This window comes from Streptomyces sp. NPDC005017, from assembly GCF_042873115.1.
In the GTDB taxonomy this organism is placed as follows: Bacteria; Actinomycetota; Actinomycetes; order Streptomycetales; family Streptomycetaceae; genus Streptomyces.
On record NZ_JBIALD010000036.1, the window covers coordinates 1 to 57,671 of the forward strand.

The window sequence follows — 57,671 nt, forward strand, 5'->3', positions numbered from 1 at the left end:
CCCACACCGCCTGGTAGGAGGCGTTCTCGAAGAACGCGAAGGCCAGCACGAAGTACACCACCACGCGGGAGGGCAGCAACCGAACCCTGTGCTCGCGGGCACCGGTGTCGCCCCGCTGTGGTGGCGGCCGCGGCGTGCGGGGCTTTTGCCGGAATGAGGATCTCCAGGTTGCCGAGCACGCTGTACAGGGGTGCCGGCGCGTGGGTGGCATTGAAGAGCGGTCCGGCGTTGACGGGGGCTGTGCTGAGGGCGTGCCGGTCGGAGGCGGTTCTGGGCATGCGGTCCTTGGCGCCGATGGTGGCGGCCTCTGCGTCTCGGGCGGCAGCCCGCCGACGTGGGGTGCGGCGCGCCCTCTCCCATGCGAACGCCACCGCCACGGGCGCACCCGTCCCGCCTGCGAGCCGCACCCGCGTGGACCGGCTTCTCACCGCCTCAATGAGCAGCGAGGAGACCGCCCCTGCGACCACGTACTACCGTAGGTCTGGCAGGCGCGGCCTCGACATTGTTCGCTGTCTCCGTCTTGCCTTACACAGCGTTCAACGATTGCATCAACTTCCTTCCATGTCGATTCCACGGCGACCTTCATCTGTTCTTTCATTGAGATTCTGCTTTTGGGCAAACAAAATGGGCCTCATGGGATCCCATGGGCCCTCATAACTCACAGAAGGAATTGTCTGGGTATCACAGCTCCATGAGGAACTTGACAATCCTGACAACGTGGCCCCCTGCGCTCACCGCACCGTAGAGGTAGCGCGCAAGGCGCAGAACGCTCGACCGTCTCCGCTGGCGCTGACACTCTCGTGCACCGTTTTGACCTGTACTTTCCCGAATATTGGAACTCTCAGTCATTTTCTAGTTACTTTCCGTGATTGAGTATGGGCATATTTTTGGCCGAAGGGTTCATGCCTCCGGCCAGTAATGCGGTAAATCATCGCACGGCACATCCCACAGGCGGGGTGTGCCGTGTCTTTGTTCTCTACTAATCATACCCCATAAGAGGGGTTCCTGTCACCCGTCAGAGCACTCTGGGGGTCCGCTCAAGATGCTCCGCTGTTTCTCCCGAACTGTCTTTTACAGTCTAACAGACGGGTACGACAATACCGGCAGACGCGCAGCGTCGTGGAAGCCGCGAAGCGATACTCCTCTGCCTGCTCGCGCCCCCATTCTTCTATTTGCCAGGAGGGAACGCAGCGAGTGTCCGGAGGGAAGTCCAGCAAGCGGCTCCTCACCGAATACGGGCGCCGCCCTGCTGGTGCACCCCCAGGCCGGCCAACCGCCCGCCGCCGACAGCGCGCGCCGGTTCGCGTCTTGTGTCCCACAGCCCGTCCGGACCTTGTGCGGATGCCCACGAGACCTCCCGGGACCGTGGGGATCGCCGGACCCCGCTCCCTTCAGCCGGTGCCCGGCCGTGCGCGGGGCAGCCGGCGTGCCCTGCGCAGCACTGCTCACTGCGGGCTCGTCGGCGCGCTTATATCAGGCGGCCGCATGCGGCTGTGCTGTGCTGTGGGGGTGTCGCGGGGCATGCGCGAAGGGAGACGTGGTGGTCGTTGGTGCATCGGGTGCCTGCGGCGCACGGCCTGCGGGTGGATGACCGGCTGGGCCGGTGCCGGCGGGGGCATCCTGCGCCGCGGCGCAGCAGACAGCGAGAGCGGATCCTCGCGGGCCGAGCCTGTGACGTGAGACCGCCAGCATGAACTTCCCGAAGCGGTCCCAGTCGATGTGCAACTGCAGTCGTTCGCAGGTCACTCCCGTCCGGGAGACCGGGCGGTATCCAGGAGAAGTGCAGACGGGTGCTCAGCGGTGTTTGCCCTGCCGGCATCGCACCGCCGTTGGGCGCGGAGGCTCCTTCCGCCCCCTGTCCGCAACTTGCCCGGCTACAGGTCGAGGACTGCGCGGAGCGCGTTGTCGATCTGCTCCTGCTGTTCGGGGCCGATGTTGCCGTGCCGTGTTCCGGTCTCGAACCGGGCTGCGGAGAGCTGCAGGAGGTTCACGGCGACCACCGACGCATCGACCGGGGAGGTCAGGCGCACGCTCATCGCCGTGTCGGGATGGTGTGCCGGAGCGTGCAGGACCAGGGCGACCACCGCACCGTAGGCCTCGGCGAGGCCGTCGAGGCTGACGACGAGAACGGTACGCGTGCCCTTGCCGGTGTCGACGTCCCAGACGTCGCCCTTGCAGACGGTCACAGTGCGTCGCCCTCGCCGGACAGGTCCAGGGGCTCGATGGATGCCAGCCTGCGTGCGGCATCAAGCGTCATCTGACGCCGCACAGCTCGCAGAATGTAGTCGTTGAGCGACGGAGAACCGGCAGCGGCGTCGCGCAGCTGCTTGTCCATGGCGTCGGGAACACGCAAAGTGATGGCAGTCATGCCACCAAATCTAGTGGCACAGATGGCATCACACCAGCCTCCGACGCAGTCGCGCGTGCTCGAAGCGCACGCGCCCACCGTGAACCACGAGCACGCCGGGGCCTGGACGGCATCCGCGCGCACCGAGAACGCTGCCGCGCAGAGCAGCCTCTCCAGCCGAGACCCCTCCGCCACCGCCCTCAGGCCCTGCGTCCGCCACAAGGAAGACCGACCGGCGTTGACAGCGCCGCCCCGGGCCGGGAAGGCCAGCATCCCGGCCGCCACCGATCACCTCTACCGCATCACCGGCGACATACGCCCAACGTCTTGCCGCGGTCCGAGGCCTGCGGGACCAGCCCGCCCGGTCAGTGTGTGCGAGCAGCTTGGCGACGCTCCACCCTCCAGCACCTGAGTGGCCTGGTCCGGGAGGATCACAAGCGCCTTTTGTCCCGCGAGGCTCGCCACCCAACCCAGCACTCGGACCTCACTGACGCTGTACTTGCCGGTGGCCGGAACGGCTGTGGACGCTCCTGCGACAAGGGGCGCGTCCTCGGGGCTCGTCGTGCCCGCGCACGCGCGGGCCTATGGTCGCGGGCGCGTTTCCGTTCCGGGCATGTGGACCGCCTTGGGGCGGCGGGGGAGGTTTCGGCCGTCGGCGAGCGCGGAGAGCAGCTCGGCGGGTTCGGGCTGCTGGTGCTCGCTGAGGTAGCGGATGCCCTCGCCCTGCGGCGGGGTGCCGGTGTGCGGGCCGAGCGGGTGGCGTCGGCTCTCGGCGGTGCGCCAGCCGTAGCGTTCGTCCCACACCAGGGCGGGAGTTTCGCCGGTCAGCATGACGGCCGCGGCGAGAATCTCGCCGCCCGCAACACGGTGCACCGAGACGATCTGTGTCTGGGCGAGGCCGGCGTCGGCCAGGGCGTCGGCGACGTGCTGCAGGTACGGCCGGATCTGCCGGGCCCGCATCTCGGTGGCGGCGCAGGCAAGGGCGGTGCGCTGTACGGCGGTCGGGTAGCCCAGGCGCACCGCGGCGTCTTCGGGCGTGAGTGCGGGCTGGGCCTGGAGCAGGTCGGCGATGCGTTCTGCGCGCAGAGCGGGCAGGGCTCGTGCGGCTGCGGCGTAGGAGAGGCCGAGGCGGTCCTGGACGGTGGCGAGGGTGACCGCCGGGTCCTGATCGAGAAGGGCACCGACCCTTGCGGGGATCTCGTCGCGGGGCACCATGTCCCCGCTGCCCCTGGGGCGTCCCCTGGGACCGTGTACGGCGGTGCGTCTCGCGGCTTGGTAGGCCCGGATGATGCCGCGCGGGCAGTGTTCCACTCCCTTGATCCTGGTGAGGTGGGGCTTGATCTGCGGTGCGGTCTTGTAGGCGTCCCAGCTCTTGGCGGCGATGCCGAGTTCGGCGGCGGCCTCGTTGCGGTCCAGGAGGTCCTGGTCGTCGTCCTCGTCCGGGAGTGCCGGCACAGGGCGGCCCGCGAGGAAGGCAGCCGTCTGCCGGTTGTCCCACAGCTTCACCCTCGCTCCTTGTGAGCTGATCAGCGGCGGGAATCCGTGGGCGGTGTAGGGCAGTTTGTTTCTGAAGGTGCCGAGGGTGATGCCGAGGGCGGCAGCGAGCTCTTCGGAGTTCTGCACGTACTCCCGGCGTCCGGCCCGGATCATCAGTCCCCTTCTCCTGTGCGTTGGTGCAGGGCGGCGGCTTCCCCAACTGTGGCTGCGCGGCCACGGGTTGCGGCACGTCAGAGAGACGGCACGGTGCGCAGTCGCGCACCGCACACGGCCCGAAGACGTCGCCCTCCAGCGCCAGCAATGGGCGTACGGACGCGTCCTCAGGAGCGGCGCACTGCCTCGGGCCGGCCGCAAGCGCCGACGAGCGCATCACCACCGCGCCATCTCTCAGCTGTCGCACTGCCGGTCGCGGCGACGCCAGACCGTCGGCGGCCGCCTCGCCCGAAGCGCTGAACAGGACCACGCTCAAAAGGCGTCATCGACGTCGGGCAGCGCTTGGCGGACGGGCAGCGCGAACCCTAGCGGGCCGGCGGTGTGACGCCGCCGCTGCTCGAACTTGCTCCTTCTGCCGGAACCACGAGAACTGTCGTCTGTACCGGCGCTCTTGATGTCAGCGAAGGTGCTTTCCCATACATCCGGAGCCCATGCCCGAGCAGCCGCCTGCGGATCGCGTGTCAGCGGATGGCTCGCGTCGAGGAAGGCCTCGACGGCGTCGCGGGCCGCGGACAGGAGCGCTTCACCTTCCGGTGGCCTGAGACGGATGAAGATCCGTTGACGACCGCTTGGCTCATCCGGTGAAGGCCACACCACGACGTCACCGATTCCCGCACTTTGGTGCAGACCGTCGATGAGCAGCTCCCGGGCGAAAACCCATTCCGTTTGCTGATCGGTTCCGTGATTGAAGACGGCTGTGACCGCGAAAGGATCGGCGGTGCGGTAGCACAGTTGGACGGGCACGGGCTCCCCATCGTCCTGCGGTGTGCCGTGCAGACGCATCCGGAACCGGGCGTACTGCTCGACCCCTGCATCGACTGTCCTGCGCCAGAGCTCAAACGGGCCGTCAGCTAGCTCGCCGACGACGCCTTGGCATCCCCCCTGCCGGTTGCTGTTCGCGCCGTCGGCGTGACTTCTCGGCAGCAGCAGCCTGCCGCCCAGGCTCACCACGTACGTGTCCGGGTCAGGTGGCGCCGCGGGCTGGCCCGATGGGGCCTGCCGGTGCGCTGCATTCAAGTCCACGGCCAGGTCCGCAGCTACCAGAAGGTGCAGCTGATCCACGCCGGTCCCCGCCCGCGTCTGCGCGCCGTCCATGCAGGGCGGAGCTTCCCGCCTGACGGCGGACGGCACGCCTGCGGCATGACCTGCCGGCGGTCGGCCGGTCGCGCAGAACAGGAACCAGCGCGCAGCGTCGTGAGGTGGAAGGCCGCTGTCTACTTCCCCCAGTCGTGGAGGCGTGTCATGTGGCAGTTCACGTGGGTCACGTACGGGTGCGTGCAGCAGGTCGGTCAGGCATCCCGGAGACAGCAGACGCTGCCAGTGCGTATGTGCGCTGCCGGCCCGGCTGAATGTGGCTGCGTTGTGTTTGCCGGCGTCTCCATTCCCTGCGGCCGGGAGCCGGCAGGCCTCATGAGCGGCGTCGGATCCTGTGTCCTGATCCGATTCCGGCGGCAAGCTCTTGAGCAGCCTCCTGTAGAGGGCGAGGAAGTCAGGGACACTGCCCTGGCTGATGGAAAGTGCCAGTAGGCTCCAGTCACGCCGTCGCGGATTCAGACAGGCGGCGTCACTGAGTCGTGGCATGGAGAGATCACTGGCGGACCAGCTGACGCTGGCGGACCGGTGCGCGCCGGCGGAGTAGCCGGTAAGGGACGCAAGAGGTGCGGTTCGCACCGGTGCCGAGCCCGCCAGCAGCAGCCAGAGTGCTGCGCGTGGCGCCGGGCTTGTCCGGGCAGTAGCCCAAAGCCGTGTGGGTCGCGTGACCTGCCAGCCGGCGGAGCGCAGGTCACGCAGCCGTCGGTCGGTCACTGCCGTGTCCACTGGCAGCGACCACGGCGCGTGCCGCAGGTACAGCGCATATGGCATGCGCTGATGCTCGAGTGCGCTGTCCGCGCCGACGGGCTCGGCGCTGTTCTGGCCGTGCGCTGTCTGTTCCCCGGTCAGGTCCTCGGCGGGTTTGACAGTCGGATCGGCTGCGCCGTGCCCCGTGGATGTGCCGGCGGGAGCAGCGCCGGCGGCCGCGTCCAGTTGGCGCCGGGCCTTGTCGGGGATGGTCTCGTCCAGCGCTCGCACGCGGGGAGCGCGCAGGCTCGAGGCCGCCATCAGGGCGGCGAACTCGTCGTCGGCTGTGGTGGCAGGCATCCTGTCGTCCTTGTGAGCACTCATCGTGCTCCCCCCTCCCCCGGCCGGGCCTGGTGCAGGCCGCTGGCCAAAACCTTGGTACGGACGCGGGCCAGGCGCCGTTCGAGCGCCTTGGGCGTCAGACCGACCTTCGCGGCAGCCTCGGCATGGGTGTAGCCGAGGGTCACCCAGCCCAGCGCCTCGCGCACCTGCTCGTCGGGCAGCAGCGGGCGCAGTCGGCTGACGTGGTCACGCGTGGCTGCGGTGTGTGCAGGGTCGGTGGCGCGCTGGTCGGGAATGTCCTGCTGGGCGTCAAGGACGTCGTCGGTGTCGGCGGTGCGGTGCTGGAGTTCAGCCTGCCCGAGGTGGTGGGCCTTGTACCAGCGGATATAGACGGGCCTGAAGGCGAGGACGGCGGCGCCGACGAAATAGGTGGTCAGGCTCGCGCCGCCGTCGGGGCTCCATTTGCCGCGGACCAGGCCGTGCTCGTGGAAGAGGGTCCGGCCCTTCAGGACGGTGTCGGTGACGACCTGGGTGCGGTCCTCGTACGTCCATGCCTCGGACGGCATCATCGCCGGCGATACGGGGCGGCCCATGCGGGCACTGCGCTCGAAGATGTGGCCGCTGGCGCTCCATGTGCTTAAAGTGCGCCAGCCGTAGGACATCAGCTCGGCGATGAACTGCTGGTAGTGCGGGCCCTCGAAGTTGGAACGGCGCAGGAATGCGACCAGGGCGGCGTCACGGCCGGCGAGCTCGGCGCTCATCGACGCCTCTTCGCCGGCCTCGGATGCGAGCAGCCCCTCCAAGGCGCGCAGTTCCTGGTTCGTGTCCGCGGCCGGCGCGTGCGGGCTCTGCGTCATGGTCTGGGGACCGCGCCCCTCACACATTCCATCCGGCACATCCGCTCCCTAGCCCTCGCCCCGGCCCAGCGGGCCCTGTCCTGCCCTCGTCTCACACAGGTCCTAGGCGCGGCGTACGGCGCTCCCCCCTCCCCTCCCCCATCAGAAAATGTGACGTGCGACACACGGGGGGAGGGGGCTGTGCGGCACCTAGACCAGCAACGAGCGGCCACCGCACCAGCAGTGACCGAACGTCAGAGGAAGGAACACCATGAACAGCAGCCCCGCCCCCGGCCAGGACCACCACCACACCACCCCCTCCCCCGCCGCCACCGGCACGGGCACCCCGCACGCGCAGCACACCGGCCACGCCCCGCAGGCCATACCCCATCCCCAGAGCCCGACAGGCCCCCATCCACCTCAAACTCCCGCCGCCACCGCACTGCTCGGCCTGCGCAGCGCCATCATCCTCATGCTCGGCACCCTGGTCGGCACCGGAGCAGGCATCCTCACCCACCTCGCCCAGCCCGGCGCCCCCACCGCCGTCCTCACCGGCGGCGCCGCCTTCGCCGGCGCGGTGCTCTTCTTCCACGCCATCATCGCCACCTGAACCACACCCCGGCCGCGGCACCCCACCGGACGCCGCGGCCGGGCGTCGCGGCCGGGCAAACGTCGACGCTGCGGTCCCCTCGCATCGCCTCCGCCGCCGTGAACAGGCCGCCAGGTGCACGCCCTTGCGGGAGCCAGCCGCAAGTGCCAGGGCCTGGCGTCGGCCGAGGCCGACCCAGTTCGGCCGTCTCGTACAACCCGCGACACCCCCGGCCGGTACTCACCCGCGACCGCTCCGCTTCCGCCTTCCGTACGAAACCGCAGCCGGCCGCCACCCTTGCGGCCCGCGGGAAGGAGGCGGCTTCGGCTGCCGGGCGATGGTCGCCGACTGCGCATACTCCGTCAGCGACGACTGGTACCTCGCCCTGCGCAAGGCCGGCCTGGCCTACGTGGTCGCCCTCAAGCCGCACCGCGGCCCCTGGGGCCCGGGCCGACCAGCCGCACACCCCCGTCGAAGCCGCCCACGCCCTGACCTGGAAGAGGGAAGATGAGCGCCATGAGTGAGTCGGCCCGCACGGGCACGTCGCTGGTATTCGTCCAGTACCACCTCTTCCAGGTCATGGACCCGGACGGGCCGATGGCTGGCGGCCTCGATGCGGCCCATACCGGTCTGGTGTCCGCCTCCGACGGCGCCATCGAGGTACACACAGGAATCCACACCGGTGACGTCCAGGTCACAGCCGAGCTGCACACCCATCAGCCCGAGCCCGCTTCCGGCTGGGACGAGATCGCCGAGATCTCATGCCACTCCCCCAGCGGTGAAATACTCGTGGCACCCCTCATGGACGACCCGGTCGATCTGCCCAGCCTGGCTTCCCACGGCCCCGGCAGCTACCGGCTACGCGTCCACGCACGAGGCCGGGACCGGGCCATCGACCTGGCACCGGACGAAGTCGTCGAGTACTACCTGATCCAAAGCTGGCCCGCCCCACTCCAGGACACCCTCCTGGTCAAGGCGACCGACGCCTACGGCCACCAGGTACGAGCCCGGCCGGCCGACGACACCATCGTCATCGACCACGAGGACTCCCTCGACACCCAGACCGGCCGCGAACGCGACATCCTCCGCCGCGCCGAGCAAGGCGACTACTTCTGATCCACCCGTACCAGTCGACGGCAGCGGGCCCCATCCGGACTCCCTGACGGGTGGCGTTAACGGTCTGAACTGGCCCCGCTTTTCCGGCCCGAACTGGCCCCACCGGTGGGGCGCGCGGGAGCGTTCGGGGGTTGTTCCGGCTTGAGTTGGCCCCACTTCGGAGCTTGGGCTGGGACGCTCGCGGTAGGTCGCCGTGAGGGGACGATGCCGGGTGGCGTCCTCGAAGGAAGAGCTGTTCCTGCTGATCCGCCGGGACTCGTGGCAGCAGGGGCTGTCGGTCCGCGCGTTGGCGCGCAAGTATCGGGTCCACCGTCGGCTGGTGCGCGAGGCACTGTGTTCGACCGTGCCCGCTCCGCGCCGGACGCCGCGACGGCATTCGCCCAGGCTGGAGCCGTTCAAGAAGACGATCGACCAGTGGCTACTCGACGACCTTGATGCGCCGCCGAAGCAGCGGCACACAGTGAAAAGGATCTTGAGCCGGCTTCAGCAGGAGGCCGGCGCCGACATCGCCTACTCGACGGTGTGGGACTACGTGCACCGGCGGCGGCAGGAGATCGCCGAGGCGGCAGGGGCGACACCGGCGGCGGGATTCGTGATCCGCCACAACCAGCCTGGCATGGATGCGGAGGTCGACTTCGGCGAGGCATGGGTGGACCTGGCCGGCGAACGCACCAAGTGCTTCGTGTTCGCGTTCAGACTGGCCTACTCCGGCAAGGCCGTGCACCGCATCACCGCGTCCTGCGGACAGGAAGCGTTCTTCGACGGACACGTTCACGCGTTCCGCACGCTGGGCGGTATCCCGGCCGGTCAGATCCGGTATGACAATCTCTCGCCTGCAGTTTCCCGGGTGGTGCACAGGAGCCGATCCCGTGAGGAGCATCCACGCTGGGCGGACTTCCGCAGGCACTTCTCGGTCACCCCTTTCTACTGCGAGCCGGGACTTCGCGGGGCCCATGAGAAGGGAGGGGTCGAGGGCCAGGTGGGCTACTGGCGTCGGAACTACCTGACCCCGGTCCCGCGCGTCGACTCCCTGAACGAGCTCAACGACGCCTTCGCCGGCTTCGAGGAGGCCGAGGAGAACCGGCGGATCGGGATGCGGATCCGCACCATCGGCCAGGACTTCGCCCGTGGGGCCCCGCTCCTGCTGCCCCTGCCCGAGAATCCCTTCGAGACCGGCCTCGCACTGAACCCGCGGGTCGACCGCTACGGCATGGTCGCCGTCCGGGTCTGCCGCTACTCGGTTCCGGTCCGCTTCATCGGCCGCACCGTCCACGTTCTCCTGCGCTCGAGCGAGGTCGTGGTCTTCCACGGCCGCACCGAGATCGCCCGCCACCCCCGCCTGACGACCAAGGGCGCCGAACGGGTGGTGCTGGACCACTTCCTGGAAGTCCTGCTGTCCAAGCCCGGCGCCCTGGCCGGCTCCGAGGCGCTCGATCAGGCTCGCCGCGAGGGCACCTTCACCCCCGCCCACGAAGCGCTGTGGTCCACGGCCAAGCACACGCTCGGCGAGTGCGAGGGCACCAAGGCCCTGGTCCAGGTCCTGCTGCTGCACCGCCACCTGCAGCACCGTGACGTGGTCGCCGGGATCCGTGCCGCGCTCGCGGTCGGCGCCTGCACCGCGGACGTGGTGGCGCTGGAAGCCCGCAAGGCCGCCGAGACCGAGGGCCGGTCCCCGACCGTCACCGCCACCACCGTCCTGCCCGAGCCGGTCGTCCCGCCGGACCTGCCGCTGCCCAGCCTGTCCGAGCGCCGGGCCACCCGCCTTCCCGCCGACCAGCGGCCCCTGCCCACCCTCGAACGCTGGGACCAGCTCCTGCACCGTCCTGGAAGGGAATCCCGATGACCGGCCCGCACCACACCCTGACCGAGCCCGCCTCCGACGCCGCGATCGACACCGCCTGCCGGGTCCTGCGGCTGCCGACGATGCGGGCCCAGTTCGCCGACACCGTCGCCCGCGCCGAGCGCGAGCACCTGTCCTACCGCGGGTTCCTCGCCGAGCTGCTGATGGCCGAGTGCGAGGACCGCGACCGCCGCCGTTCCGAGCGCCGCATCCGCGCGGCCGGCTTCCCACGCCCGAAGTGGCTCTCGGATTTCGACTACACGGCCAACCAGAACGTCACCCCGGCTCTGATCAACAACCTCGCCACCTGCGAATGGGTCAAGAAGGGCGAGCCGCTGTGCTTGATCGGTGACTCCGGCACCGGCAAGTCCCATCTGCTGATCGGCCTCGGCTCCGCCGCCGCGATGGCCGGCTTCCGGGTCCGCTACGCGCTCGCCGCAAAGCTCGTCAACGAACTCGTCGAAGCCGCCGATGAGAAACAGCTGACCAAGACCATCGCCCGTTACGGGCGCGTCGACCTGCTATGCATCGACGAGCTTGGCCACCTCGAACTCGACCGCCGCGGAGCCGAGATGCTGTTCCAGGTTCTGACCGAGAGGAAGGAGAAGAACAGTGTGGCCATCGCCTCGAACGAATCGTTCGGAGGCTGGACCAAGACGTTCACCGACCCCAGGCTCTGCGCGGCCATCGTCGACCGGCTCACCTTCAACGGCACCATCATCGAGACCGGCACCGAGTCCTACCGCCTCGCCCGGACCAAGGCCAAGCAACTGCAGACGAAGAAGTAGCCCCGAGGCCAGCTGGCCGGTGGGATCTTAACCCCTGTTGCCCCGGGCCTGGCGGTCCAGGAACTCGATCAGCCGTGTTTCCGAACGTGCAAGCCTCTCCCGTTGTTCGCCAGGAAGCGAAGCGAGGGCGTCGACCAGGACCCGCTTTCGCGGGACGTGCACCATATTGCCGGAGTAGATCCGGCAACTGGAACACCAGGCGAGCCCGATGCACCGCTCGAACATGGACGACTCGGGCGGATAGATGCGGTACTGGTACGAGCGGACGGGCGTTCCGCAGACGGCACAGATCCGACGGTCCCCGTCGGAGACCGTGTCCCAGATCCCGACCTTGCGCCAGTGCTGCCGCCCGGCCGGTGCTCTTCAAGTCGTCATGCCCAGCATTCTCTCCTACAGCAGGCCGCCCAGCCCAGCCGTCCCGGCGAAGGTGGGGCCGGAGCAGACCGGAAGCCGGGGCCACTTCAAGCCGGAACAATCGCCGCACGGCCCCGCCGGTGGGGCCAGTTCGGGCCGGAAAAGCGGGGCCAGTTCAGACCGTTAACGCCAACCCTGAACGCCTCGACAGCGAGGCATCCTTCGCCGCCTTGTGCGGCACCAGCCCGGTCGAGGCATCGTCCGGCAAGACCCAGCGCCGCAGGCTCAACCGAGGCGGCGACCGCCAGGCCAACGCCGCTCTCTTCCGGATCGTCCTCAGCCGTCTGCGCTGGGAGGAGCGTTCCCAGGACTACATGCGGCGACGCCTGGCGGAGGGCAAGACACGCCGCGAGATCATCCGCTGCCTCAAGCGGTACGTCGCACGAGAGATCTACCGGCTCATCGTCCCCCAAGCCACCCCGGCAGACCACGCAGGACGAGCCCGAGGCGCCACTTGACATCCATAGGGGCATCAACGCCGTGAGCGAGGCGTTCAACAGTGTGCTCGAGGTCGAGTACGTCCACCGGCACACCTTCGCCACCCGCATCGAGGCCCGGATCAGGATCGCCACCTGGATCACCGACTTCTACAACACCAGAGGGCTACACAGCGCATGCGGGTTCAAGAGCCCGATCGACTACGAGCGCGAGTACCGAGCCACCCTCGCCGAGGGACTGGCCGCATAGATCGTCTCCACCCTGCGAAGGGATTGACGCGTGTGCGCTCCCTCATGACTGCCAAGGCGATGGCGCTCAAGAAGGACGGCACCCAGACGCCGGACTTCGTAGATCTCCTGGCGTCACCGAGCCTCCTCGGACTGGTTCAGGGGTTCGTAGGTCGCCCCCAGAACGCCTGCCGTTCATCGAACTTGCGGATCCGGCGATCACGGCAGTGGCGCCAACTGAGCGCTGCCGTTGCGGAGTTCACTCCTGACGTGTCATGCGGCACCGTACACGGTGAAGGCCCAGGCCGCAGCCAGGTGGACCGCGTCGGCCGCACGGTCGGCGCGCCTGCTGCGGGCATCTCGCAGAGCCTCGGCCAGGGACAGGCCTGCGGCCAAGCCGTCGTGCAGATCCATCATCAGGGAGACGCCCGCGGCGTCGTTGAAGGGCGCACTGCTCGCCGCCACACCCGCCGTCCCCAGGGGCAGCAGAACATTTACCAGACCGAGGATCTCGTCGGTGTCACCTGAGGCGAAACGGCCAGGGCCCGAGGCGGACAGCACGATCCGATAAGGGCTGCGGCCGAGCCGCTCGAAGTCGTGCACCATGAGCGGTCCGTCGGCCGTCCGCAGCGACGAGAACAGTGGACTGTCCGCACGAAAGGTTCCGTGCGCCGCGATATGGGCCACGGCAGCGCCGTCCAGCTCCTCCAGCATCCTCAGCACCCGTGCGTCGTCATGCGTCAGGACGGTCGTCGAGTCGTGTTTGCCGGCGAGCTCATCGGATACCTCCGCGCCTTCGGTTGCCAGGCCCGGGCCGCGAACGAGCACGTAACGGCCCCCCGGCGGGGGCTCTGTGTTCCGGGCCCGCAGCCAACTCGCCGCCGACGGTGCCACGCTGAATACACGGTAACGGAGACACGGCAGGAGAGCCCAAGGCACACATGGCAGCCGGGCCGACGGTACGACGACGACGGACCCGTACCCGAGATGTGCCGCGGCGGGTCCGAGCAGCAGCTCCTCCAGGCGTCGGCCCATCGCCTCCACGGCCGGCAACTGCCCCTCCGCCCCCGGGTGAGTCAGTCGCCGAAGTCCCGCTTGAGCGTCACGCGCTTCGATCACCACGTCCGCCAGCGGTCCTGCCTCGAAGCGGCGCACTCTGCCCTGCCCGCACACAAGCACCTGTACCCGCCCCCCCACCACGGCGAGCTCGGCCAGGCGTACGTCGTCGCCCAGGCTCTGGAGCAACGCTCTCAAGTCGAAGCGACCTGCGCCCGGCCCGTCCCCGCGTATATGTCGGGTGCGGAAGAGGATTTCGCGCTCCAGGCGCCGCTGTTCCCGCTCCAGTACCGGAAGCGAGCGGCCTTGCGTCCGTGCGGCTTCTGTGCGGGCCGCCATCTCACGGAACGCAGTCAGGCCCCTCATCAGCGCCGGATCGGCTGGCGGTCGGGGCGATGCCCTGGACAGAGCGGTGGCCTGCCATCGCTCGCTCCACGCCAGCAGCCTCCGGGAACTGCCGGAATCAAGACTGACCTGCTGTGCGAGCGAGGCCAGGTCCGCGCCCTGCGCCGTGGCCCAGGCGTACAGCTCCGAGGCGCCCAGTGTCATCCGATAACCCTCGAGCACATCCAGACCGTGTCGACTTGCTTCCAACACACCCCGTCCTGAACCTGCGGACCGGGCCAGGAGCGCCTGTGCCACCCATCCGCTGAGCCGTGCAACAGGCGGCCCACTGTGCCTGCTCCCGGCGGCCACAGCCAGATACTGCTCGGCTTCGGCACTCGAGCCCAGGCTCAGAGCGATCCGGCCTGCCAGCAGCGTCGCCTCCGGCGCGGACGGCGACCCGAGCAGTGTGAGCTGTTCTGCGACAGCGGCCGCGTCGGCAACAAGGTGCCGCGAGCTTCGCCCAGCGGCGACCTTCGCCTCGATCAGCACCAGCCGGGCATGCGACTCGCCCCAACTGCGCCCCTGCCCCGCGAACAGCCGTACGGCCATGCCAGCGCGCGCCTCACCGGTGTGAGCGTCGTCCGTCAGCAGGGCGGCACGCGCGGAGGTCAGCAGCAGCTCCGCCTTGTGGGCCGACTTCCCCCCGGCCCCCTCGAGAATGGCGATGGCTGCCTCGGCTTCGGCCAGCACCTCCGGGGCCAGACCCGCAGCCATCAGCACCTCGCAGCGCCGGACGCTGATCATGAACGTCGGGGTGCCGAGCTTCGCGTAGCGCTCCTCGGCCTCGTCGAACAACCGCAGCGCCGCAGGAAGGTCACCCGCCCGGAACGCGGCCAGCGCGCGGCTCTCCACCACGTCGGCCCTGTCGTGTGCCTGGCCGGCGGTGTCCCAGAGCGCCTCGGCGCCAGTGAAGTCGGCATTGGCCCGCTCGACTTGGCCCAGGGCCAAGTGCACGGTGGCGCGCAAGGTCAGAGCCCGTGCGGTCCAGGCGATGTCGCCTGCCTGTCGCAGCACCGGAACCGCGCGGCGCACATCCTCAAGGGCCTCACGGTGGTGCCCCAGGATCCACCAGGTACAGGCCCGCCGGTAGAGCACACGGGCTCGTGTGTGCCCCTTGGCGCTTTCGATCCCCTGCTCGAGAGCCGTGAGCCCCTGAATGGTGCGGCCGGCATGCACGAGCGCCACCCCGAGAGTGCCGAGAATGTCCGCCTCACGGTCCGACGCCTCGGCGCGTGCGGCGAAGTCACGGGCGCGACGTAGATGGGTCAAGGCGAGCCGCATGTCACCGAAGTCCCGCTGCCAGATACCGATCACCTCGTGGGCTACGGATGCATGCAGCGGTGGCGGATCGCCTGCGAGCAGCCCTTCCGCTTGTGCCAGGGCCTCGTCAGGAGCCGTGAACACCATGGGCAGCAGTGCCAGGACCGTGCTGACCGCCGTGGCCCCCGGCTCAGACTGCGCATGCACCTCCAGAGACTCAGCGCCCCCACCGTGCGTTGACCCCACCTTCGTCCTCCCACCCACCTTGGATCATGTCTGTCGACGTCTAGCGTGTCCGAGCTCCGGACGTCCCGGGCGGGTGATCCCGGTCCCTGGCCCGTGGCCTTCCTCGGGTCCTCGGGCCTGTCTCAGAGCGCCGCTCGGGCTGGTATCCGGAGTGTTGAGCGTGAGCGCGGCCATGCCGTCGGCGAACGTCACGAGGATGGCATCGCCGGAGTTCACGGCCACGGCTGTGACCGCCGATGGCAGCTGGAACGTGGCGCTGCGTGTCCCGGTGGTCAGATCCCATACCGAGGCGCGGCCCGACACGTGACCTGTCACGGCGTGAGGTCCCCCGAGAAGGTCGACCACGGCAAGCCCCGTCACGGCATCCCCCGCATGGTCGGACAGCTCGCGGTGGGGGGATCCGGCTGCCAGGTCCCAGAGGTAGACGATGCCCCCCTCTCCGGCTGAGATGGCGCATGAAGTTCCGTCGAGCTGAGTGACCGCCAGCGCGTTCACCCAGCCGACATGCCCGGTGAGTTCGTAGACGACGGTGTCGGCGTTTAGGTCCCACACTTGGATGCGGCCGTTGTCGGCGCCTGTGACGACGTACGGACGGCCGTCGATGTGCGTCGCGGCCAGTCCGTCCACCCAGGCACCATGGTCGGTGTGCTCGCTGATCCTCGCGCCGGCAGTCACATCCCACACGGCGAAACCTCCGTAACCACCGACGAGAAGGTGGCAAATGTCGGTGAGCTGTACCGTCGTGAGCGTCGTTACGGAGCCCACATGGCCAGCCAGTTCACGGACCAACGTGCCGGTCAGCGGATCCCAGATCCGCATTCCTCCGTAGCCTCCCGTCACAGCCCACGGCAGGCCGGCGGCATCGAACACCGTGAGTGCTCGGACCTCAGACGTCACGGGCCCGCCTCTGGCTCGGCGTGATGCCGAACGGTTCAGCGGCTTACCGCCGTGTACATCCCAGACCTCAATGTGCCCGAGGTCGTCGCCGGAGACAGCGAAGGGTTGGCCGTGAGCCGTAAAGGTCGCCAGCGCCGTCGGAGTCGAACTCACGGCAGCCACCCACCGCACCGTCCAGTCCATGTTGCTTTCGAGCTTCGATTGCAGCGATCCATTGCCACACCGTGCGGCACTGACCGTCAAGAGCTGGCGCCGGGCGGCAAGGGGCATGGATGCTCGTTCGTCAAGGGCGTGCGAATAGGTCGCCGCGTTCGCCGCGGCTTGTGGCCGTAGGGATCCCATGACGTGCGGCAGCAGTTTGAGGAGGACAACCGGATCGGCGAACACCAAGTAGTCGGCGTCTTCGAGTACGTGGTCCAGGCAGCCTGCGTCCGCGGCGTGTTGTGACAGGTGTCGCTGCAGGTACGGGGCGGCGAGATGCCACAGCGGCTGCGCATTCTCGTTCCGCCGCACTGAGGCAGCCAGCCCCTTGTACAGCTGTTGCCGATCCTCATCGCTCGCGGACTCGCGCCACCAGTCGGCCACGCCCTGGTGGAAGAGGCGGTAGAGCGTGGTGCCGTCCTTGTCGACACTTCGGCTGAGGTAGAGGCGGGCTTCGTTGTCAAGGAGGCGGTAGAGCGCCTCCAGTGGAAGCTTCTGGCCTTGGCCGGACGAATCGAACGCCACAGCGTCAGCGAGTACGCGCTCTGGCATGCCCTGCCCCTGCGCGAAGGCGAGGGCAGTCAGCACAGCTCGCAGGAGAGGCTGGTCTCCATGACGCCGGAGATCCATCTCAAGTAGATCCGGCAGACTCCGTGGGGCGGCACCGCCCAGTTTTGCCGCCTCCCTGCTGAGCGGACTGTGCGCTGTACCGGACAGCGTGAAGTTCACGTAGATGCCGGCGGTGAGGAACTCTCCGAGCCGCAGGTACTCCGGCGTGTCGGACTTCTGCTCGGCATCGGCCAGCCGCTCGGCGATCGCCTCCGCCAGGGCCGAGCCGGCCCGTCGCATGGGGCCGCCCGTGTACGGGCCACTGGCCGCCAGCAAGCGCGTCACGTAAGCATAGAGGTCATCGCGCAGAGCTTCTGGAACTGTGACGTCGAGGTCAAGGCATTCGTACCCGTTCCGGGCGGAGAGCAGGGCGTTCACCCTGGCGTCCTTGCGGGTGGCGATCAGCAGCCGGACGAGGCCGTTGTATCTGCGGGCGAGCGGATAGAGCAGCAACTCGGTCACCACGTCAGGTTCGGTCATCTCGTCGAGGGCGTCGATGACCATCGTGATGGGGCGTTCCGACCGGCGGTGACATTCCTGGAGCAGCGCGAAGAGGGAACCCGCCGAATCCTGGTCGGACACCGCCCCGGCGGCCGGCGGTTCCGGTGCCCAGGGTGCTATGCGGCGCACCTGCTTCAGGAGTGCCTGCACCATCTCTCCGAGCGACAGATGACGCGCATGGACGACGACCAGCCGGTCATTCGTGCCCGGAACCACGTGGGCAAGGCTGCGCCAGAGCGGCTTCGTGTATTCACGCAGGTCAGGATGGGCGGCGCAGACCAGCATGCCGAGCAGCGCCGACTTGCCGACACCCGGCTTGCCGGTGACGACGCACAGTGCCGGAGCGGCGCGCTCGTCGTCAAGCCAGCTGGAGAGTCGATTCAGTTCCTCCTGACGCCCGCTGAAGTACCCTTCCTGCCAATTGCGTTGGACCGGTTCGGCGCCACCGGCTCTACGCATGAAGTGCAAAGGGTCCACACCCAGTTCGGCGAGGCGGGCGACTTCAGGCGGCAACCGTTCCGCTGGGGCCGTCTCGGTGAATCCCGGGTTGGGAAAGAACGGCAGGGCCGAGAGATCCGCGTGACTGGGCACAAGGCTCGTCAGCACGGTCTGCGGCAAACCCGCTTCCTGGTCGACGAGTTCGCGTACGGCAGCCTCGACCTCCTTCCACACGGTATTCGCCGGGATGTACCGAAGCGATGGATCGATTCGCAGTTCCCCACGGGCATAGCGGTCAAGGACCTGGACCAGGGCTCGGCTGAGCCGAAAGCTGAATGCCTTGTCCCGCGGCCCGGTTGCGGCAAGAACCCAGGCTCGGCGTCTGGCCACGTCCATGCGGGCGTGCCAAGCGGTCACGGCGGCCTCGCCCGCGTAACAGACGTCCAGGACGAACAGCGTCAGGGGACGGTGTTGATCAGGATGGTCCTCGATCCACTCGATCCACCCGCTGACGGGGTGCCTGAGGCGCAGCGCATCACGGTCGAGCAAGTAGAGCTTCTCGCTGCTGCCATCCGCCAGTTCGCCGTGCCCTACCACATGCACGATCAGAACCCCGATGTCCGGCGAGGTCACCAGCCTCTCGATCAGGTGCTCACAGTCAGCGTGCGGCGACGGGACCGGAAAGTCCTCGTACTCGAAGCCGGACAGGGTCTGGGCGACACATTGGGCGTGTGTTGGCGCGCTGTCGAGCGGGTCAAGCCCCAGTCTGGGCGACGAGCCGTCTGCGTCACGCGCGAGCCGGATTCCGACAGCCAGCACCACACGTCGTCCCGGACCACCGTCGTCGCACTGATCAACAGCCGTCACGACGTCTGACTCCCCCATCAGTATGCCCGGTTCACTCCTCGTCGCGGCCGCCTTTCCCACCAACGATAGACACCACATTCGGTTCCGGGTACGAGATCCTCGAAGTCCGGCGCAGCGGTGGCGGGCGGGGCCATCATGCACTTGCCGCACCACATCACTTCGAGAGGGACGTAAAGTCATGGAGACTCCATCTCCCATCGTCGCCGACCACGCGCGCCCTCTGAAGGTCGTCGCCGTCCACGGAGTCGGCAACGGTTTCGGCGCAGACGTTTCCGCCAGCAGGAAGGAGATGCTGACGGCGGTCAGGGCGAACGCCTGGACGCGTGATCTGGCCGAGGGACTGGGCGCAGCCCCCGACAGCATCGACCTTGACTTCGCGTACTACGCAGACAGGCTGCTCCCCGGGTTTGTGGAGCAGGGACTGGGCACCTACGACAGCCTGGACGACCCGTTAGAACAGGAGATGTTCACGGCGTGGTCGGCACAACTGGGTGTGCCCGTGGAGGTCGCCCAGGGGCATCTGACCATCCCGTTGCGTCAGATCGTCACCTGGATAGCCACCCGATACGACCTCGCCGAAGGCCCTTGCGGTGTCTTCGTCCGCCTCCTCTTCCGTGAAATGGCCGCCTATCTCGGGACGGAGGACTCACCGCGTCGCCTCGCGGCGCGCAAAACGGTCGCTGAGCGCATCGCAAAGCATCGGCCTCGCGTTGTCATCGCGCATTCACTCGGCTCGGTGGTCGCCTATGAAGCACTGCACGCCCATCCCGAACTACGACCGGATCTCTTCCTCACGCTGGGCTCGCCACTGGCCCTCCCCAGGGCCGTCTTCCATCGACTGTCTCCCGCGCCGCAGGGCGCACCGCCAAGCCTGTGCGGCCGGCGTCCGCCAGGCGTCGGCAGGTGGGTGAACATCGCCGATCCCGGCGATCCGGTGGCTGTGCCTCCACGGCTCAGCCGCTGCTTCAAGGGGATCGCCGAGGATCACACAGCCGCCATCGCCACCTTCGACTTCCACCAGGTAAAGAACTATCTCCGATCCGCTGCCACTGCGGCCACGATCGGTCCGTACCTCAATCTGTGAGGACCTCGGCCGATCAAGGGGATAGGAGTCCGAGGTGCGCGCCCGGCGTCTCCAGGAGACGCAGCCCTTCGGTGGTGACCGTTTGTCGACGGGGTCGCCCATGGCTGCTCCACCGCCACCTCCAGCGGTGCCCGGAACGACCACAGGCCGAGTACGGGGGCTTCCTCCGGCTCGGCTGTCGGCCGGATGCCCGGCAGGGCGTGCGCGGCCGCCCGCAGCGCGGCCGCCGCTTCCGTGCGTGCCAGGGACGCGCCGGGACCGCGGTGGCGGCCCATGCCGAAGGCCCGGTGGTGACGGACGTTGGCCCGGTGCGGGCACATCCTCTTCGGGTCCTGGAAGACGGCCGAGTCGGATCCGATGCCTATGAGTATCAGCAGCAGCGGGGCGCCAGCGGGCAGTTCCACCCCGCCCAAGCGGGTGGTCCGCGCGGTAATTCGACGCCAGGTGGTCACCGGCGGTTCGCGCCGCAGCACCTCTTCCGCCCATGCCTCGGCCATGCCTTCCTCCGCCGCTGCACGCGGCAGATGCCGGGTTCGGCGAGCGCCCGGCGGAGCACCGTGAAGATGAGCTGTCCGGTCGTTGACTGGCCCGCGATGAAGACGAAGAAGCACGCGACAACAGCCGCCTCCATGTCCAGTGTGCTGCCGACGGTCAGCTCGTGGCGTGCCAGTGCCAGCTGACACGCCACACATGTCGGTGGTGGGCCTTCACGCTCGCAGAAAGGACCGGGGCGCGTGATCCCCCCTCGTCGCGGCGCGCTCTTGACCGCTCGCGTGGTCATGGGCGGCTTTCCGTGGGGAGGCAGTCGCCGGAGGCGAACAGCTGAGGCCATGCGCTGTTGCCCTGGTAGGCGGCGATCGTCCAGCGGGTGTAGTTCCAGTAGGTGTTGGTGTTGTACTCGGCCAGCAGCTTGGGACAGGCGATTTGGGTGACGACGTCCTGGAAGTGGGATTGCTGGGCGCGGCCGACGAGGGCGCCCGAGCCGTCCCAGGCCCAGACGTACATCATTCGCTCGACGGGGTCGAAGCCGAGGGTGATGGCGTCGTCCCGGTCGAAATGTTCCAGGCCGTGTCCTTCGGCGATGCGTGTGTCCCAGGCGGTGGTGATCGCCTTGACCGTGTCGCCAGCGATGCGGATCTCGTTCTTGTCGCTGCTGGGCAGTTCGGCGGTGGTGAGGCCTGCGTCCGAGCCCTGGGGACGTCCGGCTTCCTCGCTGTAGCAGCCGGTGGTGGCTTGACCGAAGCCAAGGATGGTGGCCTCGTCCTGGCCTTCGTAGTCCTTCCAGTAGACGGAGAACCGGCCGTACGGCCAGCTGGTCGGAGCCTCCTTGAGCCGGTGGGCAAGGGTGACGCAGGCGGCCATCTCGCTCGCTCGGCGGAAGACCTCCTTGTAGTCGTCGGTCAGGGTGGATATGGGGCCACCGGTCACCATCAGGGTCTGGGCCTGACGGTTGTAGGTCACGGTGGGGGTCATGAAGGACATGTCCTTCGTGGCGAGCATGGCTGTTACTTGATCGGCGATGTCGGCCGCGGCCTGCTGTTCGTCTGTGTCGTCTGCGCGGTGGCTGGCTCGCCATTCTCCGGGGACGGGCTGGGTCTCGTCGTCTGCTCGGGTGAAGGCGGCTTCGTTCACGCCTGCGAGCGGGTCAGCTGGAACGGGGATGGCACGCGGGTCGGTTGCGGCCTGGCTGGTCGTCCCCGTGCCGGGGACGACCGTGGATGTCCTGACGGAAGAACGTCTGGGCTCGGGGGTGCCGGTGGAAGCCGTTGGGGCGGTTTCGCCGGACGGGCTGACCGTGTCCGTCTTGCTGCGGTCGTCACGGGAGGCCAGGAATCCGCCTGCACTTGCGCCGATGACGGCTGTCGCGACCAGGACGGCTGCGATGGCTTTGCGTCGAAGGGGCTTTCGAGGAGGGGCGGATGCGGGAAGGGGCCAGGGCGGGTCTTCCGGGGCGGGTATGGACCACAGCACGGGGACCAAGTCGGCGACGAGCGTCTGGGCGTTGCCCGTTGCAGCTGTGGTATGGCCGTCGAACAGCAGGGTGGACTGCGCGGCCAGCAGCTGTGCGCAGTCTTCGGCCGCCTCAGCAGCGGCTGGCCGCTCTGCCGGCTCCTTGGCGAGGGCCTGCTCGAGGACCTCCCTGAGTGCCTCGGGGATGCCGTCGAGATCTGGGCTGCCCGAGATGACGCGGTAGGCCACTGCTTCTGGAGCGCCGGTGCCGAAGGGCAGCCGGCCAGTTGCCGCATAGGCCACCAGCGCGCCCCAGGCGAACACGTCGCCCTCCGCTGCGGTGACGCCGCTGCGATAGTGCTCGGGGCTGATCCAGCCCGGGGTACCGGTCAGCACGCCGGTGCGCGTCACGCTGGTGCCGTCTGCGGCATGGGCAATGCCGAAGTCCAGTACGCGCGGGCCGGCCGGGGTCAGCAGCACATTCTGCGGTTTGACGTCCCGGTGCACGATGCCGGTGGCATGGATCGCTGCCAGGGCCTGCGCGGTGGCGGTGGCGAAGGCGTACAGAGTGCCGTCGGTCAGCGGTCCGTTGGCGGCCAGGTGATCGGCCAGGGTGGGGCCTGGGGCGTATTCGGTCGCCAGCCAAGGGGTGTCCGCATCGGGGTCGGCCTCCAGGAGTGGCAGCAGGAACGGGCCCCGGACCCGGGCGGAAAGCCGGACCTCACGGCGGAACCGGGCTCGGAACTCCGGATCTGCTGCCTGCACGGGATGGATCACCTTCACCGCCAACCGGTCCCCGTCGTCCGTGAGCGCGGCGTAGACCGTTCCCATACCACCTGCACCGAGTCGACCGACCACACGGTAAGGGCCGACTAACGACGGATCATCCGCGCGAACAGGTTGTATTCGCCCGACGAAGCCAGCAGCGCTCACAGATTGTCCGATCAGCCAGTACGGGGAGATGCGTGCGGCTGGATGCTATCTGCCCCAGTACACAGGGACGTAGGGCCTGCCGCCACTGCATCCACGGTGGCTTCGCTGCCGCCGATCCAGACGCTGCCCGGGAATTTCGCGCTGCCCTCGGCCCTGTCCACACCAAGCAGTGACCGCCGTCGACTTCTGCTCTGAGGAGCTGCGCACAGCGGTCACCGAGGACCGACCCGCCTTGAACTGACTCGCTGAGGCGACCACCGCCGCACGCCCCGCCGAAAATTTACACTCAGCTTGAAGCTCTCACTCCTACATCTGAGGCCTTCGGCGACCCATGTCGGAGCATCCGGTGGATCGGCTTGCGGCCGCGCCTCGACCCTGGGCGTGTGCCCCGGCCGCGCGCAGCCGCCGGATCGCCGAGAGGTAGGAGCCGTCGACGAGACGGGCCAGGACCGGGGTGCGGCGGTTGCTGCGGAGTCGGCCCAGGACCTTCGCGCCGGTCGCGGTCGCCTTTGCCAGGAAGGCGTTGGCGTCCAGGCCCTTGTCCCACAGCACCAGCATGTCCGGCCTCAGCAGGTGCAGCAGTCGGCAGGCGTAGGCGGTCTCGCCCTCGCCGGCGGGGCCGAACACCGCGCCGATCAGGGACCTTGTCCCCGTCTCGACCAGCGTCATCAGCTCCAGCGTGGGATAGCCGTGATGGGCCGTCCGCCCGAGCCAGGCCCGGTTGCGGGGCGAATCGGGTACCCGCAGCGAGCTGCAGCCGTCGAAGGACACTGTCCGATAGACGCCGAAGCGCACTCCCGGCGTCGTCGGGCGGGCCAACGGACCGGCGAGCACCTCGAACAGCGACCGCACCGGCGCGGCCCCCAGCCGCCGGCGCAGGTCCCGCAGGGCCTTCGCGCTCGGCGAGGCCACCGGCACCCCGCTCAGACCGCCGGTGAGCTTGTCCCAGACCAGCCGGTAACCGACCTCGGGGAACAGGCACATCGCGAGCAGGAAGTACATCCCGACCCGGGACGGCAGATCACGCAGCCGCCGCCGCACCGTCCGCGTCTCCGCCGGCACCGCATCCACCAGCTCGAACGGCACCACGGCGGTCAGCTCTCCCAGATGGCCCGGCGCGAACCGACCCGCCGCCACGGTCACCGTACGGGTGATGGCCGTCAGCGCCGACGGCAGGGCAGGATGAACCCGCAACGGAGCTCCTCCCGTACAAGCTGTCTTGGTCGACCGCCTGTGCCAACGAGCTCCGTTGCGTTTCCGCCTCGACCCCTCAACGTGCTTGCAGGACCTGCGAAAACGCTAACTTCCCGACCTTGGGCCTTGACCCCTGACGTCGGACACGCGAGACACTGGATCCTGAGGATCTGAGGACGGACATCTCGTGGCATGAAGAACTACCCGCCTGAGTTCAACGCGGACGCGGTCGCGCTGTACGAGTCACGCCCCGAAGCGACGATCAGGGCGGTCGCCACCGACCTGGGGATCAACCCGGAGACCCTGCGGAACTGGGTGAGGGCTGCCGGAGCAAGCTGTCCCCGCGGACGCCGGAACCAGCCCAGCCGCCGACGCCGCTGGAAGCGGGGAACGCGGCCCTGCGGAAGAAGGTCCGCGAGCTTGAGGAGAAACGCGAGATTCTGCGGAAGGCCGCCAAGTATTTCGCCGGGCAGACGTGTTGGGTCGGATGACAGCGGGCCAGGCACATCGTCACTGTGTTCGGTGCTCATCTGCCCGCAAGCAGCACAGGGGAGAGGACTGGCCGAGGTGGTCACGCAGACGAGCGGCCGGTGATGCCCGGCACAATCGTGGTCCTGGTCCGGCGGTAGGTCCTGAAGCCGTACATGGTCAACGCTGCCCAAATGGCGGTACTGGCCAGAGGCCACCACAGATCCCAGCCCTGCTCGCCCTGGACGAGATTGACGACCCAGTTCACCGCCCAGCTGACCGCGAGACCAAGTGCGGCCCACCTGGCCCACCGCCACATTCGCATCGTTCCCCGGGCACGGGTTTCCTGTGAGCTCTGATCATCCTGTCGAAGTCGTGTGCCATTCATACCTACCCGCCTACCCCCTGCCCGCTCCTCGTCTCCCGGCTCCCGCCAGACGGCCGAAAACGGACTGTCTCACCGGCTGCAGAGACTCAGAGACGGTCCAGAAAGGGACTGGCTTGCAGGCCCATACCGAGGTGCAGAAACACGATGAGGCCGGGCGGGCGGTGCTGCCTTTGCCGGTGGTGCGTCAGGCATGCGCGTGGCGTGGTGCAGCTGTCTTGCGTGATGCGGCGTGGTGCGCGGGACGGTGCGAGCCTGCGGGCTGGAGGCGCTGCAGCCAGAGGGAGGCTGTGAGCAGGAGGCCGCTGAAGACGGCCAGAAGGAGTGCGGACACCCACATCTGCCGGCTGCCGGGCGACTGCCAGGCGGTCCAGACGGTCAGTACCGCCCACAGCAGGACGCCACCTGCGTAGAAGGTGCGGACCCGGCGCAGCTGCCGCACGGCCCGCAGGGACGTGACGCTCTCAGTTGTGGATGCCATGCCGGCCCGTGTACCCCGGTGCGTGCCGTTCAACGCAGCGGGCGGGTCGGGTTCGTCCTTTGGCCGCCGTTCACTTCTGCTGCTGGGTGCGTCCTTCGAAATCGCGGCGTACTGCCGCGCCTTGGTCCTCGACCAGCCCAGCTGTGTCGGGGAGGTCCAGGGCGGCGCCGCAGTGGTTGCACAGTTTCCCGTCCTCGGCCGGCGTGCCGCACGCCTTGCAGAACCGGTTGCCTTCGTCGGTTTCGGGCTCGCGCGTCATTGATTCTCCGGTGTCGGTTTCGGGTGGGCGGTGATGCGGGCGGAGTACCCGAGGCTTCGGTGTTGATTCCCCCGTGAGTGCCTCATTCTTTGCTTGGGACAGACTCTGGAATTGAGTCTCTCCTGCGTTGTGGGTTCTGTGGTCGGTTTGAGGGTGGCGGTCCGCGGGTCTGCATCAGAGATGTCGATCGGATGTCGCGGTGCGGACGCTGTGACGGCTTCCTTAACAACCTGAGGCTGTCCCCCTATGTTCCGTCCGCCCCATACGGCGGTGACGGAAGGTTCCAGACGGCGTCTGACCGGCTGACAATCTTGCGAAGTTCGCGGGCGCTTCGGCGCGACATGGCCTGCATCACGGTGTCGATGAGGACTCGGGCTTCGAGAGGGTTGCCGCAGCAGTACCAGTGCACGTCGCCCCACTCGTAGTCGTGCCACAAAACACGCTCGGGCTGGTGGACGTAGTACTTCCACAAGTCCACAGCAGCGCTGACGTCACCTGGCTGCAGGTAGTTGCGGGTGCGCTCAAGGCGGGCAATCTCCGACAGTGCGCGCGAAGACAGGCCGTCGATGGCCAGCCCCGCACCCCTTGCCCGGGGACTCCCGCAGTCGCCGACACGGATCCCTCGTGGCCGTCTACGCGGCATGGACCCTTCGGTTCATCGTCATGCGGCACATGGTGCCACAACGCCGAACAACGCCTCGAACGAAATTCACTCACACAGGAATTCACCGGACGCAGAGAAGACCTTCGTCCGGCCCCACACCCCCGGCCCGGACCCCGTGCACCTCTGCGAACCGAAAGGCCGAGAACCCGTACCCGCCGAACGATCCCCAACGGAGCAGCACCCGCCTACCCGCCTGCCGAAGGCGAGGCCCGCCGCGGCACGGTCATAGTTCAGCGGCCACTCCAGCCGCTCCGGGGCATCAAGTTCACGCAGAAGAGCCAGCAGTTCCGTCTCATTCATCGACACCCTCCCATCCTCCACCCGGCAGACGCTGCGTCGGGGTCACGAAGTGCAGCGCGCTGCGAGGTGTACTGCCACAGGAAGCACCCCGACTTCCGGCGCGCGGACCCGGAAGGGTCGTGACTCGAGCACCAGCGACGAAGCCGATCGCGGGTCACGCACTCAACGATGGCCGTCGGTACCTCTGATACTCATGGGCGTTTATGAGCGCCGGGCGAACGAGCGACAGGGCACCCCGGCGAACCGCCGACCGCCGCCGCCTTCACCTCCGCCCGGTCTGGTCACTGGGAGTATGGACGGGTGAGTGCTGATGTGTTGGGCCGCTGGGTACCGGATCGTCCCGAGGATGCGGCCGCGGTCTTCGCCCAGGCGGACTTCCCGTGGTGGATCGCCGGTGGCTACGCGATCCAACTCGCGGTCGGCCGCGAGCTGCGCGCACACGGCGATCTCGACGTCCTCTTCCTTCGGCATGACCAAAACCGCGTCACGGATCTCCTCGCCGGCTGGGACCTGTACGTGGCGGACCCGCCCGGCCAAGGGCAGTTGCGACCGTGGCGTCCTGGAGAGGTCCTTCGGCCTCCGCTCCACGACATCTGGTGCCGCCGCACACCCGAGGCGCCCTGGTCCGTGCAGCTCATGCTGGACGAGGCCGAGGGCACCCAGTGGGTCTCGCGGCGCCACCCCGCGATCCGCCTCCCGATCGACCGGCTCGGACGGACGAGCGAGACGGGTATCCCGTATCTCGCGCCCGAGGTGCAGCTCTTCTACAAGGCGAAGGCGACCCGGGAAAAGGACGAAACCGACTTCGAAGCGGTACTGCCGCTGCTGGATGCTCCGGCACGCGCCTGGCTGACGGACGCGATCAGCGTGATCGCGCCCGGCCACCCCTGGCTCCGCCGGCTCCCGCCGGTCAGCCGAACATGAGCAGCGGAACGTCGTACAGGTCGGGGTTCCGGGGCCGGGTCATCGTGGGCGACGTGACCTCCACGACCAGCAGCTCGCTGAGGAACTGCACCCTAACGCTGAGGAGATGGCTCGTCCTGCCGTCGGCCGACTGGGCCCGTGGATCTCGATGACCGGATAGGTGGGTCCATCCCCGCGCGTGCGGGGAGCATTTGCGCGCTCACTCGGGCGCAGTCCGACGAGGGTCCATCCCCGCGGGTGCGGGGAGCAGGAGGCCCGGCGATTCATGAAGGCCGCACCGTCGGGTCCATCCCTGCGGGTGCGGGGAGCAGGAACCGTCCACGGTCACGATCCCGATCGCGACGGGTCCATCCCCGCGGGTGCGGGGAGCAGGTGGGGACGGCTTGGACGAGGGCGAAGGGGTAGGGTCCATCCCCCGCGGGTGCGGGGAGCAGCCGAGGATTGCGACGGCCACGCGGTCGGTCTCGGGTCCATCCCCGCGGGTGCGGGGAGCAGTGTTCACTCGGGGGCGGGGCCGGTGCCGGTCAGGGTCCATCCCCGCGGGTGCGGGGAGCAGTGATCCGGCGGGGCTTTGACGTGCGGTCAGGGGGGGTCCATCCCCGCGGGTGCGGGGAGCAGCGGATGCGGTCGAACTGGGGGCCGGTGAGCGTGGGTCCATCCCCGCGGGTGCGGGGAGCAGGACACCGTGGCCGCCGACCGCGCGGCCCCCGAGGGTCCATCCCCGCGGGTGCGGGGAGCAGGCATGCTGATGGGACTTCGGGAGGGAGGTTGCGGGTCCATCCCCGCGGGTGCGGGGAGCAGAACTGGACGCCCCACCCGCCCGCGAGGAACGGGGGTCCATCCCCGCGGGTGCGGGGAGCAGGCCGGCCCGTCCGCGGGCAAGGCGGCGGCCGCGGGTCCATCCCCGCGGGTGCGGGGAGCAGTTCGCGGCATAGACGTCCATCGTGCCGGCGGAGGGTCCATCCCCGCGGGTGCGGGGAGCAGCTCGCAGCAGCTGAGCCATGAGGATGAGCAGCGGGTCCATCCCGCGGGTGCGGGGAGCAGCGTTCAAGCTCAAGCTCACCGTCAACACGATCGGGTCCATCCCCGCGGGTGCGGGGAGCAGGTCCCCATTGCCACGGCCATGGCCGCGGCCCTGGGTCCATCCCCGCGGGTGCGGGGAGCAGTTTCTGCGCTACAGACCGACAGCGAGTTAGTGGGGTCCATCCCCGCGGGTGCGGGGAGCAGATCTGCGACCACGACGCCGAGGACCGCGCCACGGGTCCATCCCCGCGGGTGCGGGGAGCAGGGCGTCGGCCCAGTCGGCGGCGGGTCGGTTGCGGGTCCATCCCCGCGGGTGCGGGGAGCAGGTCTTCTGTACGGCGCGCCAGGCGTCGCCCTTGGGTCCATCCCCGCGGGTGCGGGGAGCAGCACCCTCCGGGTCTCGCTCGGGGCGAGGGCGTGGGTCCATCCCCGCGGGTGCGGGGAGCAGTCTCGATGACCTGCAGCTTTATCGCGTTGCAGGCATGTTTTTGTCAAGGTTCATAGAGTCCGGCAAATGTAACAATAGGTACCGCGTGGTGTGTTGAAACTATTGATTGTGCCGGGAAGGTCTGCGACGAAGGACGGCTATCGCCAAGTTCAGGGAATCGTGCCCGTAGCCGCGCCTTCAGCCGGTATGAATCTTCCATGCAGCGTGGGGGGATTGACCGCTCTGACCTGTTGCGTCGGCTTCGAGGGCCGGCCCGGTCGGTATGGGCGAAGCATGATCGAGACAGCGACGGGTGGCTGCCGTTGTGGCGGCACATGGAGGACTCGGCCGCGGTGGCGGGCCTGCTGTGGGACCAGTGGCTGCCGACAGGCGTGCGGAATCTCGTCGCCGGGTCCTTGCCGGGTGGCGATGCCGATGCCCGGGCTCTGGCGGTGTGGCTGGCCGGGGTGCACGACATCGGCAAGGCGACGCCAGCGTTCGCCTGCCAAGTCCCCTCACTCGCTGATGCGATGCGTGGGCAGGGGCTCGCGATGCGTTCGGCTGAAGCGATGGGGCCCGGCCGTCGGCTCGCCCCGCACGGTCTTGCCGGGCAGGTGCTGCTGGGCGAGTGGCTGGAAGAGCGGCACGGGTGGGCTGCGTCGCGGACGGGGCAGTTCACGGTCGCGGTCGGCGGTCACCACGGGGTGCCGCCAGAGCACGGGCAGATCAAGGCTCTCTACGACCATGAGGAGCTCCTGCGGACCCGGGGCAGCGCCGAGGACCTCTGGCGTGAGGTGCAGACCGAGCTGCTGGACGCGTGCGCCGAGCACTTCGGTGTCGCCGGGCGGCTGGACGGCTGGGGCGCGGTGCGGCTTTCGCAGCCGGTGCAGGTGCTGCTCACGGCGATCGTCATCGTCTGCGACTGGATCGCCAGCAATCCGGCGCTGTTCCCGTACTTTCCCGACGGAGCCGGATGCGATGGTGAGGAGCGGCTCGCGCGTGCCTGGCGCGGGCTGGACCTGCCAGCGCCGTGGCTGGCGCAGGATGCGGGGCACGGCGCGCAGGAGTTGCTGTCCGCGCGGTTCGGGCTTCCGGCGGGGGTGAAGGCGCGGCCGGTGCAGGAGGGTGCGCTGGCGCTGGCCCGTGAGTTGCAGGCGCCCGGTCTGATGATCGTGGAGGCGCCGATGGGTGAGGGGAAGACGGAGGCCGCACTGGCCGTGGCGGAGGTGTTCGCGGCGCATTCGGGTGCGGGTGGGGTGTTCTTCGCGCTGCCGACGATGGCGACCGGCAATGCCATGTTTCCCCGTCTGCTCACGTGGCTGGAGCGGCTGCCCGGGATGTCCGGCACGCGGCAGTCGGTGCATCTGGCGCATTCGAAGGCTGCGCTGAATGAGGAGTTCGCGGGCCTGATGGCCCGTGCGGGAGAGGTCACTGCCGTCGGCGTGGACGAGGAGTGGGCTTTATCGCGTACGCAGGCGGCCGGCGGGGTGCGGCGGGCAGTCGCCGAGCTGGTCGCGCACGCCTGGCTGCGGGGCCGTAAGAAGGCCATGCTGGCGTCGTTCGTTGCGGGCACGGTCGATCAGCTGCTGTTCGCGGGTCTGAAGAGCCGCCATCTGGCGCTGCGTCATCTGGCGGTGGCGGGCAAGGTCGTGGTCATCGACGAGGCGCACGCCTACGACACGTATATGAGCGTGTATCTGGACCGGGTGCTGTCCTGGCTGGGTGCCTACCGCGTTCCGGTGATCGTGCTGTCCGCGACCCTGCCTGCCGGGCGGCGGCGCCAGCTGCTTTCCGCCTACGGCGGTGTCAGCAGCCAGGAACAGCCCGGCAAGCTGGCGGAGCCGGCCGAAACGGCGGAGGTGGCCTATCCGTTGATCACTGCCGTTGTTCCCGACGGTGTGCCGGTCGAGCGGCGTCCCGGGGCGTCGGGCAGGGTGACGGATGTGGTGGTGGAGCCGCTCGGTGACGATCTTCAGCTGCTGGCCGGCCGTCTGGAGGCGGAGACCGGTGAGGGCGGCTGCGTACTGGTCGTGCGCAACACCGTCGCCCGGGTGCTGGAGGCCGCGCGGGTGCTGCGTGAGCGGTTCGGGGACGCCGCGGTGACGGTGGCTCATTCGAGGTTCGTCGATCTGGACCGGGCGGCGAAGGACCGTGATCTGCTGAAGCGGTTCGGGCCGCCGCAGAAGGCGGACGGCAGGCCCATCAGACGGCATTTCGTGGTGGCGAGCCAGGTGGCCGAGCAGTCCCTGGACGTGGACTTCGACCTGCTCGTAAGCGATCTGTGCCCGGTGGACCTGCTGCTGCAGCGTATGGGCCGTCTGCACCGCCATCAGCGCGGTGAGCTGCAGAGCGGGCGGCCCGGACGGCTGCGCACGGCCCGCTGCCTGCTCACCGGCGCCGACTGGGGCATGGCCGCGGAGGATGTTCCGGTGCCGGTGCGCGGGTCGGTGGCCGTGTACGGGCGGTATCTGCTGCTGCGGTCGGCCGCAGCGCTGCTGCCCCATCTCGCGCCGGGCGGGCGGCTGGTGCGCCTGCCCTCCGACATCAGTGTTCTCGTCCAGCAGGCCTACGGGCCGGATCCGATCGGCCCGCCGTCATGGGGCGAGGCGATGCAGCAGGCGCGGGAGCGGTTCGACGCTCACCGGGCCGATCAGGCAGAGCGGGCCTCCGTGTTCCGCCTGAGCGACGTCGGCAGGCCCGGACGGCCGCTGTTCGGGTGGGTGGCGGCCGGCGTGGGAGACGCCGACGACAGCCCCACGGGTGCGGCCCAGGTCCGCGACAGCCGCGAAAGCCTGAAAGTCGTCGTCGTGCAGCGCCGCAGCGACGGGACCCTGGCCACCCTGCCGTGGCTGGAGCCCGACAGCAAAGGGCGCCCGCGGGCAGGCCTCGGACTGCCGCTCGACCAGGCGCCGTCGTCGTTCGCGGCGCGTACGGCGGCGAGTTGCGGGCTGCGCCTGCCCGCGCAGTTCTCCTCCCCCGAGGTCATGGACAAGGCGATCGCACAGCTGGAGCAGCTGTATGTGCAGGCGTGGCAGGGCAAGGAGTGTCCCTGGCTCGCCGGCCAGCTGATCCTGGCGCTGGACGAGGACTGTCAGACCTCTCTGGCAGGCTTCTCACTTCGCTACAGCCCCCTGGACGGCCTGGAGGTCACCCGTGACGACCGTAACTGACTTACCCGCACCCCAGGCCGCGTCCCCGGCGCCGTCGTTCGACCTGACCGACCGGCCCTGGATCGGCGTGCTCGACGTGGACGGCGCCCAGCACGAGCTGTCCCTGCGTCAGGTCTTCGCCCGGGCGGGCAGGTTACGCCGGATCGTCGGGGACCTGCCGACGCAGGAGTTCGCCCTGATGCGCCTGCTGCTGGCCATCGCGCACGACGCCCTCGACGGACCCGCGGACATCGAGGAATGGGCGGATCTGCAAGATGACCCGGACTGTTTCGCTCCCGTCCAGGACTACCTCGACACCCACCGCGAGCGCTTCGACCTCCTGCACCCCGAAACGCCGTTCTTCCAGACAGCGAAGCTGCGCACGGCGAAGGACGAGGTCTTCCACCTGAACCGGATCGTGGCCGACGTGCCCAACGGTGAGCCGTTCTTCACGGCCCGCCCGCCGGACGGTCTGCGGCTGACGTTCGCCGAAGCCGCCCGCTGGACCGTCCACGCCCATGCCTTCGACACCTCCGGCATCAAGTCCGGCGCGGTGGGGGACGAGCGCGTCAGGGGCGGCAAGGTGTATCCGCTGGGCACGGGCTGGGCCGGCGGCCTGGGAGGCGTCTTCGCCGAAGGCGACACCCTGCGCGAGACGCTGCTGCTGAACCTGATCGCCGCCGACACCGGCCCCCTCGACATCAGCCCCGGCGACCGGCCAGCCTGGCGCCACGAACCCCCCGGCCCCGGCACGACCGGGCGCACCCCGGCCGGGCCGCGCGACCTGTACACGTGGCAGTCCCGCCGCCTGCTCCTGCACCACGACAGCGACGGCGTCCACGGCGTCGTCCTCGGCTACGGAGACCCGGCCGCCTGGCGGAACATGTTCCACCGGGAACCGATGACAGCCTGGCGGCGCAGCGAGGCCCAGGAGAAAAAGCACCGCCAGGCCCTGGTCTACCTGCCCAGGGAACACGATCCGTCCCGCGCCGCCTGGCGGGGCATCGCCTCCCTGGTCGCCGACCGCACCGAGGGCGCGCAGACAGCGCAGCCGACGGCGCATCTGCGGCCGGGTGTCCTGGAGTGGATCGCCCGCCTGGTCACCGAGGGCCACCTCGAGCGCCGCTTCCTCGTGCGCACACGGGTGATCGGCGCCGCATACGGGACGCAGCAGTCCGTGATCGACGACATCGTCGACGACCACCTCCTGATGCCGGTCGTGCTGCTGCACCGCCAGGACCGCACCTACGGCCGACAGGCCGTCGACGCCGCCGAGGACGCCGACCTGGCCGTCCGCGCCCTGGGTGACCTGGCAGGCGACCTGGCCACCGCAGCCGGCAGCACCGCAGACAGCGCGAAGGACAGCGCCCGCCGCGCCGGGTTCGACGCGCTGGAACAGCCCTACCGCACCTGGCTGGCCGAACTCGCCGACGCGGACGACCCGTTCGAACAGCGCAGCCACTGGCAGACCCGGGCACGGCAGGTGATCGGCCGGCTCGGCGACCGCCTCATCGAGACGGCAGGGGACAGCGCCTGGCAGGGCAGAACCGTCAACGCCAAGAACGGCACCGTGTGGCTCAGTGCGGGACTGGCCGACACCTGGTTCCGCAGACGCCTGGCGAAAGCACTGCCCGGCCCCGCTGCCGGTCCGGCTGGCGGGCACAACGGGCAGTCCGGCACCAGCGCCTGAACCCACGCGCAGCCCGACACTGCCCGTCCCCACTGGGCCTCACTCCCCCGACTGGGCCTCACTCCCCCGTGCTGCGGCACCCGACAGACAGAGACACCACGATGACCACCCTCACCCCGCCCGGGTCCACCCAGCAGCCGGGCACCGGCGTCGGCGGCCGTATCACCCGCCTGGCCGCCGACCGCATCACTTACTGGCAGAACGGCTACCTGCGCGACCAGCCGGCCGCCGTCGCCGCACTCGCACGCCTGCGCCGCGGTGCGGGCCGGGACGCAGCCGCCCTGCCCGACCTGTGGGGCCTGATCGACACAAGCCCCCTCCACGCGGCCGACGGCCACGCGCGGCCGCTGCGCGAGACGGAACTCGTGCGTGCGGAGGACGCCGTGTACACGGCGCTGACCCTGTGGGCGCTGCACCAGCAGTCGCGCGGCTCGCGCATGCACCGCACCCACACCGCAGGCCTGCCCGGCGGGCTCGGCGCCGCGGTCCGCCGCCTCATGCCCGCCGGGGACATCGACGAAGCAGTCCGCAAACGCCTGGTGCGGGCCGGCACCGCCGCCGACCTGACCGCGCTCGCGCAGCGCCTGCGGGACATCGTCACCCTGCTGCGCGGCGCGGACATCCCCCTCGACTACGGGCTGCTCGCCGGACAGCTGTACGCCTGGCAGTGGCCCGACGGACCCGCGGCCGTGCGCCGGGCGTGGGGCCGCTCCTTCCACACCCTGCCCCGCACCACCCCCGCCGCCGACGACACCAGCCCGATCGCCAAGGACGACAAGGACGCCTCGTGAACCGCTTCTTCCTGGACGTGCACGCCCTGCAGACCGTCCCGCCCAGCAACCTCAACCGGGACGACACCGGCGCGCCGAAGACGGCCGTCTACGGCGGCGTGCCCCGCGCCCGGGTCTCCAGCCAGGCCTGGAAGCGGGCCATCCGCACCTACTTCCGCGACGAGCACCTCCTCGATACGGCCGAGCTCGGCGTGCGCACCAAGAAGGTCGTCGAACTCCTCGCCGAGCGGATCACCGCGCTCGACCCGACGCTCAGCGAGGAGGAAGCACTACGCCGGGCGGACGAGGCCGTCAAGGCCGCCGGGCTCAAGACCGAGGTGCCCAAGCGCAAGGCCGACCAGGCCAAGGACGGCGGCCCCGCTCCCGCCCCGGAAGCGAAGTACCTGGTCTTCCTCTCCGCCCGCCAGCTCGACGCCCTCGCCGCGCTCGCCGCCGAAGGCGCAGCCGACATCACCGCCTTCTTCAAGGAGAAGAAGAACAAGGACCGCGCCCGCCAGGCAGCCGACACCCGGCACTCCGTGGACATCGCCCTGTTCGGGCGGATGGTCGCGGACATCCCCGACATCAACGTCGACGCCGCGGTCCAGGTCGCCCACGCCCTCAGCGTCCACCGCGTCGACAACGAATCCGACTACTACACCGCCGTCGACGACAACAACCGCGACGAAGAGACCGGCGCCGGCATGATCGGCACCGTCGACTTCAACTCCGCGACCCTCTACCGCTACGCCGCCCTCGGCATCCACCAGCTCGCCGCCAACCTCGGCCAGGGCCTGCGCGAGGACGAACCTCGAACCGAGCCCGTCCGCCGCGCCGTCGAGGCGTTCGTGCACAGCTTCGCCGCCTCCCTGCCCACCGGAAAGATCAACACGTTCGGGCACCACACCCTGCCCGACGCCGTCCTCGTCACCCTGCGCTCCACCTGGCCCGTCAGCTACGTCTCGGCCTTCGAGGACCCCGTCCGCACCGGCGAGGGAGGCCACCTGCGCGCCGCCTGCGACCGGCTCACCGCATACGTCCCCGACATCGAACGCGCCTACGGCACCCAGGGCGACCCCGCCTGGATCCTGCGCGTCGGCCCCCACACCCGCGACCTCGCCCGCCTCGGTACGGAAGCGGACAACCTCACCGCACTCGTCGAGGCCGTCGGACAGGCCGTCGCCCAGCGGCTGGAGAAGCCGGAATGACCCGCACCTCCGTCCTGTCCCTGCTACTCGCGGGCCCCCTGCAGTCCTGGGGGGCCTCCTCCCGTTTCACCCGGCGCACCACCGAATCCGCCCCCACCAAGAGCGCCGTCATCGGCCTGCTCGCCGCCGCAGCCGGCATCGAACGCGACGACGACATGAGCCTCGCACCCCTGAGCGCCCTGCGGTTCGGTGTCCGCATCGACCAGCCCGGCACCCGCATCCGCGACTTCCACACCGCCCACCACATGGACACCGGCAAAGCCATGCCGCTGTCGGAACGCTTCTACCTCGCCGACGCAGTGTTCGTCGCCGCCGTCGAAGGCCCGCACGGCCTGCTCACCGGCCTGCAGCAGGCACTGCGCTCCCCCGCCTACCCGCCGTTCCTCGGCCGCCGCTCCTGCCCGCCGGCCCGCCCCGTCGACCTCACCCTCCATGACGACGCCCGCCTCGAGGACGTCCTCGCCCGCGAACCGTGGCAGGCCGCCGACTGGTACCGGCGCCGCCGGCACACCCCGCCCCCCGAGACACTGACCGTGCTGCACGAAACCGCCCCCGGCGACAGTGCTTCGGCTGCGGACACGCTGCGCGACCAGCCCGTCAGCTTCGCCACCGCACACCGGCGCCACGCCCTGCGCACCGTCGCCACCACCGCCGTGCCCCGGCCGCCGACCGCTGGCAACCGAGCCCACCCACACGATCCGTTCGACACGCTGGCCGCCTATCCGGAGGAGGGGAACGCCTGATGTTCCTCACCCGTTTCCGCCTCAACACAGCCCGGCCCGGCACCCGCCGCCTGCTCTCCACCCCGCAGGCCCTGCACGCGGCCGTCATGTCCTCCTTCCCCGGCATCCTGCCCGGCGACCGCCCCGCCCCCGGCGCGCCACGGGTGCTGTGGCGCCTGGACCACCGCGCCCGCGCCGAAGTCATGCTGTTCGTCGTCAGCCCCGACCGGCCCGACCTCACCCACCTCGTCGAACAGGCCGGCTGGCCCGCCGCCGCAACCCCCGACGACCCCGGCTGGCAGACCCGCCCCTACGGCCCCTTCCTCGACCGGCTGACCACCGGATCACGCTGGGCCTTCCGCCTCACCGCCAACCCCGTCCACACCATCCGCCGCAAGGACAGCGAGGCCCGCAAACTCACCGCCCACCGCACCCCCGTCCACCAGATGGGCTGGCTCCTGGACACCGGCCGCCAGGAACGGGCAGGCATCCGCATCCTCGAAAAGCCCCCCGCACAGCGCCTGCTGCCCTCCGGCACCACCCACCACGGCAGCCCCCACCACGGCGACCGCTACGAACTCACCGTCACCGACACCCGCCCCCTGGCCTTCGACAAAACCCCGGGCCCCGCCGGCCAGCACCGGAACAAGGTCACTCTCGTCACCGTCACCTACGACGGCCGCCTCGAGGTCACCGACCCCGACGCCCTGCGCCGCACCCTCACCCGCGGCATCGGCCGCGCCCGCGCCTACGGCTGCGGCCTCCTCACCCTCACCCCCCTCACCCACACAGCCCCATGAGCAACGTCTCCCAGCGCGCCGCCCTCACCCCACGGCACCTCACCCGCACCGCCGAACGCCTGTCCTTCCTCTACCTCGAACGCTGCACCGTCCACCGCGACGCCAACGCCATCACCGCCACCGACGCCGAAGGCACCACCCACATCCCCTCCGCCACCATCGGCACCCTCCTCCTCGGCCCCGGCACCCGCATCACCCACCAGGCCATGAGCGTCCTCGGCGAAACCGGCGCCGCCGTCGCCTGGGTCGGCGAACACGCCGTGCGCTACTACGCCTCCGGCCGCGCCCTCACCCGCTCCTCCGCCCTCATGGAAGCCCACGCCCTGCAATGGGCCAACCCCCGCACCCGCCTCGCCGTCGCCCGCCGCATGTACCGGCTGCGCTTCCCCGACGAAGACCCCGCCGGCCTCACCCGCCGCGAACTCCTCGGCCGCGAAGGCAAACGCGTCAAAGACTGCTACCGCACCCACGCCGCCCGCACCGGCATCGTCTGGAAAGGCCGCCGCTACACCCCCGGCGACTACACCAGCGGCGACCCCGTCAACCAGGCCCTCACCGCCGCCGCACAATGCATGTACGGCATCGCCCACGCCGTCGTCACCTCACTCGGATGCAGCCCCGCCCTCGGCTTCATCCACTCCGGCCACGAACTCTCCTTCGTCCTCGACATCGCCGACCTCTACAAAACCGACATCGGCATCCCCGTCGCCTTCGACACCGCCGCCCACAGCGACGAAGACATCGGACCCCGCACCCGCCGCGCCCTGCGCGACCGCATCAACGACACATCCCTCCTCGACCGCTGCGTCAACGACATCAAACACCTCCTCCTACCCGACACCGCCCTCCACACCGCCACCACGGACGACCGCGACCAGGTCACCCTCCAGAGCGACCACGGCCACCACCTCGCCTCCGGCACCAACCACGACGGCCCCGACCACGACTACCCGGACCACCTCTGGTGACCGTCATCGTCCTCACCAACTGCCCCGCCGGACTACGCGGCTTCCTCACCCGCTGGATGCTCGAAATCTCAGCCGGCGTCTTCATCGGCAACCCCTCCGCCCGCATCCGCGACGCCCTCTGGAACGAAGTACGCACCTACGCGGGCCAGGGCCGCGCCCTCCTCGCCCACACCACCAACAACGAACAAGGCTTCACCTTCCGCACCCACGACCACACATGGCACCCCACCGACCACGAAGGCACCACCCTCATCCACCGCCCCACCCCACACCCACCCACCCCAGCCACAGCCCCCGCCCACGACAACCCCGACCAGCCGCCAGCCGGATGGAGCAGCCAAGCCAAACGCCGACGCTTCCGCAAGCACTGACCAGAAAGCGCTGAATACCCCCTATGCCCAAATCGAAGAAACTAGTCAGAAAACGCCACCCCGCGCAGTAGAACCCCAGGTCAACCAGACTGCTCCCCGCACCCGCGGGGATGGACCCCCCATCCCGTGTGTCGCCAGTTGTCGGAGCGTCTGCTCCCCGCACCCGCGGGGATGGACCCGATCACTATCCGCGCCGACAACGGCGACGTGACTGCTCCCCGCACCCGCGGGGATGGACCCGGACGCAGGACCGGCGGTGCCTGCTTCGCGTCCTGCTCCCCGCACCCGCGGGGATGGACCCTCCGGCCCGCCTCCGGGCCGAGTCCGGCATCCCTGCTCCCCGCACCCGCGGGGATGGACCCTACGAGAACACCGCTCAGCAGGCGTACACCAACTGCTCCCCGCACCCGCGGGGATGGACCCGAGCCTCGAACGCACCAAGTCCCCCGAGCAGCCTGCTCCCCGCACCCGCGGGGATGGACCCGCGGCGTTCGCGATCGTCTCCCGGTGCGCCTGCTGCTCCCCGCACCCGCGGGGATGGACCCGCGGCGACCACCTTGCAGACCTGACGGAACCCCTGCTCCCCGCACCCGCGGGGATGGACCCGAACCACAGGATCTTGCCGAGGTCCGGCATGACTGCTCCCCGCACCCGCGGGGATGGACCCAGGTCGCAGCACGCGGGGTCCTGATCCCGCACCTGCTCCCCGCACCCGCGGGGATGGACCCAGCGGCGGCTGCTCCGGCGGCGCGGCGGCGGTCTGCTCCCCGCACCCGCGGGGATGGACCCTCTCCCGGCTCATACGCCCTAGGGGCGAGTCTCTGCTCCCCGCACCCGCGGGGATGGACCCGCGACCGCCGCGGCGTTACCGGCGGAGGTGATCTGCTCCCCGCACCCGCGGGGATGGACCCTCCCCCAGCGCGGCGCGGATCGCGGACCGGTCCTGCTCCCCGCACCCGCGGGGATGGACCCTTCGCGATCCACGGCCGGATCAAGACCGGCGACTGCTCCCCGCACCCGCGGGGATGGACCCATCCCCGTCCGCCGACAGGTTGACGGACGGTGCTGCTCCCCGCACCCGCGGGGATGGACCCTCCGGGTGCGGGAGCGGCGGTTGTGTCCCAGTCTGCTCCCCGCACCCGCGGGGATGGACCCTACTCGCTTGCGCTGGTCCTGGTCCACCACACCTGCTCCCCGCACCCGCGGGGATGGACCCGGAGGTACTCCCGCGACGGCTTGACAACGCGTCTGCTCCCCGCACCCGCGGGGATGGACCCTGGGGCTGCGCACCCACATGACGACCTATTTCCTGCTCCCCGCACCCGCGGGGATGGACCCACGGCCAGAGAGCTGGTGGCACCGTGAGCAAGCTGCTCCCCGCACCCGCGGGGATGGACCCACGTAGACGGGGCCCGGTATCTCCGCGCCGTGCTGCTCCCCGCACCCGCGGGGATGGACCCGCCAAGCTCGGCGGCATCTGGCGCGTGATGCTCTGCTCCCCGCACCCGCGGGGATGGACCCGGGACCTGGGGCAGGACGTCGCCGTTCGCGTCCTGCTCCCCGCACCCGCGGGGATGGACCCACGCGGGAGGTCTGACCATGTCGCAGACCACCCTGCTCCCCGCACCCGCGGGGATGGACCCCACGAGAGGGTTTTCCGCGCGGGAATCCTGTACTGCTCCCCGCACCCGCGGGGATGGACCCTCGCAGTACCGGTTCGCCCGCCGCCGCCTGGTCTGCTCCCCGCACCCGCGGGGATGGACCCGTGACGTTCGCGGCCGACGGGCCTTTCAACGTCTGCTCCCCGCACCCGCGGGGATGGACCCGCTGAGCCGCGGGCGGAGCGGAGCGCGTCGGCCTGCTCCCCGCACCCGCGGGGATGGACCCAGGGCCCGGACCAGCCAGCGCTCGATGCTGATCTGCTCCCCGCACCCGCGGGGATGGACCCGGCAGATGCCACTCCACGTTCGTCACGGTGTGCTGCTCCCCGCACCCGCGGGGATGGACCCAGGGGGGTTTCATTTTCCCCCGAAGACCTGTTCTGCTCCCCGCACCCGCGGGGATGGACCCGTCTCGTCCCCGGCCGGCGCTTCCTGCTTCGTCTGCTCCCCGCACCCGCGGGGATGGACCCGAAGCAAACCCTTGACCGATGGCTGAGGGGCGCTGCTCCCCGCACCCGCGGGGATGGACCCGCGAGCAAGGGCGGCATCCTGCTTAAGGAGGGCTGCTCCCCGCACCCGCGGGGATGGACCCGTGACGCTGGCCGAGGCGGCCGGGGGGTGCGGCTGCTCCCCGCACCCGCGGGGATGGACCCGCGGGGCGGCTCGCGCCATCCCGCCACCACCACTGCTCCCCGCACCCGCGGGGATGGACCCGACCGGGGTGAGAGCCGGGACCACCGTGGGGACTGCTCCCCGCACCCGCGGGGATGGACCCGCGTCCTCCCGGTAGTCCCGGTGGTCCGGGTGCTGCTCCCCGCACCCGCGGGGATGGACCCAGCGTCATGGCGTGACGCTCGCCGTGCAGGTACTGCTCCCCGCACCCGCGGGGATGGACCCCAGTGTGGATGCTGATCGTGACTGAACCGTGACTGCTCCCCGCACCCGCGGGGATGGACCCTGGCCGAGCACGGGCGTGTTGCGGTACGCGCCCTGCTCCCCGCATCCGCGGGGATGGACCCCCGTCCCGTTCGACAGGCGCCCGGTCCGCCGGCTGCTCCCCGCACCCGCGGGGATGGACCCGGCTGGCACTCGCACGCCCACGTGCTGCTCTGCTGCTCCCCGCACCCGCGGGGATGGACCCGAGCCGTCGTAGGTGCCGTCCAGCCAGTTGTCCTGCTCCCCGCACCCGCGGGGATGGACCCCCGCTCATCCCTACACCTCCCTCGCTCTCTCGCTGCTCCCCGCACCCGCGGGGATGGACCCCGGGACAGCGCTCTACAGGCCCTCGCTGATGGCTGCTCCCCGCACCCGCGGGGATGGACCCGGCGGAACCGTTTGAGGATGACCCCGATTGGGCTGCTCCCCGCACCCGCGGGGATGGACCCGGGGTGATGGCGTAGAGCGCGTCGTAGAGGGTCTGCTCCCCGCACCCGCGGGGATGGACCCTGGTGCCGTCCGGACGGCGCACCCTGTACCAGCTGCTCCCCGCACCCGCGGGGATGACCCGACCGCCTGCCGGAACCGCTTCGCCTCCCAAGCTGCTCCCCGCGCTCGCGGGGATGGACCCTGCGGGTCGCCAGGTCGCCAGGTCGCCAGGTCGCCAGCGGGATTGTGCGCTGGCCCGAACAACTCGCCGACGCCGGATCCCAGAACGCCTAGCGACTGGCCTCGACGGTGCCTGAACACCGGCTCCAAGTCGGGCCACGCCAACCGATCCTAAATATCCGTTCAAATAGTGGCGCTCCCCTGCACCGAACGAAGCGCCAGGGGGGTTTGACGGTCAGAGACCGTCAGATTCATGGAACGGAACACGCAGGGCGTAAGTCCCCGAAATCATGACCTCATGATGGATACCGAACCGGCATCGTGCGCGATCAACCATCGCCGCACCGCCGAGACACACGAGGAACACTCACACACCAGGGCATACCCGGCTTCTGACGCTTGTTCCCCTTCAGGGTCAACCCACCGACTAGTGCCAGCGAGCCAAGTAGTGCTGCTCACAACCTTTCCAGGCCTTGCTTCCCTCCTTCTCATGCAAGGTGTTCCCGCTTTGACGATCATGGAAGTCTTGGGCGGCAGCACAGCACTGGGCGTTTCAGCCCTCCTCCTACTGTCAGGGAAGGGTCGAGACGTCCGATTGACGTTCGTGCGTGGACGAGGTGACGCAAGCTAGCAAAATCGGAAAATAGTCGCGCTCCCCACACGGGGATGGCCCTACGCAGGGCGTTAGTTGTTTGTGCTCCCCGCACCCGCGGGGATGGACCCAGGCCGTCCACCGTCCCGCCCGTCTGCTTCAACTGCTCCCCGCGCCGGCGGGAATGGACCCGGCCAGGTCTACGACCGCTAAACGAGAGGACTACTGCCCGCGCTCGCGGGGATAAACCGGCGTGGCAGTTCAAGGCGGTGCCGGGCGCGGCCTGGCGTCCTTGTCCTCCCAAATCTCACTCTGACTCGGGTACCTGCCCAGTCTCTGTGGACCATCCTGACTCATTGCCGGTCGTCCCCTGTGGGTGAGGGGCCACGGTGGGGCGACGAGCAGGGACGCCCTGCTCTTCCGGCTCGACTGGCGGTTCCCGGAGGACGCCGGCCCTCGCTGAGTTGTCGTGCAGGAGTGCGTCCCCGCAGGGTGTGAAGCGTCGCGATCTTGGCGACCAGGAGTCGCACCACGGTGTGCAGGGGATCAGCCAGCCTGTGGAAGTCAGTGCGCGTGAACTGGTCCGGCCAGCCGATCTCCAGGCGCTTGAGGGCGCTGGCGGAGATTTCCCGGCTGTTCTGGCCCTGTACCAGCCGAGTGATGTCTCTGCTCCTGCAGCTGAGTTCGTGGAGAAGCCACCAACGGTCCTCGTCCTCCACAGGCCGTACGGCCACGACACCTCGGAGAAGTGTCGCCGGCCCGCTCGGCACAGCGATGTGTGCGCCGTCGGAACGGGTACTCAGCATCAGGGTGCCGCGCGCATGTGGGCCGTCCGCGGTCGCTGGGCTTGCCGCCGGGGACCTCCCCGTGCCCCACATCCAGAAGTTCCGCCTAAGCAGACCGCGGGGGTGGCCGACCGGGGCATCGCCTACCACACCGGCCTCGACGTTGAGTGGCCGCCCGTTGCCTTCGGCGGGGTCCGCCTATCCAGGGGTGGCCGAGCTCGCCGCACTGCAGAGCGCCGCTATCAGGATGCCGGCCGGCATGCGGAAGTCACCCGGATCCGCAGTCCGACACGATCGGGATGGATGCCTTCACTCGCGCTCGGAAGGGTACGCCCCGTAGGACAGCCAGCTTCCCTCACACGCGGAGCGTGCACAGGCATGTGGGATGCAATCGGTGCGGTGAGCTCAGTCATGAGCACGATATGCGTAGTGGCTGCGCTCGTCTTCGCAGCTCGCCAGGTCAAGGAAGCCAAGGACTCGCGCGCCATGACGGCCCTGCTGGCGGTACACAAGGAATGCCAGTCCCCCACCCTGAACAAGATCCGCAGGCGTCTTCGCAATGGCGAGCTCGGCGAGCCGAGCCAACTCACCGCCGAGGACCTCAGCGACCTCAGCGATCTGCTGCAGCAGTTCGAGCTGGTCGGCTTCCTCGTGGAACGCAAGCTGGTCGACCTGCCAGACGTCAAGAACGTCTTCCCGAACCTGCCCAGGACCTACGCCAAGGCATGGCCATACATCGAGCACCGCCGCGAGCAGGACGCCGACTACGCAGCCAAACTCGAGGACTTGATCAGACGATACTGAGCAGCAGCCTCGCCTCCACCGAGATGGCAGAGGACGCAGCCCGCCGCAGAGTGTCCTTGATCCCGGAGAGTGACCGCTACCGGCCAATCCTCGGAAGGCCAGGGTCGCGCACTGGACCCCAACCCCGACTCCTGTCATTATATGAATTGTGGGCGGGAGGACCGGACCGCCCCCGACCCGGAGGGACACCCCCGCCATGACCTCGCGCGATGAGCCCCGCCTGGCCGACGCCGCCGAGATCGCAGCCGAACACGGCCTCACCCCCGCCCGCATCAGCAGCCTCTACACCACCCGCACACCCAACGCCGCCGACACCCCCTTCCCCGAAACCGCCGGACAACACGGCCGCGCCCGCCTGTGGAACCACGCCGAGATCACCGCCTGGTTCGCCGACCGCCGCCAGGCCCGCCTGCGCGAGCACACCCCACCCGCCCGCGACCCCCAGGAATTCCTCAACGCCGCCGAGGCCTCCAGGTTCCTGGGCTACAAGAACCCCAACCAGGTCACCACCTACGTCCGCGACCACCCCGGTTACTTCCCCGAACCCGACCACGTCCAGGAGATGGGCACCCCCGACAAGCCCTACCGCCGGCTGCAATGGCGGGTACAGACCCTCACCGACTGGATGGCCACCCGCCCCGGCCGCGGCAAACGCACCGGCACCGGGCGCGGCGCTCCGGCCCTGCCCGACGTGCCCGCCGACGGCGACCCGGACGAGCTGCTGGGCGCGGCGCAGGCGGCGGCGCTGCTGGGGTTCAAGAGCGTCAACTCCTTCTCCTCCAGCCTCGCCCAAGGAAACCTCCCCCTGCTCACGACACCCGACGCACTCACCGAGAAGGGCGCACGCCGACGCTGGACCCGACGCCGCATCCTCGAACAGGCCGCCCAACGCGGCACGGGACGCTAACAGCCGGCCCAGCCCCGGCCACGCCCCGTCTGCCGCATCCATGGCGGGTGGGTCGCGGTGAGGGTCCGAAGGGGGCCGACCACCCGCCAACTCTCTGCCCCGACGGCAGCACCGTCCAGACCGTTGTCGGGACGTGCACAGTCGAGGGCAGCGGGCAGCCGCTGCCCGGCAGCGTGCTCACGCAGGCTGCCCTCCGATGCCGGGACGTGGTCACGGGCGACCTCGTCGTCCCCAACGTCCTCAGGCTGAAAGTAACCAGCGGCGTCTCCACCGTCGGCCTGCCAGCCAGCACTTCCCGGCTTCGACGCGCCCAGCCTTTCCTCCGTGCGCGAACTCGTATCCGGTGGAAGCGAGTTCATGATCAAGAAGTCCAACTGCCCGACATCTACGCGGTCAGCCAACGCCTTGGCGGCTTCTGACACATCGCAGTCCCGCCGCCGTGCACGGCGGCGGGACTGCGTGCGTTCCGGTCAGGCCAGGGAGTCGGCAATCGCCTCGAAGATGTCGGCGTCCGTCTCCTGCTGCCACTCGGGCAGCTCCGGCCAGTCGGCGACGTAACCAGGCTTGGGGTCACCAAAGTGCTTGTACATCTGCCCGATCCAGCACGTCGCGACGAAGCGGCCACGCTGTTCGCGTGAGAGCCGGGAGGCATTGCCAGCGCTCTCTTCGATAAACTGCCGGACCTGCCTGTATACGGCACCGGCCGCTTCCCGCTCCCAATCCGGAGTCTCCTCCCAAGGGGTGATGTAGCCCGGCCTGGGCTCACCGGGGAAGTGCCTCGTCACCCCGGAGATCCACGCTTCACGGAACAGTCGAGCACCCTCGGCGGTCATTCCAATCCTTCCGTCAGGTCGCGCACAGAACACCGATCTCGGCGTTCAACTCCGCCACTTGCCTGTCCTTGCCCATTACGGCAAGATCCGCGCGCAGCTTCTGGAGTCTACGGGCGACGTACCCCGAGCCCGATGCCCTCGCCGCCTGCAGCGCCTCCCTGCCGTAGTGCACGACCTGCTCGGCGTCCCCCCGCTTGGCACCGACCATCGCAAGATCGGCCAGCACGACACCCCGGCGACGGAACGACATACCCCGTCGCAGAGCGGTCGAGTCGAGTGCACTCTTCAGCGCGGCCTCGGCCAGGTCGAGGCGACCAAGCTGGACGTAGCGCGCTCCGCGCTCCTCGGCCAGTCGCGAGCCGTCGAAACGCAACCAGCCGGCGTTCTGCACCGGGCCCGGCAAGTGCGTCACTTTCTGGGCCTCGTCCATGGCGCGCTCGCAGGCGTCCAGGTTCCGAAGGTTGGCGTATGCCTCGGCTTGCACGGAGGCCACCCAGTATCGGGTCGACAGTGCACCGTCGCCGCGTGCGGCGACGCGCTGGGCGACGTCGAGGGTCTCGGTTGCTTCCTGGTAGCGGCGCGCGTACATGTCGACGTAGGCGTGCCGGACCAGGGCGCAGGCCCACAGGTCGAAGTCATGCGCCTGTGTGCTTGCGGATGCTGCCAGCGTGTAGGCCGCGGCAGCGTCGAGGTACCGGTTCTCGTCGAACGCCAGCTCTCCGGCAAGCTGGAACAAGTCGCCGGCCGCTTTGCACAGGCCGTCCGTGTGCCGTGAGGGACTTGATCGGAGGCTGTCGTTCAGCGCGGTGAGCTGGTCCTGCACGACTGCGGTCACGGAACGCTTGGCCCGTGCGAGTTGGTACACCTGCCACAGGTGTCCGTTCATCAAGTGGAAGTCCTCAACTGACGACCGGTCGGCTGCCTCCGCCACTTCCTCGGTGCTGGCGTCGAGAGCTGTGAGGGCACTGGTCACCGCGAGCAGGCGCAGAAACTCGCGTCGGATCATGTCGATTCCCCCGGAAGCATCGGAAGCGGCAGTGGGCGACGCCGCAGGCTCCTGGAGGTCTTCTTGTAATGGGGCCAGCTGTGCATCGAGTTCGGCGAGACTGAGGTTCAGCAAGCGCGCGATCTTGCGGCGCAGTTCAGGCGTGGGCTGGGTCCCGCCCCGCTCCCACCGGCCGACCGTCGTGCGGTCCACGCCGAGAGCTTGTGCGAACGTCTCCTGACTGTAGCCCAAGATTTTACGCTGCTCAGCGAGACCCACGTCGACTTCCTCCCGCTTGACCAGGGGCTTATCCGTGTGGTGCGCCCCGTGCATCAAAGGTGCATCAAGGATGCCGCATGGATGCCGTTGTCCGCTCCGCTCTTCAGCGGTTGGCTAGTCATCAAGCCGCCGGACAGCATCTGCCCTCCCTACCTCGACGGCGCGGAGAGTCGCCCCCAAACTCGTGACCATCGCGAATGCGGCCCTCACGTCGACGACGCTTTCGGATCCGATCCTCTCGCCCCGGCGCGTGGACCGCCAAGATCCTCGTCTCGTACTCAAACCGGAAAGTGCACCTCGTCGCGTTCGCTGAGACTGCATCAACCAGCACAGAAAGCAGGGAAGTCCCCGTGAACCCGACCCCAACCCAGCAGGACACCGACCCACCGCAGATCGCCTCAGGGCCGTTACCCGAAACGTCCGCCGCTCAAGACGAGCACGACCCCCAGCCCTACCCGGTCAGCGCGGGCGCCCTGCTGCCGCTCGTCGTGGAACCGGAGACGCCCCGCTACCTATGGGAAACCATGCTGCCGACGAACGAGGCATCCGGTCCCAGGGCCCGGCTCCGCGTACATCCCCACCTCAGCGTCGCCCGCCGGTCCGGAGACATCGACGCCGTCGGCCAGATCCGCGCCAAGCTCGCCGACAACGCAGCCCGCCACGGCAAACCCTTCAGCGACGGCTGCCTCGGCCTGCGCCTGCCCGTCGTCCCGGAGACGGAAGAACTCCGCATCGAGATCGATGACGCCGACCCCGCCCTCCCCGGCTTCGACACGGCCGCTTCCGTATCGCACCCGCACAGCCGCGGCCTGTGGTGGGCCAGGCACTACAAAGACCGCCTGTCCTGGGACGTCAAACTCGACGACGACGGACGGGTGACGGGCAAGACGGTCACCGCGGTCTTACGCCCGGCCGGCGAGACGGGGCTGGCGTGACCCTCACCGGGCATCTGCCCCGCCGCGACGCCGACCCCGCCCGGCAGCTGCCGGATACGGCCCCGGCCGGCTTCACCACCAGCACCGGCACCGTCGACCCCCAGCGCGTCGCCCCCGACATGGGCGACCTCGCCGCCCGTGTGCGCAGCCTGATGGCCCTCCAGCAGCAGCAAGTCCTGCAACTCCCGCTCGGTGGGAAGTTCTTCGACATCGTCGTCACGGCCGCCGGCCCGCAGGCCTACGCCGCCCTTGCGGTCATGGACGGCATCCAGCATGCGGGCGACGACCAGCCCGACGCGTGCGGGCCCGTCATCGAGGATCCCCACCGCTCCTGGCTCATCTGGCTCGTCCCACCCGCAACCAGCGAGCAGTGGGCGCCGCACCGCCACGCGCTATGCCTCGGCAGCCCGCACCGCGTGGCCCTGCCGGCGATAACGGCGACAGAGCCGCCCGGACCGTACTGGCTGCGGCCGTGCCGAGGCGACCGCCTCGTCCCGCCCGCGGCGCTGCGTCAACTGCTCGATCAGTTCCGGCCCGGTCCCGCACCTCACGAATCCCTCCTCGGGTCCGTGCTCAGCACCATTTCCTGAAGGCCGCAGGCGCCGTGGCGCTTACAGCTTCCCCCTCAACTCCTGTTCCTCACCGAGCGCCAGTGGACCGCCCGCCTGGTGAGGAGCGGTTTCATACGCCCGGTGTCGGGCCGCCTGCCCCCGCGCGGCCCGACGCCGGGTCCCAAAGTGAAGGGACAACGACGTGGACCGTCCGACCCGCAGCCCGTCGGAAGTCCGTACAGCGGCAAGCGTCGGACACTCCGCCTACAGCCAGACCCTCCCGTGCGCGCCGTCCACGGCCGGGATCGCCCGCGAGCGCGTCCGTGACGTCCTGGCCATATGGCGTCTCGGCAGCCTCGCAGAGCCCGCCGCGCTGATCGTCACGGAGCTGATCGCGAACGCGGCCCGGCACACCCCCTGCCACGAGATCCGCATGGTCATCGTGAGACCGACGGCGACGCGGGTGAGAGTCGGGATCATCGACCGAGAACCCTCACGCCTGCCCACACTCGGACAGATCGGTGACGCCGACGAGTCGGGCCGCGGGCTACTCCTCGTCGATGCCATCGCTGACCGATGGGGCTATGACCTTATCGGCCCCAGCAGACGCCCATCCGCAAAAGAAGTCTGGTGCGAACTGTTCACCAAGGGCGACGAGTGAGCGTCACGGACGTGGCGCGACGACATCCTCCCAACGCCGCTGGTCTCCGGCGCGGCCAACAGGTGGCCAAGGACTGCATCCTCTGTAGCCGCTGGCCGGGAGCGAACAGCTCGTTCGCCCAGCCCATCGCTCTTGCTTCCCACCGACCGTCGACGTCCCCGCAGCAACCTCAGCCCTGTAGCACTCTCGTTACACTCCGCAACCTGCCTGTGTCGCGCGTCAGAGCTCCCGCCGAAGGAACCACGGCCACCAGGGCTGCGGAACTGCGCGGAAGAACGACCGGGCCGGAGCAGCACCGCCTGAGTCCTCAGGGACGAGAACCCGACACGTACCGGGCTGCCGCAAGCACCCCCTCTCACCGTAAGTAGGTAACCGTATGACTGCTATTGACGACTCGACCCGCCATCCCGACGCACTGCGCGCGGACATGATGCGCGCTCTACGCGGCCTCGACGCGATCACGTCCTCGTGTGTGGCCGCTGCTTTCGCTGCCGTGCCGCGGCACCTGTTCGCCCCGGATGCGCCTTTGGACCTCGCCTACGACGTTCACCGCACCGTGCCGGTCAAGCAGGACGAGCACGGCCTGGACATCAGCGCCATGTCCGCGCCCCACCTCCAGGCGGTGATGCTGGAGCAGCTCGGCGTCGAGTCTGGGATGAGGGTGCTGGAGATCGGTTCCGGCGGTGTCAACGCCGCGTATCTTCAGGAACTCGTGGGCTCTGAGGGGGAGGTCACGACCGTCGACATCGACCGCGACATCATCGACCGTGCCCGCCGGTGCCTGGACGAGGCCGGGTACCCGCAGGTGAGGACTGTCGTCGCGGACGGTGAGAGCGGCGTCCCCACGGGCGCACCGTACGACCGGATCATCGTCACTGCCGCCGCGTGGGACATCCCCCCGTCCTGGATCAGCTCCCTCTCCGCGAAGGGCCGGCTCGTCGTCCCGCTGACGGTATGCGGCACGACCCGCACCGTCGCCTTCGACCACGACGGCGAGGGCGGGCTGGTCAGCCGTTCCTACGGCCTGGCGCGTTTCGTGCCCATGCAGGGCGACGGCGCCGCCGAGGAACGCAAGGCGATGCTGCGCGAGGGCATCGCGCTGCAGACCGACGATGTCCATGTCCCGCTCGACGCACGGGCGTTGAACCACGCCCTGGCCAGCTCCCGGCTGGAGTGCTGGTCGGGTGCCGCCTACGACCTGCCCGACGAGCTGGAGCTGTACCTCACGTTCCACCTGTCCAGCGCCGCCCGGCTGCATGCGCACCAGGAGGTGATCGACTCCGGTCTCGTCGAGCCCTCGGCCCGGCTCGGCGTACCCGCGCTGGTCAGCGAGGACAGCATCGCCTACCGCACTCGCCGGGGGAACGAGGGCACCGGCGGCTTCGAGAGCGGTGTCATCGCCCACGGCCCGCACGCCGAAGCGCTCGCGGACGAGTACGTGGCCCTGCTGCGCCGCTGGGCGGCCCAGCACCGTCGCCGAGGAGCGGCGACGCTCCGGTACTTGCCGGGCCCCACGCCCTCGCCGCTGCCCCAGAACGCCGCCGTGCGGCCCCACGGCATCGTCACGGCGGCCTGGACCTGAGACTCCCGGATCCCCGCCGGGGATCCGGGCCGTGCACCACCACCTACCTGCCCCAAGGAGGCATCACATGACCGTGCAGATGGAACGCCCGATGGCGCCCGCGCAGCCGGCCGCCGAGCAGACCGACCTCACCGGCTTCGACCTGGACATCACCATCGTCGAAGGCGGACCGGCCGCGGATCAGCTGATCCGTCTGACGAGCGACGGCTGCAACTCCACGTGCGCAACCGCGTGCGTGACCTGCCCGTAACCCGTAAGCAGCACAAGCCCGCTTTCTCCACGACGCCCGGTCGCGCCCGCCCCTGGGCGCGGCCGGGCACCGCGCAGCCACAGGAGTGCGTGTGTATCGCTATGTTGACGCAGCAGCGGTCCGAGCCGCCGCGTGGAGCCTCCGCCGCCGGACGGTCTGGCCGGACCTGACCGGACCGTCAGCGGGCCCGGCGTCGTGGCGCGTCTGGCTGCAGCAGACCTGGTCGCAGGAGTTCGCCGCCGCAGTCACGGCCGCCAGCCCCGACCTCGCAGACAGGGTGGACCAGATCTGCGCCGGCCGGTCGCTGCCGGACCCCGCCCTGCGGCGCACGGTGCTCTCGGTTATGCGTTACCTCCTTCGCGCCCAGTCGCGCGCCACTCCGTTCGGGCTGTTCGCCGGCGTCGCGGCCGCACGCATAGGCGCCACGGCCGCCCTGCGGGTGGGCGACGATCACCATGCCGTGGCCCGGGCCGACGCGGCGCACAGCACGGCACTCGTCAACCGGCTCGAGGACCACGATGGTCTGCGCCCCCACCTGATGCTGGTCGTCTCCGCTCTCGCCGTGGAACGCGGCGGCTACGTCGTGATCGAGCACCGCCCAAGCGGCATACCCGGCAAAGGACCGGAGCATGTACAGGTCCGGCTGACGGAGCCGGTCCGGGAAGCCCTGCACGGCGCACGGACTCCGGTTACGTGGGGTGACCTCACAGCCAGGCTTGCGGCCGCCTTCCCGGCCGCCCCGCCCGCGGCGATCGACAACGTCCTTACGGGCCTGGTCAAGCAACGGGTCCTGCTGAGCAGCCTCCGCCCGGCAATGACCGTCACGGACCCCCTCACCCACCTCCTCGCGCATGCCCGGCACTTGCCGCCTGCGCAGGTCGCGGAGCTGCGTGAGACCCCGAAACGGGCGCTGGTGCTGCGGATGGACTGGGACCTGACCATCCCGGAGACGGTCGCACAGGAGGCGGCAGCGGCAGCGAAGGCACTCACCCGCCTGGCGCCCCGTCCGGCGCTCACCGGATGGGCCGAGTGGCACGGACAGTTCCTCGAACGGTACGGGCTACGGGCGTCCGTTCCCGTACTGGACGCCATCGACGCACTCGGCTACCCGCCCGGCTATCTCTCGGCCACCACCGCGCCGGCACCCGACCCGTTGCCCGACCGGGACAGCCGCCTCATCAGACTCGCCCACACCGCCGCCGTACAGGGCCGCCTCGAAGTGGAACTCGACGACGCTGCGCTGGAGGAACTCGCCGCCACTGATCCCGGCCATCCCGTCCAGCCGAGCACCGAGCTGACTGTTCGCATCGACGCCGCGAGCGTTGCCGCCCTGCAGGAAGGCCACTTCACCCTGCACGTCGTCGGAGTGGCCCGCTCCGCGGGAACGACCACCGGGCGCTTCCTTCACGCGCTGGACGACAAGGACCGGCGCCGCATGAGCGAGGTGTATGCCGGGCTGCCCGCCCTGCACCGAGGTGCGCTCCTCGCACAGATCAGCTCCCCACCGCTGACCCTGCGCGCCGAGAACGTCGCACGTGCCCCGCAGACAGCGGCACTGGTGATCGCACTCGGCGACTGCGCCGGCCCAAACACCAGCACCATCCCGGTGACAGACCTAGCGGTCACTGCCGACGCCACACGGCTGCACCTGGTCTCGCTCTCCCGCCGCCGCCCCGTGCACACACTGGTGCTCAACGCCGTGGACCTGAGCCGCCACACGCATCCGCTGGCCCGCTTCCTGGCCGAGGCACCCGTGGCGCTGGCTGTGCCCTGCACGGGAGTCATGTGGGGCAGCGCCGCCTCCAGCCTCCCGTTCCTGCCCGCACTGCGCTACCGGCGGACCGTCCTGTCCCCGGCCCGCTGGCTCCTGGACCGCAACAACCTGCCTGCCGCGTCGGCGCCGTGGCCGCAGTGGGACGAGGCGCTGGCCCGGTGGCGTCGCGAGGTACGTCTGCCCGAGCGGGTGTACCTGAGCGAGGGCGACCAGGCCATGGCCCTCGACCTTGCGGAATCCTCGCACCGCGCCCTGCTGCGCACCCACGTGGACCGCGACGGCACGGTGCGGCTGTCTCCCGCACCATCGCCGAGGGAGCTGGGGTGGACCGGTGGGCGCGCCCACGAAGCCGTCATCGCCCTGGCCGCAGACCAGAGCGTCGCCCCCGTCTCCGCAGCGCACCACGCCGTCGACCGCGAGCACGGCCACCTGCCCGGCTGCGACAGCCGTCTCTACCTCCAGCTGTACGGCCACCGTGACCAGCAGAACCTCCTGCTGACCCGGCATCTGCCGTCCCTGCTGGAGGAACTGGGTGATCCTGGATGGTGGTTCGTGCGCTACCGAGACCCTGGCGACCACCTGCGCCTCCGTCTGGCCTGCGCGCCCGGCACCCTCGGCACCGTCTTCGAGCACATCGGCGAGTGGACCCGACGGCTCAGGCAGCACGGGCTGATCAATCGGGCCGGCGTGGAGACCTACTACCCCGAGACCGCGCGGTTCGGCGGCCCCACCGCTCTCGACGCGGCCGAACGCTACTTCACCGCCGACTCCGCCGCTGCCCTGGCCCAACTCGCCCTCCCGCCCGCAGGCGGCCCGGACGCCCGCGCAGTGACCGCCGCGAGCATGGTCGACATCGCCACCGGTCTGCTCGGCGACAGCGCCACGGCCATGCGCTGGCTGATCGAGCACACGCGTACCGCCCCGGCCGCACCGCCCCGCACCGTCTACCGCCAGGCCGTCGACCTGGTGAACGCAGACACCCCGAGCCCTGACGAACGCCTGAGGGCAGCCTGGGGCACGCGACGCACGGCACTGGCCGCCTACCGGCACGCGCTCACGGACGCGGCCGTACCCCCCGACAGCCTGCTGCCCGACCTGCTGCACCTCCACCACGTGCGGATGCTCGGACCGGCGCGCGCCGAGGAGCGCATCCACCTGCATCTGGCCAGGGCCGCCGCCCTGAGCTGGACGGCACGAGCAAGGAGGACACCGTGACCACGACCGCCCCCGCCCCCGCTTGCCTGGCGGCGCTGTCGAGGGCCGGCGAACTGGCCCGCACACTGGCCGACCCGGGCACCGCGTGGCCGGGCGGCCGGCCGGACGGCGGACGGTCCTGGCCGCAGTCGCTGGCCGGCGGAGCCTCGGGTATCGCCCTGCTGCACATCGAACGCGCCCGCACCGGTCACGGCGACTGGGACACCGCGCACACCTGGCTCGCTGCCGCCGTACACGGCGACATCAGCGCGGCGGCCAACGCGAACCTCTACTTCGGGGCCCCCGCCCTCGCGTTCATCACCCACCGCGCCGCCGGCGCATCCAGGCGCTACCTGCCCGTCCTGGAACGCCTGGACGAGGCCACTCTCCACGTGACCCGCAACCGTCTGAACCAGGCCCACCAGCGCATCGACCGCGGCGAACGGCCCCCGATGGAAGAGTTCGACCTGATCCAGGGCCTTGCCGGGCTCGCCGCCCACCACCTCAGCCGCCACCCGCACCACGGCATCACCCGCGACGTCCTGTCCTACCTGGTGCGCCTGACCGAGCCTTCACCCGGCCCCACCGGCCTGCCGCCATGGTGGATGAACGTCGGCCCCACCGGCGCGCGAAGCGCCGACTACCCCCACGGCCACGGCAACTTCGGGCTCGCCCACGGCATCGGCGCCGCCCTGTCCGTCCTGTCCCAGGCCCTCCTGCACGATGCAGCCGTACCCGGCACAGCCGACGCCGTCGAACGGATCTGCACCTGGACGGACCAGTGGCGCCAAGGCACCCAGGACGCCCCCTGGTGGCCTGGCCTGATCTCGATGGAACAGGCGAGGAACGGGCACATCCATCCACGCCTTCGCCCCCGCCCCTCCTGGTGCTACGGAGCAAGCGGAACGGCCCGCGCCCAGCAGCTGGCCGGGCTCGCCCTACGCGACCCGGCACGCGTCCAGGCCGCCGAGAACGCCATCCTCAACGCCCTGCGCGACCCGCTTCAACCCGCCACGCTTGACGGGATTGGCCTGTGCCACGGCACGGCCGGCCTGCTGCACGCCGCATGGCGCATGGCCACCGAGACAGGCAACCTCGAGATCGCCGCAGAACTGCCGGGCCTGGCCGGGCACCTGGCCACGGCCCTCGACCGGGACGACCACGATCCGGAGCTCCTCGACGGAGCCGCCGGCGCCGCCCTCGCCCTGCACACCTTCGCCACGGCCAGCGCGCCCGCACCGCACTGGGACACCTTCCTCGCCCTGGCGTAAAACACCTCCGGAGACCGCCTCATGGACCTACCCACCTGGCGCCAGGCCAACGTCGCCTTCCCCCATTGGGAACACGCCGAGAACGTCGCCCTGGCCCGCCTCGCCCCCCTCCTGCACGCCGCCGAGGACAAGGGCGCCCTCACCGCATGGTTCATCGTCCGAAAACGCCCCTGCTGGCGCGTGCGCTACCGCCTGCCGGCCGCCGAAAGTCCGGACCCCATCAGCCGGAGCCTGGACGAGCTGGCCGCAGACGGACACACGACAGGCTGGACGCACGTCGTCTACGAACCCGAGGTCCACGCCTTCGGCGGCACCGGCGCCATGGCCTGCGCCCACCGCTTCTTCCACCGCGACAGCCGCGCCATGACCAGCCACCTCCAGACCGGGGCCCGCCCGCACCGACGCGAGATATCCCTCATGCTGTGCAGCCTCCTGCTGCGCTCCGCCGGCCTGGACTGGTACGAGCAGGGCGACGTCTGGGCGCGCGTCGGCGACCACCGCCCGCCACCCCCCGCCCCCAACCAGGACAACTGCGGCCGGCTCCTCACTGACGTGCACCGGCTCATATCCGTCGGCGGAGAAGACCTGATGCGCCCGGGCACAAGCCTGGCCCACGTCGCCGCCTGGGCCGGTGCCTACACCAACGCCGGGCAGGAACTGGCCCGCCTCGCGCACTCCGGAAACCTCCACCGTGGCCTGCGCGACGTGCTGGCGCACCACGTGCTCTTCGCCTGGAACCGGATCGGCCTGCCCCACGACACCCAGGCCGCCCTGGCAGCCGCGTCCAGGACCGCCGTCTTCGGCCCCAGCCCTGCGCACGAGAGGAGCCCCGCCGACCATGGGACACCCACCTGACACCGTCGCCCGGCGCTTTCCCCTCATCGCCCGTCCCCGCCCCGCCTGCCTTCCCCTGGCACAGCGCATCCACGCGCTTTCCGAACTCGCCGACACCGCAGCGAAGTCGGGCGACGCAGGAATCGCCTCCACCGTCTACAACCAGGCCGCGCTGCTCGCCTCCGACACAGGCGCCACGAACGACGCCCGCACCCTGTGCCACCGGCACGCCGCCGCCTACCTGCACGCCGCGCCCCTGCCCGGCAAAGCCGCCATCCGTGCCCTGGAACCCGTCATCAACCTCGCCCGCCTGCACATCCGTGCCGGACGGGCCGACAACGCCCTGCAACACCTGCACACCCTGTTCGACGCCGCCACCACCGCCAGACCCGCCAGGATCGAGAACATCGTCGTACCCGCAGCCCTGACCACGGACGACGACGCCCGCCAGGAAGTCCGTACGTGGCTGTGGAGCGTCCTCATCGCCGACGGCACCCGCGCCCTGACCACAGCAGGCCGCTTCAGCGAAGCCCTCACTCACGTCCAGGCACACCGAGGCGTCGGCCGGCGCATGCTCGACGGCCGCCAGGTCGCCGTCCTCGCCGCCCTCACCACTGGTCACCCGGATCGCGCCGAAGCGCTCCTGCAAGAGACCACGCCCAGCGCGCCATGGGAACAGGCGGTGACAGCCTGCCTCACCGCCCTGTGCCGGCCCACCGCCCAGCCGCCTGCCGGCCGTCACGCCCACCAACTGGCCGACATCTACACCAGACTCGCCCCCGAGCCCGGAAGGGCCGTCTTCGACGCCCGGCTCGGGCTGACAGTCCTGGACCTCATCGGCCGTGCCACACCACCAGCGGCGTACCGCGTGGTCAACGAACTGCACCGCCGAACGGCGGGGCTGAACGACGGATACGCCGCCCGGGAGAACCTGACGCACCCCCTGTTCACCGCCTTCGCAACCAGCGAGCAGAAGAAGCACTGCCAAGACCTCGTGAACAGATGCGCGCTCGGGTCCGGGCACCTCCCCGACGATCTCCGTGACCGGCTCACCCGAGCCCTGCACACCAGCGACCGCACCATCCGGCGCTCACTCACCCGCACGGAACACAGCCCCACTACCCGCAAGGCGCCCGCCTGACGCAGTGAAAGCCTCCCGCCCACCCCGGCGCCCCCGCACTCCCCGGCCCCAGGTCCGGACCGCCACAGCAGCGTCACCACCGGCGTTTCGGCCACCACCCATCCGGGCCGTGTCCCTGGCGGGAGAAGGGTCGGTGCACCGGGCATGCTCCGCCGGGCGCTGTGTGGCGGGGTTCGGGGTCCGTTCGAAACACAGGTGTTCGACATCCGGGCGGGTTCGTTGAGCCGTGTGACCCCGCCTTCGACGAAAAGGGAGAGCCACGTTGACTTCTGCCGAAGCCCCCGGACAGCACACCACAGCGCCGCCGTTCCCGCCGCCCGCGGAGATCACCTACAGCGGGCAGTACGCGATCAACCCGCTCGCCGAGGTGTCCTTTAGCCGGATGTGCGCCCACATCCCCGCCGTGCTGGGCAGGATCGCCCGGCTGTC

At 69.8% G+C, this 57,671-nt stretch carries 42 protein-coding genes, 2 pseudogenes and 2 CRISPR repeat arrays (1 of these 46 running past the window's edge); of the genes and pseudogenes, 29 read left to right on the top strand and 15 right to left on the bottom strand.

The genetic code is table 11. From position 1 onward, the window contains the following. From ACFYR0_RS34715 to ACFYR0_RS34740, 6 genes and pseudogenes are all read right to left on the bottom strand, one after another. A pseudogene (locus ACFYR0_RS34715) lies at positions 1-103 on the bottom strand (transposase domain-containing protein); the annotation flags it as partial. 1,771 nt (positions 104-1,874) lie between these two features. Continuing rightward, positions 1,875-2,186 carry a type II toxin-antitoxin system PemK/MazF family toxin gene (locus ACFYR0_RS34720; RefSeq protein ID WP_389337323.1) on the bottom strand — a complete coding sequence of 104 codons (312 nt, stop codon included), beginning with the start codon at positions 2,184-2,186 and terminating at the stop codon, positions 1,875-1,877. Beyond that, complete coding sequence (locus tag ACFYR0_RS34725; protein ID WP_389337326.1) at positions 2,183-2,368, bottom strand: hypothetical protein; 186 nt, start codon at positions 2,366-2,368, stop codon at positions 2,183-2,185. Before ACFYR0_RS34725 ends, ACFYR0_RS34720 begins: the two co-directional genes overlap by 4 nt. 561 nt (positions 2,369-2,929) lie before the next feature. Further along, positions 2,930-3,997, bottom strand: coding sequence for a DUF6292 family protein (locus tag ACFYR0_RS34730; RefSeq protein WP_389337329.1), 1,068 nt, complete (start codon positions 3,995-3,997; stop codon positions 2,930-2,932). Positions 3,998-4,309: 312 nt separating this feature from the next. After that, on the bottom strand, positions 4,310-6,220 hold the full coding sequence (locus tag ACFYR0_RS34735; protein WP_389337333.1) for an SsgA family sporulation/cell division regulator: 1,911 nt from the start codon (positions 6,218-6,220) through the stop codon (positions 4,310-4,312). After that, positions 6,217-7,035 carry a sigma-70 family RNA polymerase sigma factor gene (locus ACFYR0_RS34740; protein WP_389337336.1) on the bottom strand — a complete coding sequence of 273 codons (819 nt, stop codon included), beginning with the start codon at positions 7,033-7,035 and terminating at the stop codon, positions 6,217-6,219. The genes ACFYR0_RS34735 and ACFYR0_RS34740 overlap by 4 nt, the downstream gene beginning before the upstream one ends. Positions 7,036-7,285: 250 nt before the next feature. On the opposite strand from ACFYR0_RS34740, the gene ACFYR0_RS34745 reads away from it, so the two are divergent. The 6 genes and pseudogenes from ACFYR0_RS34745 (at position 7,286) to ACFYR0_RS34770 (ending at position 12,448) form a co-directional block, all read left to right on the top strand. Further along, entirely contained in the window at positions 7,286-7,624 is a 339-nt protein-coding gene (locus tag ACFYR0_RS34745) for a hypothetical protein (RefSeq protein WP_389337339.1), read from the top strand. 486 nt (positions 7,625-8,110) lie between these two features. After that, positions 8,111-8,719: a hypothetical protein gene (locus ACFYR0_RS34750; protein ID WP_389337342.1), complete on the top strand. Its 609-nt coding sequence runs from the start codon at positions 8,111-8,113 to the stop codon at positions 8,717-8,719. Positions 8,720-8,930: 211 nt separating this feature from the next. After that, positions 8,931-10,562 carry an IS21 family transposase gene (istA, locus tag ACFYR0_RS34755; RefSeq protein WP_389337345.1) on the top strand — a complete coding sequence of 544 codons (1,632 nt, stop codon included), beginning with the start codon at positions 8,931-8,933 and terminating at the stop codon, positions 10,560-10,562. Continuing rightward, a complete protein-coding gene (istB, locus tag ACFYR0_RS34760; RefSeq protein WP_389337348.1) occupies positions 10,559-11,347 on the top strand; it encodes an IS21-like element helper ATPase IstB in 789 nt (262 codons plus the stop codon). Before istA ends, istB begins: the two co-directional genes overlap by 4 nt. 506 nt (positions 11,348-11,853) lie before the next feature. After that, positions 11,854-12,219 (top strand): annotated as a pseudogene (locus ACFYR0_RS34765) (transposase); the annotation flags it as partial. Between the two features lie 22 nt (positions 12,220-12,241). Next, the gene (locus tag ACFYR0_RS34770) at positions 12,242-12,448 is read left to right on the top strand and encodes a hypothetical protein (protein ID WP_389337472.1); all 207 of its coding nucleotides are present in this window, start codon (positions 12,242-12,244) and stop codon (positions 12,446-12,448) included. A gap of 251 nt (positions 12,449-12,699) precedes the next feature. Here the strand turns inward: ACFYR0_RS34770 and ACFYR0_RS34775 are convergent, their stop codons facing one another. Beyond that, the gene (locus ACFYR0_RS34775) at positions 12,700-15,276 is read right to left on the bottom strand and encodes a CHAT domain-containing protein (protein ID WP_389337466.1); all 2,577 of its coding nucleotides are present in this window, start codon (positions 15,274-15,276) and stop codon (positions 12,700-12,702) included. Positions 15,277-15,399: 123 nt separating this feature from the next. Beyond that, positions 15,400-18,888 carry an AAA family ATPase gene (locus tag ACFYR0_RS34780; protein WP_389337351.1) on the bottom strand — a complete coding sequence of 1,163 codons (3,489 nt, stop codon included), beginning with the start codon at positions 18,886-18,888 and terminating at the stop codon, positions 15,400-15,402. Between the two features lie 178 nt (positions 18,889-19,066). Between ACFYR0_RS34780 and ACFYR0_RS34785 the strand changes: the two genes are divergently transcribed. Beyond that, positions 19,067-19,972 (top strand): hypothetical protein, encoded by a 906-nt coding sequence (locus ACFYR0_RS34785; RefSeq protein ID WP_389337354.1) that lies wholly within the window; start codon positions 19,067-19,069, stop codon positions 19,970-19,972. Here the strand turns inward: ACFYR0_RS34785 and ACFYR0_RS34790 are convergent. From ACFYR0_RS34790 to ACFYR0_RS34800, 3 genes are all read right to left on the bottom strand, one after another. Then, positions 19,918-20,664, bottom strand: a complete 747-nt coding sequence (locus ACFYR0_RS34790) for a cytochrome P450 (RefSeq protein ID WP_389337357.1) — start codon at positions 20,662-20,664, stop codon at positions 19,918-19,920. The two genes, ACFYR0_RS34785 and ACFYR0_RS34790, sit on opposite strands and share 55 nt — an antisense overlap. An 85-nt stretch (positions 20,665-20,749) precedes the next feature. After that, complete coding sequence (locus ACFYR0_RS34795; RefSeq protein ID WP_389337360.1) at positions 20,750-22,753, bottom strand: serine/threonine-protein kinase; 2,004 nt, start codon at positions 22,751-22,753, stop codon at positions 20,750-20,752. Between the two features lie 408 nt (positions 22,754-23,161). Continuing rightward, positions 23,162-24,049 carry a transposase gene (locus ACFYR0_RS34800; RefSeq protein ID WP_389337363.1) on the bottom strand — a complete coding sequence of 296 codons (888 nt, stop codon included), beginning with the start codon at positions 24,047-24,049 and terminating at the stop codon, positions 23,162-23,164. Positions 24,050-24,241: 192 nt separating this feature from the next. Between ACFYR0_RS34800 and ACFYR0_RS34805 the strand changes: the two genes are divergently transcribed. After that, positions 24,242-24,643 (top strand): transposase, encoded by a 402-nt coding sequence (locus ACFYR0_RS34805; protein ID WP_389337365.1) that lies wholly within the window; start codon positions 24,242-24,244, stop codon positions 24,641-24,643. 446 nt (positions 24,644-25,089) lie between these two features. Here ACFYR0_RS34805 and ACFYR0_RS34810 read toward each other — a convergent pair whose 3' ends face one another. After that, complete coding sequence (locus ACFYR0_RS34810) at positions 25,090-25,383, bottom strand: hypothetical protein (RefSeq protein ID WP_389337368.1); 294 nt, start codon at positions 25,381-25,383, stop codon at positions 25,090-25,092. Positions 25,384-25,453: 70 nt separating this feature from the next. Then, entirely contained in the window at positions 25,454-25,642 is a 189-nt protein-coding gene (locus tag ACFYR0_RS34815; protein ID WP_389337371.1) for a hypothetical protein, read from the bottom strand. Between the two features lie 1,264 nt (positions 25,643-26,906). Between ACFYR0_RS34815 and ACFYR0_RS34820 the strand changes: the two genes are divergently transcribed. The 11 genes from ACFYR0_RS34820 (at position 26,907) to ACFYR0_RS34870 (ending at position 44,952) form a co-directional block, all read left to right on the top strand. Beyond that, complete coding sequence (locus tag ACFYR0_RS34820; protein ID WP_389337374.1) at positions 26,907-27,530, top strand: nucleotidyltransferase domain-containing protein; 624 nt, start codon at positions 26,907-26,909, stop codon at positions 27,528-27,530. A gap of 162 nt (positions 27,531-27,692) precedes the next feature. After that, a CRISPR array of direct repeats spans positions 27,693-29,001; the repeat unit is 29 nt; unit sequence GGGTCCATCCCCGCGGGTGCGGGGAGCAG. 314 nt (positions 29,002-29,315) lie between these two features. After that, positions 29,316-32,150, top strand: a complete 2,835-nt coding sequence (gene cas3, locus ACFYR0_RS34825) for a CRISPR-associated helicase Cas3' (RefSeq protein WP_389337377.1) — start codon at positions 29,316-29,318, stop codon at positions 32,148-32,150. Continuing rightward, positions 32,134-33,819: a type I-E CRISPR-associated protein Cse1/CasA gene (gene casA / locus ACFYR0_RS34830; RefSeq protein WP_389337380.1), complete on the top strand. Its 1,686-nt coding sequence runs from the start codon at positions 32,134-32,136 to the stop codon at positions 33,817-33,819. Before cas3 ends, casA begins: the two co-directional genes overlap by 17 nt. 101 nt (positions 33,820-33,920) lie before the next feature. Next, the gene (casB, locus tag ACFYR0_RS34835; protein ID WP_389337383.1) at positions 33,921-34,610 is read left to right on the top strand and encodes a type I-E CRISPR-associated protein Cse2/CasB; all 690 of its coding nucleotides are present in this window, start codon (positions 33,921-33,923) and stop codon (positions 34,608-34,610) included. Continuing rightward, the gene (gene cas7e, locus ACFYR0_RS34840) at positions 34,607-35,797 is read left to right on the top strand and encodes a type I-E CRISPR-associated protein Cas7/Cse4/CasC (RefSeq protein ID WP_389337386.1); all 1,191 of its coding nucleotides are present in this window, start codon (positions 34,607-34,609) and stop codon (positions 35,795-35,797) included. Before casB ends, cas7e begins: the two co-directional genes overlap by 4 nt. Further along, positions 35,794-36,540: a type I-E CRISPR-associated protein Cas5/CasD gene (gene cas5e, locus ACFYR0_RS34845; RefSeq protein ID WP_389337389.1), complete on the top strand. Its 747-nt coding sequence runs from the start codon at positions 35,794-35,796 to the stop codon at positions 36,538-36,540. Before cas7e ends, cas5e begins: the two co-directional genes overlap by 4 nt. Further along, on the top strand, positions 36,540-37,319 hold the full coding sequence (cas6e, locus tag ACFYR0_RS34850) for a type I-E CRISPR-associated protein Cas6/Cse3/CasE (RefSeq protein WP_389337392.1): 780 nt from the start codon (positions 36,540-36,542) through the stop codon (positions 37,317-37,319). Before cas5e ends, cas6e begins: the two co-directional genes overlap by 1 nt. Continuing rightward, complete coding sequence (gene cas1e, locus ACFYR0_RS34855) at positions 37,316-38,287, top strand: type I-E CRISPR-associated endonuclease Cas1e (RefSeq protein WP_389337395.1); 972 nt, start codon at positions 37,316-37,318, stop codon at positions 38,285-38,287. The genes cas6e and cas1e overlap by 4 nt, the downstream gene beginning before the upstream one ends. Beyond that, positions 38,284-38,658 carry a type I-E CRISPR-associated endoribonuclease Cas2e gene (gene cas2e / locus ACFYR0_RS34860; protein WP_389337398.1) on the top strand — a complete coding sequence of 125 codons (375 nt, stop codon included), beginning with the start codon at positions 38,284-38,286 and terminating at the stop codon, positions 38,656-38,658. The genes cas1e and cas2e overlap by 4 nt, the downstream gene beginning before the upstream one ends. A gap of 89 nt (positions 38,659-38,747) precedes the next feature. Next, positions 38,748-41,886: a CRISPR direct-repeat array (repeat unit 29 nt; unit sequence CTGCTCCCCGCACCCGCGGGGATGGACCC). A gap of 1,784 nt (positions 41,887-43,670) precedes the next feature. Continuing rightward, on the top strand, positions 43,671-44,045 hold the full coding sequence (locus ACFYR0_RS34865; RefSeq protein ID WP_389337401.1) for a hypothetical protein: 375 nt from the start codon (positions 43,671-43,673) through the stop codon (positions 44,043-44,045). Positions 44,046-44,241: 196 nt separating this feature from the next. After that, entirely contained in the window at positions 44,242-44,952 is a 711-nt protein-coding gene (locus ACFYR0_RS34870) for a hypothetical protein (protein ID WP_389337404.1), read from the top strand. Between the two features lie 470 nt (positions 44,953-45,422). Here ACFYR0_RS34870 and ACFYR0_RS34875 read toward each other — a convergent pair whose 3' ends face one another. Both ACFYR0_RS34875 and ACFYR0_RS34880 read right to left on the bottom strand, forming a co-directional pair. After that, positions 45,423-45,785: a hypothetical protein gene (locus ACFYR0_RS34875; RefSeq protein WP_389337407.1), complete on the bottom strand. Its 363-nt coding sequence runs from the start codon at positions 45,783-45,785 to the stop codon at positions 45,423-45,425. Between the two features lie 13 nt (positions 45,786-45,798). After that, the gene (locus tag ACFYR0_RS34880) at positions 45,799-47,049 is read right to left on the bottom strand and encodes a helix-turn-helix transcriptional regulator (RefSeq protein ID WP_389337410.1); all 1,251 of its coding nucleotides are present in this window, start codon (positions 47,047-47,049) and stop codon (positions 45,799-45,801) included. 350 nt (positions 47,050-47,399) lie between these two features. On the opposite strand from ACFYR0_RS34880, the gene ACFYR0_RS34885 reads away from it, so the two are divergent. From ACFYR0_RS34885 to ACFYR0_RS34930, 10 genes are all read left to right on the top strand, one after another. Next, positions 47,400-47,984 (top strand): hypothetical protein, encoded by a 585-nt coding sequence (locus ACFYR0_RS34885; protein ID WP_389337413.1) that lies wholly within the window; start codon positions 47,400-47,402, stop codon positions 47,982-47,984. Further along, the gene (locus tag ACFYR0_RS34890) at positions 47,981-48,574 is read left to right on the top strand and encodes a hypothetical protein (RefSeq protein ID WP_389337416.1); all 594 of its coding nucleotides are present in this window, start codon (positions 47,981-47,983) and stop codon (positions 48,572-48,574) included. Before ACFYR0_RS34885 ends, ACFYR0_RS34890 begins: the two co-directional genes overlap by 4 nt. Before the next feature lie 163 nt (positions 48,575-48,737). Then, entirely contained in the window at positions 48,738-49,196 is a 459-nt protein-coding gene (locus ACFYR0_RS34895; protein ID WP_389337419.1) for an ATP-binding protein, read from the top strand. A 376-nt stretch (positions 49,197-49,572) separates the two neighbouring features. Further along, on the top strand, positions 49,573-50,778 hold the full coding sequence (gene fxlM / locus ACFYR0_RS34900) for a methyltransferase, FxLD system (RefSeq protein ID WP_389337422.1): 1,206 nt from the start codon (positions 49,573-49,575) through the stop codon (positions 50,776-50,778). 67 nt (positions 50,779-50,845) lie between these two features. Continuing rightward, on the top strand, positions 50,846-51,028 hold the full coding sequence (locus ACFYR0_RS34905) for an FxLD family lanthipeptide (protein WP_389337425.1): 183 nt from the start codon (positions 50,846-50,848) through the stop codon (positions 51,026-51,028). Positions 51,029-51,119: 91 nt separating this feature from the next. After that, positions 51,120-54,017 (top strand): lantibiotic dehydratase, encoded by a 2,898-nt coding sequence (locus tag ACFYR0_RS34910; RefSeq protein ID WP_389337428.1) that lies wholly within the window; start codon positions 51,120-51,122, stop codon positions 54,015-54,017. After that, a complete protein-coding gene (locus ACFYR0_RS34915) occupies positions 54,014-55,267 on the top strand; it encodes a lanthionine synthetase C family protein (RefSeq protein ID WP_389337431.1) in 1,254 nt (417 codons plus the stop codon). Before ACFYR0_RS34910 ends, ACFYR0_RS34915 begins: the two co-directional genes overlap by 4 nt. Before the next feature lie 21 nt (positions 55,268-55,288). Next, complete coding sequence (locus ACFYR0_RS34920; RefSeq protein ID WP_389337434.1) at positions 55,289-56,122, top strand: thiopeptide-type bacteriocin biosynthesis protein; 834 nt, start codon at positions 55,289-55,291, stop codon at positions 56,120-56,122. Continuing rightward, positions 56,106-57,242, top strand: coding sequence for a hypothetical protein (locus ACFYR0_RS34925; RefSeq protein ID WP_389337437.1), 1,137 nt, complete (start codon positions 56,106-56,108; stop codon positions 57,240-57,242). The genes ACFYR0_RS34920 and ACFYR0_RS34925 overlap by 17 nt, the downstream gene beginning before the upstream one ends. Before the next feature lie 382 nt (positions 57,243-57,624). Beyond that, a protein-coding gene (locus ACFYR0_RS34930; protein WP_389337469.1) for an ATP-binding cassette domain-containing protein crosses the window boundary here: on the top strand, positions 57,625-57,671 show its beginning. It continues 1,723 nt past the right edge of the window; only the first 47 of its 1,770 coding nucleotides appear in the window; its start codon is at positions 57,625-57,627; its stop codon lies beyond the right edge, outside the window.

Coding starts and splice junctions, on each gene's coding strand:
- ACFYR0_RS34875 (WP_389337407.1), bottom strand. CDS start 45,785: ATGACCGCCGAGGGTGCTCGACTGTTCCGTGAAGCGTGGATCTCCGGG.
- ACFYR0_RS34905 (WP_389337425.1), top strand. CDS start 50,846: ATGACCGTGCAGATGGAACGCCCGATGGCGCCCGCGCAGCCGGCCGCC.
- ACFYR0_RS34925 (WP_389337437.1), top strand. CDS start 56,106: ATGGGACACCCACCTGACACCGTCGCCCGGCGCTTTCCCCTCATCGCC.
- ACFYR0_RS34750 (WP_389337342.1), top strand. CDS start 8,111: ATGAGCGCCATGAGTGAGTCGGCCCGCACGGGCACGTCGCTGGTATTC.
- casB (WP_389337383.1), top strand. CDS start 33,921: ATGACCACCCTCACCCCGCCCGGGTCCACCCAGCAGCCGGGCACCGGC.
- ACFYR0_RS34790 (WP_389337357.1), bottom strand. CDS start 20,664: ATGTGTGGCGTGTCAGCTGGCACTGGCACGCCACGAGCTGACCGTCGG.
- ACFYR0_RS34810 (WP_389337368.1), bottom strand. CDS start 25,383: ATGGCATCCACAACTGAGAGCGTCACGTCCCTGCGGGCCGTGCGGCAG.
- cas6e (WP_389337392.1), top strand. CDS start 36,540: ATGTTCCTCACCCGTTTCCGCCTCAACACAGCCCGGCCCGGCACCCGC.
- ACFYR0_RS34725 (WP_389337326.1), bottom strand. CDS start 2,368: ATGACTGCCATCACTTTGCGTGTTCCCGACGCCATGGACAAGCAGCTG.
- ACFYR0_RS34735 (WP_389337333.1), bottom strand. CDS start 6,220: ATGAGTGCTCACAAGGACGACAGGATGCCTGCCACCACAGCCGACGAC.
- ACFYR0_RS34730 (WP_389337329.1), bottom strand. CDS start 3,997: ATGATCCGGGCCGGACGCCGGGAGTACGTGCAGAACTCCGAAGAGCTC.
- ACFYR0_RS34775 (WP_389337466.1), bottom strand. CDS start 15,276: ATGGTGTTCACGGCTCCTGACGAGGCCCTGGCACAAGCGGAAGGGCTG.
- cas5e (WP_389337389.1), top strand. CDS start 35,794: ATGACCCGCACCTCCGTCCTGTCCCTGCTACTCGCGGGCCCCCTGCAG.
- ACFYR0_RS34740 (WP_389337336.1), bottom strand. CDS start 7,035: ATGACGCAGAGCCCGCACGCGCCGGCCGCGGACACGAACCAGGAACTG.
- ACFYR0_RS34815 (WP_389337371.1), bottom strand. CDS start 25,642: ATGACGCGCGAGCCCGAAACCGACGAAGGCAACCGGTTCTGCAAGGCG.
- ACFYR0_RS34795 (WP_389337360.1), bottom strand. CDS start 22,753: ATGGGAACGGTCTACGCCGCGCTCACGGACGACGGGGACCGGTTGGCG.
- cas1e (WP_389337395.1), top strand. CDS start 37,316: ATGAGCAACGTCTCCCAGCGCGCCGCCCTCACCCCACGGCACCTCACC.
- fxlM (WP_389337422.1), top strand. CDS start 49,573: ATGACTGCTATTGACGACTCGACCCGCCATCCCGACGCACTGCGCGCG.
- ACFYR0_RS34745 (WP_389337339.1), top strand. CDS start 7,286: ATGAACAGCAGCCCCGCCCCCGGCCAGGACCACCACCACACCACCCCC.
- ACFYR0_RS34785 (WP_389337354.1), top strand. CDS start 19,067: ATGGAGACTCCATCTCCCATCGTCGCCGACCACGCGCGCCCTCTGAAG.
- cas3 (WP_389337377.1), top strand. CDS start 29,316: ATGGAGGACTCGGCCGCGGTGGCGGGCCTGCTGTGGGACCAGTGGCTG.
- istB (WP_389337348.1), top strand. CDS start 10,559: ATGACCGGCCCGCACCACACCCTGACCGAGCCCGCCTCCGACGCCGCG.
- ACFYR0_RS34805 (WP_389337365.1), top strand. CDS start 24,242: ATGAAGAACTACCCGCCTGAGTTCAACGCGGACGCGGTCGCGCTGTAC.
- ACFYR0_RS34920 (WP_389337434.1), top strand. CDS start 55,289: ATGGACCTACCCACCTGGCGCCAGGCCAACGTCGCCTTCCCCCATTGG.
- ACFYR0_RS34870 (WP_389337404.1), top strand. CDS start 44,242: ATGACCTCGCGCGATGAGCCCCGCCTGGCCGACGCCGCCGAGATCGCA.